53 protein-coding genes (1 of these 53 only partly in view) are annotated in these 55,833 nt (G+C 72.3%); 28 read left to right on the forward strand and 25 right to left on the reverse strand.

All coding sequences use genetic code 11. The annotated features are described in order from the left end of the window. The first annotated feature begins 536 nt into the window (after positions 1-536). Complete coding sequence (locus AB0J88_RS39085; protein ID WP_364358909.1) at positions 537-2,663, forward strand: heavy metal translocating P-type ATPase; 2,127 nt, start codon at positions 537-539, stop codon at positions 2,661-2,663. A 15-nt stretch (positions 2,664-2,678) separates the two neighbouring features. Continuing rightward, entirely contained in the window at positions 2,679-3,350 is a 672-nt protein-coding gene (locus AB0J88_RS39090; RefSeq protein ID WP_364358864.1) for a GNAT family N-acetyltransferase, read from the forward strand. Between the two features lie 210 nt (positions 3,351-3,560). Here AB0J88_RS39090 and AB0J88_RS39095 read toward each other — a convergent pair whose 3' ends face one another. Continuing rightward, positions 3,561-4,736, reverse strand: coding sequence for an ROK family transcriptional regulator (locus AB0J88_RS39095; protein ID WP_364358861.1), 1,176 nt, complete (start codon positions 4,734-4,736; stop codon positions 3,561-3,563). A 133-nt stretch (positions 4,737-4,869) separates the two neighbouring features. Between AB0J88_RS39095 and AB0J88_RS39100 the strand changes: the two genes are divergently transcribed. The 4 genes from AB0J88_RS39100 (at position 4,870) to AB0J88_RS39115 (ending at position 8,756) form a co-directional block, all read left to right on the forward strand. Continuing rightward, a complete protein-coding gene (locus tag AB0J88_RS39100; protein WP_364358858.1) occupies positions 4,870-6,318 on the forward strand; it encodes a glycoside hydrolase family 3 N-terminal domain-containing protein in 1,449 nt (482 codons plus the stop codon). Positions 6,319-6,408: 90 nt separating this feature from the next. Further along, positions 6,409-7,176: a TetR family transcriptional regulator gene (locus tag AB0J88_RS39105; RefSeq protein ID WP_364358855.1), complete on the forward strand. Its 768-nt coding sequence runs from the start codon at positions 6,409-6,411 to the stop codon at positions 7,174-7,176. A gap of 42 nt (positions 7,177-7,218) precedes the next feature. Next, positions 7,219-7,959 carry an ABC transporter ATP-binding protein gene (locus AB0J88_RS39110; protein WP_364358852.1) on the forward strand — a complete coding sequence of 247 codons (741 nt, stop codon included), beginning with the start codon at positions 7,219-7,221 and terminating at the stop codon, positions 7,957-7,959. Further along, positions 7,956-8,756 carry an ABC transporter permease gene (locus AB0J88_RS39115; RefSeq protein ID WP_364358849.1) on the forward strand — a complete coding sequence of 267 codons (801 nt, stop codon included), beginning with the start codon at positions 7,956-7,958 and terminating at the stop codon, positions 8,754-8,756. The genes AB0J88_RS39110 and AB0J88_RS39115 overlap by 4 nt, the downstream gene beginning before the upstream one ends. A gap of 4 nt (positions 8,757-8,760) precedes the next feature. On the opposite strand, the gene AB0J88_RS39120 is transcribed toward AB0J88_RS39115, so the two are convergent. The 5 genes from AB0J88_RS39120 to AB0J88_RS39140 form a co-directional block, all read right to left on the reverse strand. Beyond that, entirely contained in the window at positions 8,761-9,630 is an 870-nt protein-coding gene (locus AB0J88_RS39120; RefSeq protein ID WP_364358846.1) for a hypothetical protein, read from the reverse strand. After that, the gene (locus AB0J88_RS39125; protein WP_364358843.1) at positions 9,627-10,946 is read right to left on the reverse strand and encodes a serine hydrolase domain-containing protein; all 1,320 of its coding nucleotides are present in this window, start codon (positions 10,944-10,946) and stop codon (positions 9,627-9,629) included. The genes AB0J88_RS39120 and AB0J88_RS39125 overlap by 4 nt, the downstream gene beginning before the upstream one ends. A 42-nt stretch (positions 10,947-10,988) precedes the next feature. Next, the gene (locus AB0J88_RS39130) at positions 10,989-11,927 is read right to left on the reverse strand and encodes an FAD:protein FMN transferase (RefSeq protein WP_364358840.1); all 939 of its coding nucleotides are present in this window, start codon (positions 11,925-11,927) and stop codon (positions 10,989-10,991) included. Between the two features lie 254 nt (positions 11,928-12,181). Continuing rightward, positions 12,182-12,970 carry an ABC transporter ATP-binding protein gene (locus AB0J88_RS39135; RefSeq protein WP_364358906.1) on the reverse strand — a complete coding sequence of 263 codons (789 nt, stop codon included), beginning with the start codon at positions 12,968-12,970 and terminating at the stop codon, positions 12,182-12,184. An 82-nt stretch (positions 12,971-13,052) separates the two neighbouring features. Continuing rightward, positions 13,053-14,024 carry an LLM class flavin-dependent oxidoreductase gene (locus tag AB0J88_RS39140; protein WP_364358837.1) on the reverse strand — a complete coding sequence of 324 codons (972 nt, stop codon included), beginning with the start codon at positions 14,022-14,024 and terminating at the stop codon, positions 13,053-13,055. 39 nt (positions 14,025-14,063) lie between these two features. Between AB0J88_RS39140 and AB0J88_RS39145 the strand changes: the two genes are divergently transcribed. Then, on the forward strand, positions 14,064-14,975 hold the full coding sequence (locus AB0J88_RS39145) for a ribokinase (protein WP_364358834.1): 912 nt from the start codon (positions 14,064-14,066) through the stop codon (positions 14,973-14,975). On the opposite strand, the gene AB0J88_RS39150 is transcribed toward AB0J88_RS39145, so the two are convergent. The 4 genes from AB0J88_RS39150 to AB0J88_RS39165 all read right to left on the reverse strand — a co-directional run bounded on the left by AB0J88_RS39150 (position 14,947) and on the right by AB0J88_RS39165 (position 20,037). Continuing rightward, complete coding sequence (locus tag AB0J88_RS39150; RefSeq protein ID WP_364358831.1) at positions 14,947-15,690, reverse strand: hypothetical protein; 744 nt, start codon at positions 15,688-15,690, stop codon at positions 14,947-14,949. The two genes, AB0J88_RS39145 and AB0J88_RS39150, sit on opposite strands and share 29 nt — an antisense overlap. Before the next feature lie 37 nt (positions 15,691-15,727). Further along, positions 15,728-17,350, reverse strand: a complete 1,623-nt coding sequence (locus tag AB0J88_RS39155; protein WP_364358828.1) for an acetolactate synthase — start codon at positions 17,348-17,350, stop codon at positions 15,728-15,730. A 67-nt stretch (positions 17,351-17,417) separates the two neighbouring features. After that, positions 17,418-19,205 carry an Hsp70 family protein gene (locus tag AB0J88_RS39160; RefSeq protein WP_364358825.1) on the reverse strand — a complete coding sequence of 596 codons (1,788 nt, stop codon included), beginning with the start codon at positions 19,203-19,205 and terminating at the stop codon, positions 17,418-17,420. Between the two features lie 58 nt (positions 19,206-19,263). Continuing rightward, complete coding sequence (locus tag AB0J88_RS39165) at positions 19,264-20,037, reverse strand: enoyl-CoA hydratase-related protein (RefSeq protein ID WP_364358823.1); 774 nt, start codon at positions 20,035-20,037, stop codon at positions 19,264-19,266. A gap of 89 nt (positions 20,038-20,126) precedes the next feature. Here AB0J88_RS39165 and AB0J88_RS39170 point away from each other — a divergent pair, with 89 nt between their 5' ends. Further along, positions 20,127-20,588, forward strand: a complete 462-nt coding sequence (locus tag AB0J88_RS39170; RefSeq protein WP_364358820.1) for a DUF6232 family protein — start codon at positions 20,127-20,129, stop codon at positions 20,586-20,588. Positions 20,589-20,610: 22 nt separating this feature from the next. Next, complete coding sequence (locus AB0J88_RS39175) at positions 20,611-21,084, forward strand: DUF6232 family protein (protein WP_364358817.1); 474 nt, start codon at positions 20,611-20,613, stop codon at positions 21,082-21,084. 695 nt (positions 21,085-21,779) lie between these two features. Here the strand turns inward: AB0J88_RS39175 and AB0J88_RS39180 are convergent. The 4 genes from AB0J88_RS39180 to AB0J88_RS39195 form a co-directional block, all read right to left on the reverse strand. Beyond that, the gene (locus AB0J88_RS39180) at positions 21,780-25,013 is read right to left on the reverse strand and encodes a BTAD domain-containing putative transcriptional regulator (protein WP_364358814.1); all 3,234 of its coding nucleotides are present in this window, start codon (positions 25,011-25,013) and stop codon (positions 21,780-21,782) included. 218 nt (positions 25,014-25,231) lie between these two features. Then, positions 25,232-25,630: a PLD nuclease N-terminal domain-containing protein gene (locus AB0J88_RS39185; protein ID WP_364358811.1), complete on the reverse strand. Its 399-nt coding sequence runs from the start codon at positions 25,628-25,630 to the stop codon at positions 25,232-25,234. A 61-nt stretch (positions 25,631-25,691) separates the two neighbouring features. After that, positions 25,692-26,033, reverse strand: a complete 342-nt coding sequence (locus tag AB0J88_RS39190) for a DUF202 domain-containing protein (RefSeq protein ID WP_364358808.1) — start codon at positions 26,031-26,033, stop codon at positions 25,692-25,694. A gap of 203 nt (positions 26,034-26,236) precedes the next feature. Beyond that, entirely contained in the window at positions 26,237-26,608 is a 372-nt protein-coding gene (locus tag AB0J88_RS39195; protein ID WP_364358805.1) for a DUF202 domain-containing protein, read from the reverse strand. A gap of 39 nt (positions 26,609-26,647) precedes the next feature. On the opposite strand from AB0J88_RS39195, the gene AB0J88_RS39200 reads away from it, so the two are divergent. The 6 genes from AB0J88_RS39200 (at position 26,648) to mnmA (ending at position 32,115) form a co-directional block, all read left to right on the forward strand. Beyond that, positions 26,648-27,445, forward strand: a complete 798-nt coding sequence (locus tag AB0J88_RS39200) for a GNAT family N-acetyltransferase (RefSeq protein WP_364358802.1) — start codon at positions 26,648-26,650, stop codon at positions 27,443-27,445. Continuing rightward, positions 27,445-27,843: a hypothetical protein gene (locus tag AB0J88_RS39205; protein WP_364358903.1), complete on the forward strand. Its 399-nt coding sequence runs from the start codon at positions 27,445-27,447 to the stop codon at positions 27,841-27,843. Before AB0J88_RS39200 ends, AB0J88_RS39205 begins: the two co-directional genes overlap by 1 nt. A 176-nt stretch (positions 27,844-28,019) precedes the next feature. Beyond that, positions 28,020-28,796, forward strand: coding sequence for an electron transfer flavoprotein subunit beta/FixA family protein (locus AB0J88_RS39210; protein WP_364358799.1), 777 nt, complete (start codon positions 28,020-28,022; stop codon positions 28,794-28,796). 17 nt (positions 28,797-28,813) lie between these two features. Continuing rightward, a complete protein-coding gene (locus tag AB0J88_RS39215; protein ID WP_364358796.1) occupies positions 28,814-29,773 on the forward strand; it encodes an electron transfer flavoprotein subunit alpha/FixB family protein in 960 nt (319 codons plus the stop codon). A gap of 79 nt (positions 29,774-29,852) precedes the next feature. After that, the gene (locus tag AB0J88_RS39220; RefSeq protein WP_364358793.1) at positions 29,853-31,019 is read left to right on the forward strand and encodes a cysteine desulfurase family protein; all 1,167 of its coding nucleotides are present in this window, start codon (positions 29,853-29,855) and stop codon (positions 31,017-31,019) included. A gap of 25 nt (positions 31,020-31,044) precedes the next feature. Further along, a complete protein-coding gene (mnmA, locus tag AB0J88_RS39225) occupies positions 31,045-32,115 on the forward strand; it encodes a tRNA 2-thiouridine(34) synthase MnmA (RefSeq protein ID WP_364358790.1) in 1,071 nt (356 codons plus the stop codon). Positions 32,116-32,147: 32 nt separating this feature from the next. On the opposite strand, the gene AB0J88_RS39230 is transcribed toward mnmA, so the two are convergent. Further along, positions 32,148-33,503: a ferredoxin reductase family protein gene (locus AB0J88_RS39230; protein WP_364358787.1), complete on the reverse strand. Its 1,356-nt coding sequence runs from the start codon at positions 33,501-33,503 to the stop codon at positions 32,148-32,150. Between the two features lie 81 nt (positions 33,504-33,584). On the opposite strand from AB0J88_RS39230, the gene AB0J88_RS39235 reads away from it, so the two are divergent. After that, complete coding sequence (locus tag AB0J88_RS39235; RefSeq protein WP_364358784.1) at positions 33,585-34,328, forward strand: FkbM family methyltransferase; 744 nt, start codon at positions 33,585-33,587, stop codon at positions 34,326-34,328. A gap of 106 nt (positions 34,329-34,434) precedes the next feature. Here the strand turns inward: AB0J88_RS39235 and AB0J88_RS39240 are convergent, their stop codons facing one another. Further along, on the reverse strand, positions 34,435-34,842 hold the full coding sequence (locus tag AB0J88_RS39240; protein ID WP_364358781.1) for a heavy metal-responsive transcriptional regulator: 408 nt from the start codon (positions 34,840-34,842) through the stop codon (positions 34,435-34,437). A 99-nt stretch (positions 34,843-34,941) separates the two neighbouring features. Between AB0J88_RS39240 and AB0J88_RS39245 the strand changes: the two genes are divergently transcribed. Together AB0J88_RS39245 and AB0J88_RS39250 are read left to right on the forward strand one after the other, a co-directional pair. Beyond that, positions 34,942-35,760, forward strand: a complete 819-nt coding sequence (locus AB0J88_RS39245) for a hypothetical protein (protein WP_364358900.1) — start codon at positions 34,942-34,944, stop codon at positions 35,758-35,760. Between the two features lie 302 nt (positions 35,761-36,062). Next, positions 36,063-36,464 carry a hypothetical protein gene (locus AB0J88_RS39250; protein WP_364358778.1) on the forward strand — a complete coding sequence of 134 codons (402 nt, stop codon included), beginning with the start codon at positions 36,063-36,065 and terminating at the stop codon, positions 36,462-36,464. A 95-nt stretch (positions 36,465-36,559) separates the two neighbouring features. Here the strand turns inward: AB0J88_RS39250 and AB0J88_RS39255 are convergent, their stop codons facing one another. The 5 genes from AB0J88_RS39255 to AB0J88_RS39275 form a co-directional block, all read right to left on the reverse strand. Next, entirely contained in the window at positions 36,560-38,629 is a 2,070-nt protein-coding gene (locus AB0J88_RS39255; protein ID WP_364358775.1) for an EAL domain-containing protein, read from the reverse strand. 162 nt (positions 38,630-38,791) lie between these two features. Next, on the reverse strand, positions 38,792-40,918 hold the full coding sequence (ligA, locus tag AB0J88_RS39260) for an NAD-dependent DNA ligase LigA (RefSeq protein WP_364358772.1): 2,127 nt from the start codon (positions 40,916-40,918) through the stop codon (positions 38,792-38,794). A 120-nt stretch (positions 40,919-41,038) separates the two neighbouring features. Continuing rightward, positions 41,039-41,392: a VOC family protein gene (locus AB0J88_RS39265; protein ID WP_364358769.1), complete on the reverse strand. Its 354-nt coding sequence runs from the start codon at positions 41,390-41,392 to the stop codon at positions 41,039-41,041. Positions 41,393-41,422: 30 nt separating this feature from the next. Continuing rightward, on the reverse strand, positions 41,423-42,415 hold the full coding sequence (locus AB0J88_RS39270) for a methionine synthase (protein WP_364358766.1): 993 nt from the start codon (positions 42,413-42,415) through the stop codon (positions 41,423-41,425). Further along, the gene (locus AB0J88_RS39275) at positions 42,408-43,142 is read right to left on the reverse strand and encodes a CDP-alcohol phosphatidyltransferase family protein (RefSeq protein WP_364358763.1); all 735 of its coding nucleotides are present in this window, start codon (positions 43,140-43,142) and stop codon (positions 42,408-42,410) included. Before AB0J88_RS39275 ends, AB0J88_RS39270 begins: the two co-directional genes overlap by 8 nt. An 81-nt stretch (positions 43,143-43,223) precedes the next feature. Between AB0J88_RS39275 and AB0J88_RS39280 the strand changes: the two genes are divergently transcribed. Genes AB0J88_RS39280 through AB0J88_RS39315 form a run of 8 tightly spaced genes read left to right on the forward strand, consistent with a single transcriptional unit; the run spans position 43,224 to position 50,265 of the window. Continuing rightward, the gene (locus AB0J88_RS39280; protein WP_364358760.1) at positions 43,224-44,201 is read left to right on the forward strand and encodes a zinc-binding alcohol dehydrogenase; all 978 of its coding nucleotides are present in this window, start codon (positions 43,224-43,226) and stop codon (positions 44,199-44,201) included. Between the two features lie 8 nt (positions 44,202-44,209). Next, positions 44,210-44,608 (forward strand): 6-carboxytetrahydropterin synthase, encoded by a 399-nt coding sequence (locus AB0J88_RS39285; protein ID WP_089246236.1) that lies wholly within the window; start codon positions 44,210-44,212, stop codon positions 44,606-44,608. After that, the gene (locus AB0J88_RS39290; protein ID WP_364358757.1) at positions 44,605-45,612 is read left to right on the forward strand and encodes a glycosyltransferase family 4 protein; all 1,008 of its coding nucleotides are present in this window, start codon (positions 44,605-44,607) and stop codon (positions 45,610-45,612) included. Before AB0J88_RS39285 ends, AB0J88_RS39290 begins: the two co-directional genes overlap by 4 nt. Next, positions 45,609-46,415 carry a class I SAM-dependent methyltransferase gene (locus tag AB0J88_RS39295; protein ID WP_364358754.1) on the forward strand — a complete coding sequence of 269 codons (807 nt, stop codon included), beginning with the start codon at positions 45,609-45,611 and terminating at the stop codon, positions 46,413-46,415. Before AB0J88_RS39290 ends, AB0J88_RS39295 begins: the two co-directional genes overlap by 4 nt. Next, positions 46,412-47,344 carry a lysylphosphatidylglycerol synthase transmembrane domain-containing protein gene (locus AB0J88_RS39300; protein WP_364358751.1) on the forward strand — a complete coding sequence of 311 codons (933 nt, stop codon included), beginning with the start codon at positions 46,412-46,414 and terminating at the stop codon, positions 47,342-47,344. The genes AB0J88_RS39295 and AB0J88_RS39300 overlap by 4 nt, the downstream gene beginning before the upstream one ends. Continuing rightward, positions 47,337-48,029, forward strand: coding sequence for a dihydrofolate reductase family protein (locus tag AB0J88_RS39305; RefSeq protein WP_364358748.1), 693 nt, complete (start codon positions 47,337-47,339; stop codon positions 48,027-48,029). Before AB0J88_RS39300 ends, AB0J88_RS39305 begins: the two co-directional genes overlap by 8 nt. A gap of 8 nt (positions 48,030-48,037) precedes the next feature. Beyond that, positions 48,038-48,673, forward strand: a complete 636-nt coding sequence (gene ribA / locus AB0J88_RS39310; protein ID WP_364358897.1) for a GTP cyclohydrolase II — start codon at positions 48,038-48,040, stop codon at positions 48,671-48,673. Continuing rightward, positions 48,670-50,265 (forward strand): sulfatase, encoded by a 1,596-nt coding sequence (locus tag AB0J88_RS39315; RefSeq protein WP_364358745.1) that lies wholly within the window; start codon positions 48,670-48,672, stop codon positions 50,263-50,265. The genes ribA and AB0J88_RS39315 overlap by 4 nt, the downstream gene beginning before the upstream one ends. Here AB0J88_RS39315 and AB0J88_RS39320 read toward each other — a convergent pair. Further along, positions 50,179-50,892 carry a TetR/AcrR family transcriptional regulator gene (locus tag AB0J88_RS39320; protein WP_364358742.1) on the reverse strand — a complete coding sequence of 238 codons (714 nt, stop codon included), beginning with the start codon at positions 50,890-50,892 and terminating at the stop codon, positions 50,179-50,181. The two genes, AB0J88_RS39315 and AB0J88_RS39320, sit on opposite strands and share 87 nt — an antisense overlap. Before the next feature lie 49 nt (positions 50,893-50,941). Here AB0J88_RS39320 and AB0J88_RS39325 point away from each other — a divergent pair, with 49 nt between their 5' ends. Next, positions 50,942-51,781: an alpha/beta hydrolase gene (locus AB0J88_RS39325; protein ID WP_364358739.1), complete on the forward strand. Its 840-nt coding sequence runs from the start codon at positions 50,942-50,944 to the stop codon at positions 51,779-51,781. Positions 51,782-51,812: 31 nt separating this feature from the next. Then, positions 51,813-52,583, forward strand: a complete 771-nt coding sequence (locus tag AB0J88_RS39330; protein WP_364358736.1) for a phosphotransferase — start codon at positions 51,813-51,815, stop codon at positions 52,581-52,583. Between the two features lie 129 nt (positions 52,584-52,712). Here the strand turns inward: AB0J88_RS39330 and gatB are convergent, their stop codons facing one another. The 3 genes in view from gatB to gatC are tightly spaced (at most 5 nt apart) and all read right to left on the reverse strand, a layout consistent with a single transcriptional unit that may run on beyond the window. Next, the gene (gene gatB, locus AB0J88_RS39335; RefSeq protein WP_364358733.1) at positions 52,713-54,212 is read right to left on the reverse strand and encodes an Asp-tRNA(Asn)/Glu-tRNA(Gln) amidotransferase subunit GatB; all 1,500 of its coding nucleotides are present in this window, start codon (positions 54,210-54,212) and stop codon (positions 52,713-52,715) included. Beyond that, positions 54,212-55,696, reverse strand: coding sequence for an Asp-tRNA(Asn)/Glu-tRNA(Gln) amidotransferase subunit GatA (gene gatA / locus AB0J88_RS39340; protein ID WP_364358894.1), 1,485 nt, complete (start codon positions 55,694-55,696; stop codon positions 54,212-54,214). The genes gatB and gatA overlap by 1 nt, the downstream gene beginning before the upstream one ends. A 5-nt stretch (positions 55,697-55,701) precedes the next feature. After that, a protein-coding gene (gatC, locus tag AB0J88_RS39345) for an Asp-tRNA(Asn)/Glu-tRNA(Gln) amidotransferase subunit GatC (RefSeq protein ID WP_090793907.1) crosses the window boundary here: on the reverse strand, positions 55,702-55,833 show its final stretch. The gene runs 168 nt beyond the window's last position; the window shows 132 of its 300 coding nt (coding positions 169-300); the start codon falls outside the window, past its right edge — the gene reads right to left on this strand; it ends in the stop codon at positions 55,702-55,704.

The following is a 55,833-nucleotide window of genomic DNA, read 5'->3' on the forward strand; positions in this document are numbered from 1 at the left end:
CCGGATGCGGACCATGCCGGGCGTACGCGAGGTCGAAGTGGAGCCGATCGGCGACCACTCGCTGGTCCAGGCCTCGGTCGACGAGACGTCTCCTATACGGTCGCTTTCGGATGCGCCGGTGATGCGGCGACCACCCACACGATGCGGCGGTCCTCGTCGGGGCAGTACCAAATCCGTCCACCGGACGTGACCTCGTATTGCCATTGGTCGGAGGTCGCGAACCGGGCTTCCCAGCCACCGGGCTGGCCTGGAGGGGCGACGCGGTCGCCGCGCTTGGCCGGCATCGGTCATTCCTCTGGGCCGGGCACGGGGCCGTGGTCGTCGTCGAGCGGCCGTCCACTCGCGGAGTGTCTGCGCCAGCACCCTCCATTGGCCGAGCTCCGCCGAGATCTGGACGGCTTTGCCGAAGTCGCGAACGAATAGCTGTCGTGGCTTGACTTCATACCCCCCAGGGGTACGCTCGGGTGGTGGGGATACCTCCGGGGGGTAAGGTGGCGGACGTGGTGGAGAACCGGATCGAACTGGTGATCGGGGGCATGACCTGCGCGTCCTGTGCCAGCCGCATCGAGAAGAAGCTCAATCGGCTCACCGGGGTCACGGCGTCCGTCAACTACGCCACCGAGACCGCTACCGTGTCCGCTCCCACGACCGTCTCCGTCGATGACCTGATCGAGACCGTCAAGAAGACCGGTTACACCGCCGAGCCTGCCCCGGCTCCCTTCGAAGACGTCACCACGACCAACGACGACACGCGCGACGAGACCCGGGCGCTCCGCGACAAGGTGCTGGTCTCCGCCCTGCTGGCCGTACCCGTGATCGTCCTCGCCATGGTCCCGGCCTGGCAGTTCACCTACTGGCAGTGGCTCTCACTCACCTTGGCCGCGCCCGTCGTGGTCTGGGGTGGTTCCGCTTTCCACCGGGCCGCCTGGGTCAACCTGCGGCACGGCGCCGCGACGATGGACACGTTGATCTCCATCGGCACGTTGGCCGCGCTCGGGTGGTCGGCGTGGGCCCTGTTCTTCGGCATGGCGGGCGAGCCGGGCATCCGGCACGGCTTCGAGCTCACCCTCCAACGCGGTGCCGGCTCCGACTCGATCTACCTCGAGGTGGCCGCCGGGGTGACCGTGTTCGTGCTGGCCGGGCGCTATTTCGAGGCGCGGGCCAAGCGCCGCGCGGGCGCCGCGCTCAAGGCCCTCGCCGACCTCGGCGCCAAAGAGGTCACCATCCTGAGAGACGGCCGGGAGGTCACCAGGCCGATCGCGGAGCTCCGCAAGGGCGACCGCTTCGTCGTCCGGCCCGGCGAGAAGATCGCCACCGACGGAGTGATCGAAGCGGGGGCCTCGGCGATCGACCAGAGCCTGCTCACCGGCGAGTCCGTCCCGGTGGAGGTGAAACCCGGTGACCCCGTGGCGGGCGGCACGGTCAACGCCGACGGGCGCCTCGTCGTCACCGCCACCAAGGTCGGCGCCGAGACCCAGCTCGCGCACATCGCCCGGCTGGTCGGTCAGGCGCAGAGCGGCAAGGCCGAGGTGCAGCGGCTGGCCGACCGGATCTCCGGGGTGTTCGTCCCGATCGTCCTGGTGCTCGCCGCCGGGACGTTCGGCTACTGGTGGGGCACCGGCGGCGGGCTGGCCGCCGCGTTCACCGCGGGCATCGCCGTGCTGATCATCGCCTGCCCGTGCGCCCTCGGGCTGGCCACGCCGACCGCCCTGCTCGTCGGCACCGGGCGTGGCGCGCAGCGCGGCATCCTGATCAAGGGGCCGGAGGTGCTGGAGTCGACCCGCACCGTCGACACGATCGTCCTCGACAAGACCGGCACCGTGACCACCGGCAAGCTCGCGGTGATCGAGACGGACGGCCCCGAAGAGCTCCTCCGGTACGCCGCCGCGGTCGAAGCCGGCTCCGAGCACCCGATCGGCCGGGCCATCGTCGCCGCCGCCGGGACAACGCTGCCCCCGGTCAGCGACTTCCGCTCGACGCCGGGCCGCGGGGTCCGCGGCATCGTCGAGGGGCACGAGGTGCTGGTGGGCCGGGCCGAGTTCACCGGCACCGACGCCGCCGACGACGAGACCGGCCACACGGTGGTCACCGTCGCGATCGATCAGCGGGTACGCGGGCGCCTCGTGCTGGCCGACGACGTCCGGCCCAGCAGCCGGGGCGCGGTCGCGGAGCTACGCCGGCTCGGCCTGCGGCCCGTGCTGTTGACCGGCGACAACACCAGCGCCGCGCGCGAGGTGGCGAAGAGCGTCGGGATCGACGAGGTGATCGCCGAGGTGCTGCCGGCCGACAAGGTCGACACGGTCAAGCGACTCCAGGACGAGGGCCGCGTGGTCGCGATGGTCGGTGACGGGGTCAACGACGCCGCCGCGCTGGCCCAGGCCGACCTGGGGCTGGCGATGGGCGCGGGCACGGACGTGGCGATCGAGGCCGCCGACCTGACCCTGGTCCGCGACGATCTCACGGCCGCCGCCGACGCGATCCGGCTCTCTCGACGTACGCTGCGGGTCATCAAGGGAAACCTGTTCTGGGCCCTGGCCTACAACGTCGCCGCGCTACCGTTGGCCGCGGCGGGACTACTCAATCCGATGATCGCGGGTGCCGCCATGGCACTCTCGTCGGTGTTCGTGGTATCCAACAGCCTTCGGCTTCGACGCTTCCACTGACCCTGGAGGTCCCGGGTGCTCGACACGCGCCTCTACCACCATCTGGTGACCTGGTTGGGCCAATGGCCCACCAAACAGGCGCTTCAGGTCGTCGGCTTCGAGAAACGGCTGCGTCCGGCCTGGGACGGCGGCATCCGTCCGGCGGTCGGTGTCGGCGCGCCCGAGGGTGTGCTGCTTTCGGTGCCGCCGCAGCGGGTCGAGACCGTCCGCGCGCTGGCCGACCTGCCGATGCCGGACCTTCTCGACAAGCTTCCGGGCGCGGTCGGGTACGACGGCTGGCGCGCCTCCGGCGTCGTCTTCCGCTGGACCACCGCCCCGACACCGCTCCCGGACGCGGGGGAGTGGGTGCCCGTCGACGACCCGGCCGTGCCCCCGTGGCTGCGCCCGTTCGGCGGCGAGGTGCTGATCGCCCGCGACGAGTCGGGCGACTACCTGGCCGGCGTCGGGATCAAGCGGCACGACCAGTACGGCCACGAGCTAGCGGTCGGCACCGAGGCCGCCGCTCGGGGAAAAGGGTTGGCCCGCCGGCTGGTGGCGCAGGCGGCCCGCCGGGTGCTCGACGAGGGCGCCGTGCCGACCTACCTGCACGACCCGGAGAACCTCGCGTCGTCGAAGGTCGCCGCCGCGGCCGGCTTCCCGGACCTGGGCTGGGTCGGCTACGGCGTGTTCGGCCCGGAAGGCCCCTGACCGGATCGCCTTGCCGACGCGGCGTCCCGACCGACCGCTACGGCCGTCCAGCCGCGGAACCACGCGCTGCCGAGGCGGGGTCCCGACCGACTGCTACGGCCGTCCAGCCCTCGGAGCACGCGCTGCAGGCGGCGTCCCGACCGACCGTGGCGGCCGCCCGGCGCGCGCCCTGCCGCCAGCGGCGGCCGATTCACAACCCGCGCGGGTGATCTAGCTGGTCGTCGAGCCGAAGACGTCGTCGCGGACGGCGTCCAGGGCCGTCAGCAGCGCGCCGCGCAGCACCGGCTCCTCGTCGACCTGGGTGACCACCACCTTCGGCGACACCAGGGTGATCGCGGCCACCTCGTGCTGCACCCGCTCGGCCAACGCCGTCCCACCGGCCTGGCCGACCTCACCGGCCAGCACCACCAGCGGCGGGTCCAGCACCACGCACGTGCTGGCCACGCCGAGCGCCAACCGCCGCGCGATCTCGTCGAGCGCCGGCCCGCCCTCGGTGCCGGCCGCGATGGTCGCGCGGATCGCGTCGGCCGCCGTGGCACCCCGGAAGCCGTGCTCGCGGGCCACGGACCGCAGCGCCGCGGCGCCGGCGAGCTGGCCGAACGGCGGCTGGGACCGTCGCGACTGGTCGCGGTTGACCGGGACCCCCGGCACCGGCAGGTAGCCGATCTCGCCCGCCGCCCCGCTGCTGCCGTGGTGGAGCCGGCCACCGAGCACGATCGCGAGGCCGACGCCGACCCCGGCCCAGACCAGCACGAAGTCGTCGACGCCGGCAGCAGCGCCGAACTCGGCCTCCGCGCAGGCCGCCAGGTTGGTGTCGTTCTCGAAGACCACCGGCGTGTGCAGGTCCTCGCGGAGGGCGGCGAGCAGGCCGCGGTGCCAGCGGGGCAGGTTGAACGCGAAGGTGATGTCGCCGGAGCCCGGGTCGACGAGGCCCGGCGTGCCGAGCACGACCCGCCGCACGCTGGCCAGCGGGGCGTGCGCGCTGCTGGCCGCCTGCATGACCGCCTCGTGGACCACGCCGACCGGGTCGTCGGTGTCCTTCGTGGACATCTCGACCTGGCCGACGGTCTTGCCGGTGATGTCGGCGCAGGCCGCCACCACGCGGTCGGCGGAGGCATCGACCCCGACGACGTACGCGCTGCTGGGCCGCACGGCATAGAGCTGCGCGTTGGGGCCGCGGCCACCCGCCTGCTCGCCGACCCGGGTGACCAGGCCGCGCTCCTCGAGCCGCTCGACGAGCTGCGAAGCGGTGACCTTGGACAGGCCGGTGAGCTCGCCGAGCTGGGCGCGGGTGAGCGGGCCACGGGTGAGCAACAGCTCCAGTGCGGCGCGGTCGTTCAGCGCGCGCAACAGGCGCGGGGTACCGGGCAGGCGGGTCGACCCCATGCGACATCCTCTAGCAATAAGGAATCTTTACTAATACATTAGTCGCCTTACGAGTAGGCGTAGCGTACTGGGAAGCGAATGGTGCGACGATCACACGACCCGGCAGCAGCGAGTCACAAGAGGGTGAGTACCGATGGCGATTGATCCCACTCTGCGCCGGTTAGCGCTGCGCACCTTGCTCGCCGCCTTCCCCGGACCGACCCCGCCGCCCTGGGCGCTCGACCTCGCCGCCGACGGGCTGGCCGGCTACACCCTCTTCGGTTTCAACATCGTCGACCGTGATCAGGTCGCCGCCTGCACGGCCGCGCTGCGCGCCGCGAACCCCGCCGTGATCGTGGCGATCGACGAGGAGGGCGGCGACGTCACCCGGCTCGCGCACCGAACCGGCAGCCCGTACCCCGGAAATGCCGCGCTCGGCGCCCTCGACGACGTCGAGGTGACCCGGGCGGTCTACCGGGCGATCGGCGCGGAGCTCGCCGCGGTCGGCGTGACCGTCGACCTCGCGCCGACCGTCGACGTCAACACCGCCGACGACAACCCGATCATCGGCACCCGGTCCTTCGGCGCCGACACCGCGCTGGTCGCCGCGCACACCGCGGCCGCGGTCGAGGGCCTCCAGGAGACCCGGGTCGCCGCCTGTGCCAAGCACTTCCCGGGTCACGGCGCGACCGTCGCGGACTCGCACCTCGAACTGCCCACGGTGGACGTTCCGCTGGCCGTGCTGCGTGAGCGCGATCTGCCGCCGTTCGTGGCAGCGGTGGCGGCCGGCGCGAAAAGCGTGATGACCGCGCACATCCGGGTGCCCGAGCTGACCGGCGACGCGCCGGCCACGTTCAGCCGAGCGGCCCTGCACGACCTGTTGCGCGGCGAGCTCGGCTTCACCGGCGCGCTGATCACCGACGCGCTGGAGATGAAGGGCGCGGCGGTCGTCGCCGGCGGCACCGCGCAGGCCGCACCGCTCGCCCTGGCCGCCGGTGCCGACCTGCTGTGCATCGGTGCCGACATCGACGCGCCGCTGGTCGAGGAGACCGCCGCCGAGATCGTCGCGGCGATCCAGGACGGCCGGCTCGACCCGGCCCGGGTCGAGGAGGCGGCCGAGCGCACGGCTGCCCTGGCCGCGTGGACGGCACCCGCGGCACCCACGGAAAAGGCGGCGGACGACCTGGGCTACGACGCGGCCCGCCGTGCCGTGCGGATCGAGGGTGACCCGCTGGTCGGCGCCGAGCCGCTGGTGATCGAGCTGGCCGCGACCTCGACCATCGCCGAGGGTCGGGTGCCGTGGGGGTTGCGCGGGCACGTCGACGGTGTGGAGCAGATCCGTGCGGTGGCTGCCACGACCGGTGCCGACGAGCTGCTGGCACGGGCCGGCGGCCGGCCGATCGTGGTCGTCGCCCGGCACGCGCACCGGCTCGCCAACGCGACGGAGCTGATCGAGGCGCTGGCCGCCCGCCACCCCGTCACCGTGGTCGAGATGGGCTGGCCGTCGAGCTGGCGACCGGCGGGGGTACGGGCCTTCGTGACCACCTTCGGTGCGAGCCACGCCAACGGGCGGGCGGCCGCGGCGGTGCTCGGACTGCGCTGATTGAACGCGTTCAACTCTCGCGTACGATGAGTCGCACCTGGAAGTTGAACGTGTTCGACACGGCGGAGTCGAGTCGGTACGGTGAGAAAAATGACCGACCGATCCGTTCCGCCGCCCGCCGACGCCGGCGGTGCCGCCGAGCAAACGGGGGTCGGTGGCGCCGCCGGCGCCGAGTCAGCAACCGCCGCGGGCGCCGAGCCCGTGACCGCCCGCGGTGAGCAGACGCGCAAGCTCATCCTGGACACGGCGATGCGGCTGTTCCGTGAGCGCGGCTACGCCCAGACCACGATGCGCGCGGTCGCCAAGGAGGCCGGGGTCGCGGTCGGCAACGCCTACTACTACTTCGGCTCCAAGGAACACCTGATCCAGGAGTTCTACGCGGAGACGTCGGTCGAGCACCGCAGTCGGGCCACACGTGTGCTGGCCACCGAGACCGACTTCGCCGAGCGGCTGCGCGGCGTGCTGCACGCCGGCATCGACACCATGACGCCGTCCCACGAGTTCGCCGCCACGTTCTTCAAGACCGCGGCCGAGCCGACCTCGCCGTTGAGCCCGTTCTCATCCGAGTCGTCGCCGACCCGGGAGGCGTCCATCGCCCTGTTCCGCGAGGCGCTGACGGGCTCCACGGCCAAAGTGGACCCCGAGCTGCGCGACGAGCTGCCGGAGCTGCTCTGGCTGGCGTACATGGGCGTCATCCTCTACTGGGTCTACGACCGTTCCACCGATCAGACGAAAACCCGCGCGCTGATCAACGGCGTGGTGCCGCTGATCGACCGCCTCGTCGGGCTCTCCCGCCTGCGGGTTCTGCGCCCGGTGACCCGGGACGTGCTCGGGCTGATCCGCACGCTGCGTCAGTAAATGCTTTGCTGAGCGTGGCGGTCGCGGCCGACCATCGAGAGCATGGACGTATTGACGGTCACCGCGCTGCGTAAGCGGTTCGGCTCCGTCGCGGCCGTCGACGGGGTCAGCTTCACCGTCGCCGCGGGCGAGGTCGTCGGCCTGCTCGGGCCCAACGGCGCGGGCAAGACCACCACCCTGCACATGGTGCTCGGCCTGACCATGCCCGACTCGGGCACGGTCGAGATGTTCGGGCACGACATGGCCCGCGACCGGTCACGGGCGTTGGCGCGGGCCAACTTCGCGGCGAGCTACCTGCACCTGCCCGCCGTGCTGCGGGTCGGCGAGATCCTCAGTGTCTACGCGCACCTCTACGGGCTGCGCCGGCCGGCCGCGCGGGTGGCCGAGATGCTGGAGATGCTCGACCTCGGTCCGCTGCGGCGGCAGCAGTTCTCGCGGCTGTCCTCCGGCCAGCAGACGCGCGTGCTGTTGGCCAAGGCGCTGCTCAACGACCCCGGGCTGCTGGTGCTCGACGAGCCGACGGCCAACCTCGACCCCGACGCCGCCGACCGGATCCGGGGTCTGCTGGTCGAGCAGGCCGCGACCTCCGGGCGGGCCATGCTGATCACCTCGCACAACATGCGTGAGGTCGAGCGGATGTGCGACCGCGTGCACTTCGTGTCGGGCGGCCGCATCGTGGCCACCGGCAGCGCGGTCGAGCTGGCCGGGGCTTACGGCGTCGACGATCTGGAAGCGGTGTTCCTGCGAGTGGCCCGGGGAGGTGCGCCATCGTCTACGACGTGACCAGCGGCGCCGCCCGCCGCAGCCGGGTGCTCGGCATCGTGAGGCGTGACTTCTACGCCCTGCGCGGCAACGGGGGCCGCCTGCTGGAGATCTTCTTCTGGCCGGTGCTGGAGCTGGTGATCTGGGGTTTCGTCTCGGTGTTCCTGCGCGCCAACAACGTGCCGATCGCGGTCTCGATGCTGCTCGGCGCCGTGCTGCTGTGGCAGTTGGTCGGCCGCGCGCAGGGCGAGCTCGCCGCGATGTTCCTGCACGACGTGTGGAGCCGCAACCTGCTCAACGTGTTCGTCAGTCCGATGTCGCTGGCCGAGTTCCTGACCGGCCACGTCATCTTCGGGGCGGGCCTGATCGCCGTCAGCACCGCCGTCATGTCCGGCCTGGCCCTGCTGCTCTACGGCTTCGGCGTCGCGACGATCGGGCCGGCGCTCGTGCCGTTCGCGACCCTGCTCGTCGTGATGGGCTGGGGGTTGGGCATCGTCTCGATCGCGGTGGTGATCCGGTTCGGCGAGAGCACGCAGTCGGTCGCCTGGGTGCTCTCGGCCGCCTTCCAGCCGTTCGCGGCGGTGTTCTACCCGGTGGCGGTGCTGCCACCGGTGGCGGAGGCGATCGCGCACGCCGTCCCGGCCAGCTACGTCTTCGAGGGCCTGCGCGGCGTGCTCGACGGCCACGGCATCGACTGGTCCGGCGTCGCAATGGCCGCGCTGCTCGACCTGCTCCTCGTCGCGGGCGCGTTGGCCTTCGTGGCACACGCGCTGCGGCACGCCCGCCGCACCGGCCGCCTCTCCAAGTTCGGCGAATAGGCCGTCAGGCGGCCGGCAGCGCGAGCAGGGCGACGCCGACGGCCACGGCGACGCTGGCCGCGACGCGTAACCGGCCCATCGGCTCTTTGAAGGCGATCATGCCGATCACGGCCGCGACCACCACGCTGCTCTCGCGGAGCGCGGCCACCGCGGCGAGCGCGCCCTGGGTCTGTGCCCACAGCACCAGGCCGTACGCCGCGGTGGCCATGACGGTGACGGCGGCCGACGCCAGCCAGGCGCGGCCGCCGGCCGAGAGGATCGGGGTCGCGACCCGTTTGCGCAGGGCCGCCGCGATCAGCGCCGTCACCGCGAACTCCAGGCCGCACAGCCACAGGGTGTAGCCGGCCGCGCCCTCGCTGCGGCGCACCCCGACGCCGTCGACCAGGGTGTACGTGGCGATCGTCAGGCCGGTGAAGACCGCGGCGAGCACCGCCGGGCGGTTGGCCCGCACCTTCCGCCAGGGTGTCAGCCCGAGCACACCGATCGCGGCGGCGATCACCAGCACGCCGATCGCCGGCAGCGGGGCGAGTGGCTCGTGCAGCACCAGCGCCGCGAACACCGCCACCACCACCGGACCGAGACCGCGGGCCAGCGGGTACGTCTGGTTGAAGTCACCGAGCCGGTAGGCGGCGAGCAGGCCGAGGTTGTAGAAGACGTGGATCACCACCGAGGCGATCAGGAAACCCCACGAGGCCCGGGCCGGCAGGTCGACGAACCACACCGCGACCAGGCTGGCCGCCGCGCCGACCAGGCTCGAGCGGGCCATGATGCCGATCTGGTCGCCGCTGCCCTTGACCAACGCGTTCCAGGTCGCGTGCAGCACGGCGGCGGCCAGCACCGCGACCACCGCCGCGGGACCGGCCCACGGACTCATATGGTGTTCGCCGCCGCCACCCGGGCGGGATCCGGGTCGGCCCAGCTCCAGTTGGGGTGCGCCCGGTTGGTGAGCAGCACGAAGACGAGCCGCCGGTCCGGGTTGACGACCAGCGAGGTGCCGGTGAAGCCGGTGTGTCCGAACGTGCGCGGCCCGGCCAGCCTGCCCATGAACCACGGCTGGTTGAGCACCACGCCCAGGCCGTGGTCAGCGGTGCGCTGCGGCCGCTCGGGGTCGATCGCGGGCTTGCCCTTGTTCGCGTTGGTCAGCATCCGCTTGACGACCGCCGCGGAGAGAATCCGTTCGCCCTTGTACGTGCCCCCGTTGAGCAGCAGCTCACCGATGACCGCGACGTCCGCGGCGGTGCTGAACACGCCCGCGGAACCCGCGACTCCGCCCATGATGTTGGCGACGTCGTCGTGCACCGTGCCGCGCAGCAGCCCGCGGGAGGTGCGGGCGTCGGTGGCCGCCAGGCGCTTGGCCTGGGCGTCCTTGCTCAGCCAGGTCAGGGGCTTGAAACCCGTGTCACGCAGGCCGAGCGGGCCGGTCAGGTCGTTCTTCAGCACGACGTCGAGGCGCTGGCCGGTGATCTCCTCGACGAGCATCGCGGCGACCATCAGGCCGACGCTGGAATAGCGGAAGGTGTTGCCCGGCACAGCGCCCTTGACCAACGGCGTCTCCAGCACCGCTTCGCGTCGATCGGCGTCGGAGGACAGCCCGGTGACCTTGGCCCCTACGGGCAGACCGCTGGTGTGGGTCAGCAGCATCTGGACCGTCACCGCGCCCTTGCCCGTGCCGGTGAACCCGTCCAGGTAGGACGCGACCGGTGCCGCGAGGTCGACGGTGCCACGGTCGACCTGCCGCAGCAGCAGGATCGAGGTGTAGATCTTCGTGAGGGAGGCGAGGTCGAAGATCGAGTCGGTGCGCATCGCGACCCGCTGAGCTTTCGGCAGCTCCACCGGGCCGGCGCTGTAACGCAGCGCATCACCCACGGCGACCTGGCTGATCACCTTGCCGGCGACGGTGAGGTGCGCGACCGCACCGGCGTACGTCGGATGGTTCGGATTCTCGCGGGTCGGCGCGAGGTAGCGGCGCAGCGTCTCGGCCATCTTGGCGGGCGGCTGCTGCTTGACGACCGCGGACCCGGCGGGCCTGGGCGTGGGCAAAGTGGGCCGGCCGGCGCCGGCTCCGGTGCCGGAGGGCTCAGCCTGGCCGGGAAGCCAGCGAGACCCCGCCGGATCGGCGCAAGCACTGGTCGCCGCACCCACCGCGGCGGCCAGACCGCCGGTCAACAACACACGCCGTGAGACAGACACGGCGCCGATCGTCACATGCGAACCGGCTGTGGGGCTACCCCGTCAGGTCTCGGCGGCGGTCGGCCACGTGCCGAAGAAGCGCAGCGCACGGTCGTTGCCGACGAGACGGGCCGGTGCGGCGAGCGCCTCCAGCCACGAAGGAGCCAGCACGCCGCGCGTCAGGCTGGCGTTGGCGACGGCGGTCGCGCGCAGTGCGGAGAAGGCCGCCACCGACGCGGTGCGCCAGGCGGGACGCGCGGCATGTCCGGTCTCCGGGTCGACGATCTGTTGCAGCAGTTCCTCGGCGGTGTCCCAGTGCCGGTGATGGCTGCTCGCGGTGGACACGGCCGCGCCGCCGGGCAGCGACACCCGGGCGGCCGGATCGACCGGGCCGTCGCGCACCAGCAAGGGCCAGCCGGCCCGCGGTGCCGGACCCGCGGTCGCGACGTCGCCGCCGACGGACACCAGCACACCGGTGTCGAGGCTCGCGGCGACCAGCGCGGCGCAGCGGTCGACCGCACGCGCCCGCATCGTGTCGGACAGGTCGAGCGTGACGCCCTCCGGGATCGTCAGCCGCCGGTCCTCGAGGCGCACCTCTTGCCAGGTCGGCGGGCGATAGACGGCCAGCTGACCGACCTGGACGTGCCGGGTCGTGCCGGTGGTCACCGACGCGCCGAAGTCCGGGTCGTAGCCGAGGCTGCCGAGCATCGCGCCGACGGTCGGGTCGACGTCGCCGTCGGTCTCCCGGGCGGCGGACAGGGCCACCGCGACGAGCTCGGCCAGCAGCGGGCTGACCTCGCTGCCGTCGCCGGCCGAGGCGAGCTCCGAGTCGGGCCGCATCCGGCTGGCGGCCACGTCGATCGCGTCGAGCTCGCCGCCGACCAGCTCGGCCGCGCGATCGAGCTTGCCGGCGTCGGTCACGGAAACCCGGACGGGCTCGTCCCAGAGTGTCCACTCCGCACTGTCCAGGGTGGACGGATCAGCGCCGGCCACCGACAGCATCGGCCACTGGGTGAACGCGGGCGGTGGTGGCGGTGCGGCCTCCGGCGGCGCGGCCCCGGGCGGGGGGCCCTGCCCGGAACCGCGCGCGGACCCCGACGCGGGCACCTGGCGCCGGCCGGAGTTTCCAAAGACACTGGCCACAAGGGCCACCAGAAGCACTCGTGTCAACACCATCGCTGCCCCCCGCGTGACGGATCTCTCAGGCTTAGCGCGGCTTCCTGTGCGTTGCCTGAGAGCCCGTGACGGGTGGGGACCTATGCGGCGCGTGCGGTGTAGCGGCCGAAGTTCCGCGTGACCACGAGCGGCTGCCCGAAGGTGTTCGAGAGGTGCTCCGCCGTGATTGTCTGCTCGACCGGGCCCTGCGCGACGATCGCGCCCTCCCGCAACAGCATGGCGTGGGTGAAACCGGGCGGAATCTCCTCGACGTGGTGAGTGACCAGCACGAGGGCCGGCGCGGCCGGGTCGTCGGCGAGGGCGGTGAGGCGCTTGAGCAGGTCTTCGCGGCCGCCCAGGTCGAGGCCGGCGGCGGGCTCGTCGAGCAGCAGCAGCTCCGGGTCGGTCATCAGCGCCCGGGCGATCTGTACCCGCTTGCGCTCACCTTCCGAGAGGGTGCCGTACGTCCGGTCGGCCAGCGCGGCGACACCGAGCTGGTCGAGCAGGCCGCGGGCGCGAGCCTCGTCCAGCGGGTCGTACTGCTCGCGCCAGCGACCGACCACCGACCAGGCCGCGGTGACCACCACGTCGAGCACCCGCTCCTCGCCCGGCACCCGCTCGGCGAGCTTGGCGGTGGTGATGCCGATCCGGGTGCGCAGCTCCCAGACGTCGGTGCGACCGATCTTCTCGCCTAGCACGACCGCGCTGCCGGTGGTCGGGTGCAGCTGGCCGGCGGCGATCGACAGCAGAGTGGTCTTGCCGGCGCCGTTGGGGCCGAGCACCACCCAGCGCTCGTCCGGATAGACGGTCCAGGCGACGTCGCGCAGCAGCTGGTTGCGGTTGCGCGTGACGCCGATCCCGTCGAAGGCGAGCACCGCGTCGTCGATCATGTTGGTCGGCACGCGGTCATCCAATCACGCAGCCGACCGGGCGGCAGGTGCGCCCCGCGGCCCGGCGACCGGGAGCACATGCTCACCCACCCAACAGGGCTTCGGCGGCCAGCGTCAGGTGCGCCACCGAGAGGTCCGCGTCGCGGGGCGGCACGAACACGACGGCGTCGGCGCCGGCCGCCGCCAGCCGGGAGACGGCGTTGCCGCAACTGTCGGCGTTACCGACAACCGCGTACCGGTCGACGATCTCGTCGGGCAGCGCCGCGGCGAGGGCCTCGAGGTCACCCTTCGCGTCGGCGACCAGCCGGGCCAGCACCTCGGCGTCGGCCGGGTCCGAGGGCTGCACCGGCGAGCTGAACTGCGATGCGAGCTCGGAGCGGGCGCTTCTCGCCGCGTCGTCGAAGTCGAGATGGGCGTAGACGGTGACGCGGTGCGGGTCGGTGCGACCCGCCTCGGCCCGGCCCTCGTCTATCCGCTGCCGAGCCCAGGCGATGTAGGCCGGCGCCGCGCCCTCGGCCAGGATCGTGCCGTCGGCGACACGCCCGGCCAGCCGCAGGGACTTCTCGTTGCGTACGCCGGCGGACAGCAGTGGGGGCTCGGCCGGCGGGAACGCCAGCTTCACCCCGTCGAGGTCGACGTGGCGCCCGTGCGTGGTGACCGTCTCGCCGTGCAACAGGGCACGGACGGCGGCGATGGTCTCCTCGAGCACGGCCAGTGGCGACGGGTGGTGCGCGCCGACCTGACGGACCCAGGCGGGCACCCCGTGCCCGAAGCCCGGCAGGATCCGGCCCGGGAACAGCCGGCTCAGGTTGGACAGCTCCATCGCGGCGAGTGCGGGGTTGCGGAACGCCGCGGGCAGGATGCCGATGCCGATCTTCAGCGACTCGGTGCTCGCCGCGGCCACCGCGGCCGCCGACACCGCGCCGGTGAAGAAGCAGTCCTCGACCACCCACAGCTCGTCGTAGCCGAGGCGCTCGGCGAGCTGTGCGTACGCGGGAAGGTTCTCCGGCGGGCTTTCGCAGCGGAACATGACCCCGATCGGTGGATTGTCCATGGGGAGCAGCCTGCCAGATGCCCCCTACACTCGCCGACTATGGATCAGGCCCGGGTAGTGGTCGTGGGAAGCACCAACATGGATCTGGTCGCCAAGGCGAAGGTGCTGCCGCGTCCGGGCGAAACCGTGCTGGGCGGCGAGTTCGTGACGGTGCCCGGGGGCAAGGGCGCCAACCAGGCGATCGCGGCGGTACGCGCGGGCGCGGCGACGACGCTGCTGGGAGCGATCGGCTCGGACGCGTTCGGCGTGACCCTCAAGGCCCGGATCGACGCGGCCGGTGTGGACACCGGACTGTTGCGGGTCGTCTACGGCGCGTCCGGGGTCGCCCTCATCACCGTCGACGGTGCCGGTGAGAACACCATCGTGGTCTCGCCCGGCGCGAACGGCAGCTTCACCGACCTCGACGAGCGCGAGCGGGCGGCGATCACCGGGGCCGACGTGCTGGTCGCGCAGCTGGAGATTCCGGTGGAGACGGTCACCGCGGCAGCACTCACCGCCCGCGCCGGCGGCACGCGGGTCGTGCTCAACGCGGCGCCGGCCCGGTCGCTGCCGGCCGAGCTGCTCGACGCGGTGGACCTGCTCGTGGTCAACGAGACCGAGGCGGTCGCGATCAGCGGGGAGAGCCGGCCCGAGCCGCTGCTCCAGTCGGTGCCGCGGGTGGTGCTGACCTTGGGCGCGCAGGGTGCCTGGTACGTCGACCGGGAGGGTGCCTCGGTCCAGGTCCCCGGCGTACGGGTGGACACGGTCGACTCGACGGCGGCCGGCGACGCGTTCACCGGGGCGCTGGCGGTGGCCTGGGCCGAAGGGCGCGAGCTGGTCGAGGCGGTGGGCTGGGCCTGTGCGGCCGGCGCCGCCTGCGCCCGCAAGCTGGGTGCCTCGACCGCGCTGCCGACCCGGGCCGAGATCGACGAGCTCTGGACGGTCAGTCGAGGTCCTGGCCGCGCTTCGTGAGCATGCGCAGGCCGGGGATGCCCTTGACGGCGAGCCGCAGCTCGCGGGTGACGGCCAGCAACTCGTGGATGTCAGGACCGACCCGGTCGAGCGTGGCCAGGATCGGCAGGATGTCCTCGTCCATGTGCTTCGTGAACCTGGGCAGCTCGTCGATCAGCTTGATCGCCGCGTCGACCTCTTCGTCGGACAGTTGCTCGACGAACCGGTGCGCCATCGGCGCGCCTCGGCGCAGCGTGGGTGCGTAGACACCGAGCAGCTCGTCGGCCGTACCCGCGGTGATCTCGGCCTTGTCGACCAGGCCGTTGGCCTTGACCGCGACCGTCTCCGCCTCGCCGATCACGGACTGGGCGTCGGCGACCGCGGTGCCGGCGGCCGTGGTCAGCCGCTGGGTCTCCTCGACGAGGATCGCCGCGGCGGTGACCACCCGGGCCACCTGCTCGACCTGGGCGGTCGCGGCGGCGCTGACCGCGCGGGTGCGGTCGAGCACCGCCTCCGCATCGGTGACCGCCGCGTCGACGCCGTCGATCAGCACGCCGGCCCGGTCGGCCAGGGCGTCGAGCCGGTCGAGGAACGCCTCGGCGCGGTCGGCGATCCCGCCCACCCGCTTGACCAGCGCCTCGATGTCGTCGATGACGCGCAGGGCGCGGGCGGGCACGCTGACGGCCGAACGGGTCAGGCCGATGAGGTCACCCGGAGTCGGGATGGGCAAAGCCATGCCGACCATTCTTACCTGCCGGGGCCACCCCGGCAGGTCAGGCCAGGTTCGACGAGCGGGGGTACGCGTCGGCCGGGTCGGTGAGCACGTTGACCAGGTAAGGCACGCCGGCCGAGAAGGCCCGCTCCAGCGCCTCGCCGAGGTCGGCCGCCTTGCTGACCGTCTCGCCGGCGCCGCCCATCGCCCGGACCACGTCGTCGTAGCGCAGGCCGGGCTGGAGGTCGGCGGCCACGTCGTAGCCGTACATCGCCTGCATGGGGTGCTTTTCGAGGCCCCAGATGCCGTTGTTGCCGACCACGATCACGACCGGCAGCTGCTGGCGGACCAGCGACTCGACGTCCATCAGGGAGAAGCCGGCGGCGCCGTCGCCCATCAGCACGCAGATCTGCCGGTCGGGGTAGGTGACGCGGGCGCCCATCGCGTAGCCCATGCCGGTGCCGAGGCAGCCGTAGGGTCCCGGGTCGAGCCAGCTGCCCGGCACCGAGGGCTCCAGATAGCGGCCGGCGTACGAGACGAAGTCACCGCCGTCGCCGATGGTCACCGCGTCGGGGGCGAGCACGCGGCGCAGTTCGCCGTACACCCGGGCGGGCTTGATCGGGTCGGTGTCGGCGGCCATCTCCTGCGCGTCGCGGGCCTTGCCGGCGTCCTCGGCGGTGCGCAGGCTGGCGATCCAGTCCTCGTGGTCGGCGCGGACGCCGGTGTAGTCGGCCAGCGCCGACAGGATCAGCCGCAGGTCACCGGCGGGGGAGACGACCGGCTGCACGTGCGTGGCACGCTGGCCCGGCGCGTCGACGATGTGCACGACCTGGGCGGCGCCGAAGTCGCCGAAGCTGAGCCGGAAGTCGAGCGGGGTGCCGATCACCACGACCACGTCGGCGCCCCGCAGCGCGGCGCGGCGGGCCTTGGCGAAGGCGAGCGGGTGGGTCGGCGGCAGGGCACCACGGCCCATGCCGTTGGCGATCACGGGTACGCGCAGCGTCTCGGCCGCCTCGCGCAGCGCCGCGATCGCGTCGGAGGCGTACACGTCGGAGCCCGCGATGATCACCGGGTGTTGCGCCTCGGCGATGAGCTGGGCGGCGCGGGCCACGTCTTCGGGGTCCGGCTCGATCACGGGGACGTCGGGTGCCGTGGGCGCGTCGGCCTCGTCGTGCGAGAAGACGATCTCCAGCGGGAGGTCGAGGAAGACCGGGCCGCGGTGCGGGGTCAGCGCGGCGGTCAGGGCGGCGCGGACCGCACCGGGAATCTCGCCGGTCGCGAACACCGTCGACGCGTGCTTGGTGACGGGAGCGACCAGCGGCACGTGGTCGAGCTCCTGGAGGCTGCCGGATCCCCAGCGCATCGCCGGTGCCCGGCCGCCGATCACCATCACCGGCGACGCGTTGAAGTAGGCGCTGGTCAGTCCCGAGATGCCGTTGGTGACACCGGGTCCGGCCGTCAGCACCGCGAGGCCCGGACGGCGACGTAGCTTGGCCACGGCCTCGGCGGCGAACACCGCGGACTGCTCGTGGCGCACGTCGTAGAGCGGGAAGCCGGTCTTGTGCGCCGCGTCGTAGAGCGGGAAGACGTGGCCGCCCGACAGCGTGAACATCTCCTCGACGCCCGCCGCGCGCAACGCCGCGAGGGCGAGTTCGCCGCCGTGACCCTCGATCCGCTCGCTCATCGCCACTCCCGTCGTCGGTTCGCTGCGAGCACCTTACTAGCCGGTAGGCAGCAAACGTGAAGACGACTCACCTAAGCTCGTTGAGCCAGCGCCGGACGGCTTCGATGATGTCCGCGTAGGAGTCTCCCGTGGCGTAGTGGAACGCCACCACGGCCGCGGCCACCGGGGTCGCCACCAGCAGGGCGAACATCAGCAGCCCGCGCAGGAACCGGCTGAACCCGCCGCGGCGCCGTTGCTTCGGGCGGGCCGGCGCCGGCCGGGGCTCGTCCCAGACCGGCTTGCGGTCGTCACGGCGCGCGGGTTGTGGCTCCGGATAGACGCGGGGCTCGTCATGGCCGGACAGCGCGCGCAGGTCTGCGACCAGCGCCGGCTCGGCGAGGGTGTCGCGGCCGAAGCGGCTCGGGCGGTTCGCGCTCTTCGGTGCCTTCACCGGCACCGCGGCGCGACCCGGCGGGAAGGCCGGTGCGGGCGGCAACGTGGCAGCGGCGGGCTCGGGTCGGGAAGAGCTGCCGTTGCGGGCCGGCGAGACGGGCGCGCTGGCGACCACCGAGGACGCCGGAGGCGTCGAGACAGGCTTCGCGGCGGCTTTCGTGGTGGGGGTGGTGCTCGGCTCGGTGGCATTGGCCGGCTTGTCCGGTGCGGCGGGGTCGCGGTGCGAGATCGGGGCGACCACTTCGAGCGCGCCGTTCGCCGGCTCGACGATCCTCGGGAACTCGCCGGTCACCGGCACCGAAGCGGGCGCGCTGGCCAGCACCGCGGTGGCCGCCAGCACGGCGCCTTCGGCGACCACGAGCTCGGGCTGCTCGATCACCACCGGCGGCTCGCCCAGCTCGCGGTGGAGCATCGTGGCCAGCAACGGGATCCGGCTCGAGCCACCGACCAGGAAGACACCGGCGCGGTTGCCCTCCGGCAGCGCCGCGGCCTTGATCACGGCCTTGGTCACCTGCACGGTCTGGGCCAGGATCGGCGTCGCGACCTTCTCGAGCTCGGTGCGGGTCAGGTGGGCCTCGACGTCACAGATCGGGATCACCAGGTCGGCCGAGGGTGAGCGGGACAGCCGCTCCTTGGCGACGCGCACGTCGTCCCAGAGCTGCCGCTTCGCACGCCGGTCCTCGACGGTCATGGGGGAGCGCAGCCGCTCCCAGGCCTCGGGGTGCGCCGGCGCGTAGGTCTCGGCCAGGTGGTCGACGAGCGCCGCGTCGACGTCCAGGCCGCCCAGGTCGCCGCGACCGTCGACCGCGAGCACCTCGAAGCCCGTCGCGCGGCGGACCACCACGCTCGCGTCGAACGTGCCGGCGCCGAAGTCGTGCACCACCACCGCCGAGCCGATCGGCACGTCGCGGCCGAGCACCTCGGCGAAGTAGGTGGCCGCGGCCACCGGCTCGGCGACCAGCCGGCCCTCGCCCAGGCCGGCCTCGGCGGCCGCGGTGGAGAGCAGCGCCCGCCGGGTGGCACCCCAGGTGGCCGGGCAGGTCAGGGTCAGGGTGGGTGGGGTGTCGGCGGTGACCTCGCCGGTGGTGAGGTCGCCGACGGTGCGGCGCCACTCCTCGGCGAGCCGGGCGAGCACGGCGGTGACCAGCTCTTCCACCGGGATGTCGCGCTCGCCGAGGAGCACGCTGCCGTCGTCGACGCGGCGCTTCGGGTTGGGCTCGAACCGGGCGGGGTCGAGCCGCGCGCTGTGCACCGCGTCGCGGCCGGCCACCAACGGCACGTCGCCCGGTGGGGCATAGACCGCGGACGGCAGCAGGGGAGACCCGTCGACGAGCAGCGGGCGTGCGCGACCGTCGGGCCAGCGCACCACGGCCACGGTGTGCGAGGTCCCGAAATCGACCCCAAGCGCGGCCCCCGGCGACATGCGGTGAGCCTACCGGGAATGTGCCCGTTCCCGACCGTGACGGATCGGTAACGGACGGTCAGCGACCGGTGAAGTCGGGCTTGCGCTTCTCGACGAACGCGGCCATGCCCTCGCTGCGGTCGTCCGTGGCGAACAGGGCCGCGAAGAGCTGGCTCTCCCAGGCGAGACCCGAGTTCAGGTCCATGTCCAGCCCGCCGTCGATGGCCGCCTTGGCCGCGCGAATCGCCTGGGCCGGGCCGTTGGCGTACGGGCGGACCAGCGAGATCGCCTCCGCGTAGACGTCGGCGGCGGGCACCACGCGGTCGGCGAGCCCGATCCGCAGCGCCTCCTCCGCGTCGACCATGCGGCCCGACAGCACGATGTCCTTGGCCCGCGCCGGGCCGACCAGGCGGGCGAGCCGCTGGGTGCCACCCGCGCCGGGGATGATGCCGAGCTTGATCTCGGGCTGGCCGAGCTTCGCGTCGTCGGCCACCACTCGCCAGTCGCAGGCCAGGGCGAGCTCGCAGCCGCCGCCGAGGGCGTACCCGGTGATGGCCGCGACCACCGGCTTCGGGATCCGGGCGACCGCGCCGAGCGCCGCGGACAGGTTCGCCGCCCGCGCCGCCATGTCCACGTACGACATCGTCTGCATTTCCTTGATGTCGGCGCCCGCGGCGAAGACCTTCTCGCCGCCGTAGACGACGACCGCGCGGACACTGTCGTCCGCCGTGGCCTCGACGGCCGCGGCCCGGATCTCCTCTTGCACCTGGGTGTTGAGCGCGTTCATCGGCGGCCGCTCGAGCCGGATCGTGCCGATTCCGTCGTGCTTCTCCAACCGGACAAGCTCGCCCACGTCACACCTCCATGTGCTTATCGCGTTCGAGACACATTACGGGGTCGCCGACTGGGTAACTTGGATGCGGGTCCTATCAGGTGGCGGTGATGATCACTTACTACAACGACCGCGCGGTGCAGGTCACGTCCCAGGCGATCCGGGTCGCCGACCGCAGCTACCCGCTGGCCACGCTGTCGCGGGTCTGGCACCGGCGCGGTGAGCGCTCCTGGGGCACCGTCGCGGGTCGGGGCGCGATCGGCGTGGCACTGATCGTGCCGCTGGTGGCCGCGGGGCTGGGCATCGCGCTGGCGCTGCGGCTGCACACCACGATGGCGACGACGGTGCTGATCGTCGGCTGTTCGGTGCTGGTCGGCCTGGCCGCCGCGCCACTGGCCGACTTCCTGCTCGGCCGCCTCGACCTGTCCTATTCGAAGGGTGCCCGCGCACTGGAGATCTGGGCCGAGGTCGGCGGGCGACCCACGCTGCTGGTCCGCACGGCCGACGCGCTGACGTTCGGCCAGATCTACCGAGCGCTGCAACGGGCGCTCGAGGCTGCCCCGAGGTATTGACGGCGGCAGCTTTCCTGAAGTGGTGACCGTCTATTACCGCGACCAGCACGTCCAGGTGACGTCCGAAGCGGTGCGGGTCGACGGGGTCAGCTATCCGGTGACGGCGCTGGAACTCGTCTGGCACCACCGCGGCAGTGGCACGACCCGCACCCGGTCCCGACGCCTGGGCCGGGGCGTGCTCATCCTGATCATCTCGATCCTGCCGCTGGCAGCGATCGTCTGTGCCGTCTCGCTGGTCTATTCGGCGAGCGACCGAGCGGCCTGGGGATTGGCCGCCGGCGTGCTCGGGGTGGGCGTGATCGGCGCCCTGGCCCTGGCGCCGCTGGCCGAGGTGCCGCTGGGCTGGCTGGACCGCTCCTACGACCGAGGCAACGCGGTCAACGAGCTATGGGTCCGCTACGCGGGCGAGGACCGCCTACTCCTACGCACCTCGGACGCACTGCGTTTCGGCCAGATCTACCGCGCCGTGCAACGAGCGGTGGAGCGACACGGCTAGACGCGGCCAGGGCGGGTTGAGCCGGCCGGTTGTGGCGGGGTGTGTCGTGACTCGGGTGATTGCTGGCAGCGTGGGTCGTGATCGGGTGTGGCTGGTCTGGTCTCGGACGGGTGTGGGTCGTGATCGGGTGTGGCTGGTCTGGTCGTCGGACGGTGTGTCGACCAGATCTGGTGCACACGATCAAGGTTTCGGGTCTGGGTCTTCCAGATGGCTCTCACACGATCACGGCGCACCGCTTACGGCCCACGGCCCACTGCCGACAGGCCGCGGCAGGCCTTCAACAAGGGGCCGTCAGGACTCACTCGTCTAGGCCGTGCCGTGCCGATTCACGCAGCCCGCGCCGGACCACGTGGCGTCGTGCGGCGGGTTCTACGTCGGTGTTGGTAGGGCCAACGTTCGCGAGCTGAGAGGGCGCTTCGGGATAGGCGGCGCTGACGTCGAGTCGGCCCGAGGTGACCGGCTGGAGCGGCGCTGCGGAGCTGGGCGCTGCCGTTAGGTCGGAAGCGATGGCGCTCAAGGTTGTCCGCGCAGCGGTGGATCGGCCTACGGCGGCCGGTTGGAGGCGGCGCTGCGGGATGTTCAGCGTTGGCGCCGCGTCGGGATGTGTCCCGTTGATTGGGGCGCATCGGCTGTTCGGCTCTGACGCCGTTTCGGCTGCGAAGGCCCACGAACGGCGGAGCGGGGACTGTGCGGCCTTAGTTCGCGAGGCGGTCCTGGACTGTCACCAGCTTGGGGGAGGAGAGGTCGGCGTAGAGGTTGCGTGCCTTGAGCCACATCTCCGTGCCCGCGTCGACGTCTCCCCACGCGACCAGCACGTCGCCCAGGAGCAGGAGGGCGTCCGCGATGCCTGGGCGGTGGCCGGTCTCCCGGAGGATGAGCAACGCGCTGCGGACGTCGCGGATCGCCGCCGGTGGGCGGCCCAGGTCGTGCGCGCAGCCGGCCAACACCCACAGCGCCCGGCCTTCGAGGATGCGGTAGCCGGCCGCTCGGGCCTGGTCGAGCGCCGCCTCGGCGAGCTCCTCGGCGGCCTCCGGCCGGCCCTGCTGGCGGCGCAAATCGGCCAGGGTGAGCCGTGCGCTGATCTCGGTGTGGGGGTACGCCGCCTGGCGGGAGAGCCGGATCGCCTCGCCGAGGGCCTCCGTGGCCAGGCCGATCTCGCCGTTGCCGTAGTGGGCTACGCCGAGCGCCTTGTGTCCGTCGGCGAGCAGCCGGGGTCGTTCGGTCTCGACACCGATCTCGACCGCGCGCCGGGCCGTGCGCAGCGCGTCAGCTCCCTCGCCGCAGGCCGCGTGCACCTGGGCGATCGCGCAGAGGATCTCGCCCTCGGTGCGGCGGTTGGCGTTGCGGACGGCCATGCGCAGCGCGCCGTTGAGCGTGCGGCGGGCCTGCCGGTAGCGGCCCTGGTCGGCGCGGATCAGCCCGAGGCCGAGGAACGCGATCGCCGACGACTGTGGCCAGCCGGCCGCCCGGTGCAGCCGCAGCCCGCGCTGCAGCACCTTGGCCGACTCCTCGAGCCGGCCCAGTGCCCAGTAGAGGCCGGACAGGTTGCCCAGGACCGTAGCTTCGGCGGTGCTGTTCTCGTTGCGTTGCGCCACCTCGATGCTGGCCTCGAACAGCGCCACCGCGTCGTGCAACCGCCCGTTGCGCCAGTAGAGCAGGGCGAGGTTGCCCATCACGCCGCCCTCGCCCGTCTGCCAGCCGCTGGACCGCGCCAGCTCCAGAGCGCGCCGGTAGTGCGGCTCCGCGGCCGGCAGGTCGTTGCGTTGCGCGTGCAGGTCGCCCAGGCTGATCTCGGCCGCCGCGGTGCCCATCGGGTCGTCGTCGGCGGTGGCCGCCGCCAGCGCCGCCTCGGCGATCGCCCGCCACTCCGTCGGGCTGCCGGCCGACCACAGGAACGGGCGCAGCGCGTCGGCCAACCGCACCGCGGCCTGGCGCGGGCCGTGCTGTGCGGCGGACGTCACCGCGGGCACCAGGTTGGGCAGCTCGGCCGTGATCCACGCGACGGCGTCGGCGGCCTCGGGATAGGAGGCCACCGGGGCTGTCGCCGTCGCCGCCGCGGGCAGCCGGGAGAACTCGGGGTAGACCAGCCGGCTGGCGGTGTCGACGTGGTCGAGGTAGTAGGCGAAGAGCCGGTCGCGGGCCTCGTCGTGGTCGGGCTCGTCGGCGGCGAGCCGGCCGCGCGCATATTCGGCGACCAGGTCGTGCAGGCCGTAGCGGCCGGTGTCGCGCTCGTTGACCAGGTTGGCCGCCACCAGCGAGTCCAGCGCCGGCCCGACGTCGGGCAGGTCGGCCACCGCGGCCGCCGGCCCGGCACCGAACTCAGGCCCAGGCACCAGCGCGAGCAGGCGGAACAGCCGGCGCGTGGGCTCGGGCAGGGCCGCGTAGCTCAGGTCGAAGGCGGCCGAGACGGTGGCCGCCGCGTCGTGCTCGATGCCGAGGCCGGCGAGCCGGTCGCCCTCGCGCAAGCGCTGGTTGTATGCGGCGATCGGCGTCGGCCGCTCGGTGTCGACCTGGGCGGCGGCGATCCGCAGCGCGAGCGGGAGGTGGCCGGTCAGCTCCGTCAGCTCGGCCGCGGCGGCCGGCTCGCGTGACACCAGGTCGGCGCCGAGCAGCCGACCGAGCAGCGCGGTCGAGGTGGTGGGCGGCAGCACGTCGAGCGGCAGGGCGACCGCGCCGTCGACCGCGACCAGGCCGGCGAGCCGGTTGCGGCTGGTCACCAGCGTCACGCTGCCGTCGCCGGCGGGCAGCAGGGGCCGGACCTGGTCGGCGTGCTCGGCGTTGTCGAGCAGCACCAGCAGCCGCTTGTCGGCGGTCAGCGTGCGGTAGAGCTGCGCGGCCTCGTCGAGGTCGGCCGGCGTGCTCGCCGACGGCACGCCGAAGGCGGCCAGGAACCGGCCGATCACCTCGGAGGGTCGCAGGGACCGGCTCTGCGCCCAACCGCGCAGGTCGATCGCGAGCTGGCCGTCGGGGAACCGGCGGCGCGCCCGGTGCCCCCAGTGGACGGCCAGGGTGGTCTTGCCGACACCGGCCATGCCGGAGACGACCACCACGACCGGGCCCGTGCCCTCGCCGGCGACCAGCGCGTCGAGCCGGTGCAGCGGCTCGTCGCGGCCCAGGAACGTGCGGGCCGGCGCCGGCAGCTGCGCGGGTGCGGTGCGTTCGTGCGTGGCGGCCCGCAGGATCCGCCGGTGCAGGTCGCGCAGGTTGGCACCCGGGTCGACGCCGAGCTCGTCGGCGAGCAGCCGGCGCGTGCGCTCGTAGGCGGCCAACGCCTCGCCGCGCCGGTCGGCCCGGGCCAGCGCGCTCATCAGCTGGGCCTGGAGGCGCTCGCGCAGCGGGTGCTGCTCGGCGAGCGCGCGCACCTCGGCGCCGATCTCGCGGTGGAGCCCCAGCTCCAGCTCCAGCTCGAAGCAGTCCTCGTAGGCGGCCAGCCGCAGCTCGTGCAGCCGGGCGGCCTCGGCGCGCACCCGGTCGCCGTAGTCGTCGCCTTCGTAAGCCGTGGCACCGCGCCACAGCCCGAGCGCCCGGCGCAGCTCCTGGCGCGCCGCTTCGCCCTGCCCTTCGGCGCGCAGCCGCGCGGCCTTCGCGACGAGCGTGTCGAACAGGTCGGCGTCGAGCTGGCCCGGCGGCACCGTGAGCAGGTAGCCCGCCGGCGACCGGGTCAACGACTCCTCGCCGACGGCGCGGCGCAGGTGGTGCACGAGCACCCGGATGGCACCGCGCCGGGTCTCCTCGCCGGCGCCCTTGTCCCATAGCGCCTCGGCCAGCACCGCCACCGACACCGGACGGTTGGCCTCGACCAACAGGTTGGCGAGCACGACGCGGTGTTGGCGCGCGGCCAGCACGATCACCTCTGGATCGGTGCGCTGCGTGCGCGCATCAGGCTCAGTGCGCAGCACGCGCAGTGGGCCCAGAACCTCGAATCGCACGGCATCTCCCGTTGTTACCATGGCAAAGACGGTTACTCACGTTAGCGCACGAACGCTAGCCCCTGCCGGTTCAGCCAACGCAGATCCAACACTGGCCCTGCACAGTAGGCACCGGCCGCACCCGCCCAGCGCGCAACCGGCCGCCTAGGAGGGTGACGCGGCCAACGGGGGGCCGCGTCTTCCCCTGGTCTCTGCGTGCCCGATGCCCGCCTGGCCTGCTATTTCGCCGCAGGCGGATCTTCCTTTTCCTTGCGTAGGTCTTCCTCGCGCCGACGTAGGTCGGCCTCCCAACGCTCGAAGAGCTCAGTGTCTTCTTTGCGCCGTTGGTTGAGTGACTTGAGGAACTCGGGATCGTCGTCGGGTGCCTGCCGGCGCGGCCGCTCGTTTTCGGGGAAGCCACTGCCCGGACGCCACTGACCGGCCGCCGAGCGCTGCACGGGCCGCCCCGCGAGGAACCAGGCGATGCCGCCGACCAACGGGAAGAACAGGATGATGAGCACCCAGGCGATGCGCGGCAGCGCCCTGATCTCGCCCTCGTCGGCGGACAGGCAGCTGATCAGCGCGGCCACCGCCAGCACGAGCTGGGCCACGAAGAGGAGTCCGTAGAGGCGCACCATGCGGACATGATGGACCGTCCGTGCCCGTTGCGGCCACCCCGTGGCGTTGCCAAAACGGTTGTCACAGGGTGAAGAGCATCAACAAGCCCAGGACGGCGTACGCCGGAGCGATCAACGCGGCGACCGTCAGCATCCGCGGAGTCACCGGTGAGACCGGCCGTGACCGGCCCGAAAGCTGCCGCAGCCGGCCCACCACCCACAGTCCCGAAGCCGCCCAACCGGCGATGGACACGGCGGCGAACACGACGCCCACGGTCCCGTGCCGGACACCGAACCGGGCGGCGAGCACCGCGGTCACCGAGAGCGTCAGCACCGTCCGGCTCCACGCCAGCCTGGTGCGGATCCAGGCGACGCCGGTGTCGACGATCCGGAAGTCCTCGCCCTCCGGCGCCGGCTCAGCCACCCGCGGCCGCCTTGAGACGGCCGTCCGCCACGCCCGGCCGCCTGGAGACTGCCGTCAGCCTCGCCCGGCCAGGGGGACGCGTGTCAGCCACGAGCGGCTTCTCGGGACGCCGGTCAGCCACGAGCGGCTCCTGGGGGCGCCGGTCAGCCACGAGCGGCTCCTGGGCACGCCGGTCAGCCACGAGCGGCTCCGGGGGATGCCCGTCAGCCACGAGCGGCCTGCACCAGGACGGCCGCCACGAGCAGCAGCGCACCGACGGCGACCAGGATGGACAGCAGCGCGGGGAAGCGCGACGGTGGCAGGTCACGGCGTTGCCGCATCGCCCGCTCCGCGCGCGCCCAATGGTCGACCGCGCGCAGTGCGACGAAGCCGCCGAGCACCAGCAGCGCGACCGCGATCACCTCGCGCAGGTGGGCGATGCCGAGCACCGGCAGGAACTGCGCCGCGGCCAGCCCGCCCGCGACCAGCGCCAGCGCGGTGCGGATCCAGGCCAGGAACGTGCGCTCGTTCGCCAGCGAGAACCGGTAGTCCGGCGTCTCGCCCACGTCCTGCGGGTCCAACCACCGCTTGATCACGTACCGATTATCTGTCGACAGGTCGCCTAACCTGAGCCGGTGACCGAACTCGACATCACCGCACTACGTGACGCTTACGACAGCCAGCTCCGCGCGTACGACCCCGAACTGCCCGGAGTGACGGTCGAGTTCGACGGTCCACTCAAGCGGGCGTCCGGGATGATGGGCGGCGGCTACATCGTCTACCAGGACCTCGGCGGCCTGGAAGGGGCCGACCTGGACGCGTTGATCGCCCGCCAGCGCGACCACTTCCGCGACCGGGGCGAGCAGGTCGAGTGGAAGCTGCACGGCCACGACGAGCCGGCGGACCTCGCCGAGCGGCTCACGGCGCACGGTTTCGTGGCCGAGGAGCGCGAGACCGTCGTGATCGGCCCGGTGGCTCCGCTGGCGGCCGCGTTGCCGGTGATGCCGGCCGGTGTGCGACTGCGCGACGTCAACCAACGCGCCGACTTCGACCGCATCGTGCGCATGGAGGAGGCGGTCTGGGACGACGACCGGAGCTGGATCGCCGACATGCTCGAGGAGGAGAACACCGCGCACCCGGCCGAGCTCGTGGTGACCGTGGCCGAAGACGTCGAGAGCGGCGAGGTGGTCAGCGCCGGCTGGGTCCGCTTCGTGCCGGGCACGGCGTTCGCCACGCTGTGGGGCGGCTCGACGCTGCCGGCGTACCGGCGGCGCGGCATCTACCGCGCGCTCGTCGCCCACCGCGCGCGCCTCGCGGAGGCCAACGGGTTCACCCTGCTCCAGGTCGACGCGTCCGAGGACAGCCGACCGATCCTCGAGCGGCTCGGCTTTGTGGCGGTCACCACCACGACGCCGTACGTCTACCATCCGTGATCGTGACTGAGCTGACTGACCAGGAACGGGCGACCCTCAAGCGCGCTGCGTTCGGCGTGGTCTACCTGGTCTCCAACGCGGACCCGGGATTTCTGGCGATGCTGCGGGAGAGCGTCGCGGCGTCGGGCGCGTTCACCGGCGCCCGCGGGTTGGCGCGTGACGTGCTCACCACCGGCAGCCTGCCGAGGTTCCCGCGCAGAGACCCGGACGGGGTCGAGGCGGAGGTGCTCCCCGCGCTGACGGAGTCGCTGGCCATCCTCCGCGCGAAGGTGCCCGACGAGGTCGACAACTACCGCGACGCGGTGCTGTCGGCGGCGCAGCGGGCCGCGGAAGCGGCACACGGCGTACGACCCTCCGAGGCGGCTGTCCTGGCGAAGGTGCGTGCCGCGCTCGCCTGACGGGCGTGAGCCGTGTCACGCTGAAGCTCGGCCGAGCGGAAGCTACTGGCGGGTAAGTTAGCTCTGGGTGGCGGGTGGGAAACTCCACACCGCCGCCAGATTGACCCGGCCTTCCGCCGCCCGGCAGGCTGCGGCCTAAGTGCGCGTTAACCAACCAGGAGGGTCGTCGAAACGCGATGAACATCGTCGTCCTCGTCAAGCAGGTGCCTGACTCCGGCTCGGAGCGCAACCTCGCTGGCGACAACACGGTCGAACGTCAGTCGGCCAACAACGTCATCAACGAGATGGACGAGTACGCCATCGAAGAGGCGTTGAAGATCCAGGAAGCGCACGGCGGCGAGGTCACGATCCTCACGATGGGCCCCGAGCGCGCGACGGAGTCGATCCGCAAGGCGCTGTCGATGGGTCCGGACAAGGCCGTGCACGTCCTCGACGACGCCCTGCACGGCTCGTGCGCCGTGGCCACGTCCAAGGTGCTGGCCGCCGCGCTCGGCACGCTCAACCCGGACCTGGTCATCGCGGGTGCGGAGTCGACCGACGGCCGGGTGCAGGTGATGCCGCACATGATCGCGGAGCGGCTCGGCGTCGCGGCGCTGACCGGCGCCCGCAAGCTGACCGTCGAGGGCGGCACGCTGACCATCGAGCGCCAGACCGAAGAGGGCTACGAGGTGGTCACGGCCGCCACGCCCGCCGTGGTGTCGGTGTGGGACACGATCAACGAGCCGCGCTACCCGTCGTTCAAGGGCATCATGGCCGCCAAGAAGAAGCCGGTGCAGACCCTGGCCCTGGCCGACCTCGGTGTCGACGCGGGTGAGGTCGGGTTCGCCGGCGCCACCTCCGAGGTCGTCGAGCACGCCAAGCGGCCGGCCCGTTCCGGTGGCCAGAAGGTCGCCGACGACGGCAACGGCGGCGTCGCGCTGGTCGAGTTCCTGTCGTCCGAGAAGTTCGTCTGAGCAGGGGGAGGCACAACATGGCTGAGGTACTGGTCCTGGTCGAGGCCACCCGTGACTTCACGGTCAAGAAGGTCACCCTCGAGCTGCTCACGCTGGCCCGCACGCTGGGGAGCCCGTCCGCCGTGGTCTTCGGCGCGAGCGGTGCCGCCGCCGGGGTGGCCGACAAGCTCGGCGAGTACGGCGCGGAGAAGATCTACGCCGCCGAGGGCGCGGAGATCGACGGTCACCTGGTGACTCCGAAGGCGTCCGCGCTGGCCGACCTGGTCAAGCGGGTGCAGCCGGCCGCCGTGCTGCTCCCGTCCACCCAGGAGGGCAAGGAGATCGCCGGCCGGCTGGCCGTCAAGCTCGACAACGGCCTGCTCACCGACGTGGTCGAGCTGACCGCCGACGGCGTGGCCACCCAGCCGGCGTTCGCCGGCCAGGTCGTCGTCAAGTCGAAGGTGACCCGCGGCATCCCGATCGCCACGGTCCGCCCGAACTCGCTGACCCCCGCCCCGGCCCCGGCATCGCCGCAGGTCGAGGCGCTGGAGGTCGCGTTGAGCCCGGCCGACACGCTGGCCAAGGTGGTCGACCGGGTGATCGAGCAGAAGGGCTCCCGCCCGGAGCTCACCGAAGCGTCCGTGGTCGTCTCCGGCGGTCGCGGCGTCGGCAGCGGCGACAACTTCAAGCTGGTCGAGGAGCTGGCCGACCTGCTCGGCGGCGCCGTCGGCGCGTCCCGCGCGGCCGTCGACTCGGGCTTCTACCCGCACCAGTTCCAGGTCGGGCAGACCGGCAAGACCGTGTCGCCGCAGCTCTACATCGCACTGGGCATCTCCGGCGCGATCCAGCACCGGGCCGGCATGCAGACCTCGAAGACGATCGTGGCGGTCAACAAGGACGCCGAGGCGCCGATCTTCGAGCTGGCCGACTACGGCGTGGTCGGCGACCTCTTCAAGGTCGTCCCGCAGGCCGCGGAGGAGATCCGCAAGCGTAAGTGAAAGTCGTAGCGAAGGGTCCCTCGTGTCAGCGAGGGACCCTTCCTTACGTAAGGACCGCGCGGGGCTACGCTGAACCGTGATGGCTTACCTGGACCACGCCGCCACTACCCCGATGCTCGACGAGGCGATCGAGGCCTACGCCGCTACGGCACGGGAGGTCGGCAACCCTTCGTCGCTGCACGCGGCCGGGCGCTGTGCGCGCCGGCACGTCGAGGAGTCCCGCGAGCGGATCGCGGCCGTCCTCGGCGCGCGGCCCTCCGAGGTGATCTTCACGGGAGGCGGCACCGAAGCCGACAACCTGGCGGTCAAGGGCATCTTCTGGGCGCGCCGGGCCGAGCGGCCGGGGCGGGTCCGGGTGATCGCCAGCTCGGTCGAGCACCATGCCGTCCTCGACTCGGTCGAGTGGCTGGTCCGGCACGAGGGCGCCGCCGCCACCTGGCTGCCGGTCGACCAGATCGGGCGGCTCGACCCGGCGACCCTGGCCGAGGCGCTCGACGACGACGTCGCCGTGGTCACCGCCATGTGGGCCAACAACGAGGTCGGTACGGTCCAGCCCGTCGCCGAGCTCGCCGCGCTGGCCGCCGCGGCCGGGGTGCCGTTCCACACCGACGCGGTGCAGGCGGTCGGCCAGGTGCCGGTCGACTTCGCCGCCAGCGGCGCCGCCGCGCTCACCGTGACCGGCCACAAGCTGGGCGGCCCGGTCGGCGTCGGCGCCCTGCTGCTCGGCCGCGACGTCACCGCCACGCCCTTGCTGCACGGCGGTGGCCAGGAGCGCGACGTGCGTTCCGGCACCCTCGACGCACCCGGCATCGTCGCGTTCGCGGTCGCGGTGGAGAGCAGCGTCAAGACCCAGCGGGAGTACGCCGCCCGGATCGCCGCCCTCCGTGACGCGCTGGTCGACGGCGTACGCGCGGTCGTCCCGGACGTGATCTACAACGGCGACCCGGTCGACCGGCTGCCCAGCAACGCCCACTTCTCGTTCCCCGGCTGCGAGGGCGACGCGCTGCTGCTGCTGCTCGACGCCCAGGGCGTCGCCTGCTCGACCGGCTCGGCCTGCTCGGCCGGGGTCGCGCAGCCCTCCCACGTGCTGCTGGCGATGGGCAACGACGACGACCGGGCACGGTCCTCGCTGCGCTTCACGCTCGGCCACACCTCGACCCAGGCCGACGTCGACGCGCTGGTCGCCGCGCTGCCGGCGGCGGTCGAGCGCGCCCGCCGGGCCGGGATGATCAAGTCGTCCCGGTGACGGACCACCGCGTACCCTTGCCGCTGTGAGGGTTCTAGCAGCGATGTCCGGCGGGGTCGACTCCGCCGTCGCGGCCGCCCGTGCCGCGGAGACCGGGCATGACGTCACCGGCGTGCACCTGGCGCTGTCCCGCAACCCGCAGACCTACCGGTCCGGGGCGCGGGGTTGCTGCACGCTCGAAGACTCCCGTGACGCCCGGCGGGCGGCCGACGTGATCGGCATCCCGTTCTACGTGTGGGACATGGCCGACCGGTTCCACGAGGACGTGGTCGACGACTTCGTCGCCGAATATGCCGCCGGTCGCACGCCGAACCCCTGCCTGCGCTGCAACGAGAAGATCAAGTTCGCGGCGGTGCTCGACCGGGCGATCGCGCTCGGCTTCGACGCCGTGGTCACCGGGCACCACGCCCGGCTCGGCGCCGACGGCCTGCTGCGGCGCAGCGTCGACCTGCCCAAGGACCAGTCGTACGTGCTGGCCGTGCTCAACCGTGCGCAGCTCGACCGGTCGATGTTCCCGCTCGGCGACACGACCAAGGCCCAGGTCCGCGAGGAGGCGGCGGTGCGTGGCCTGTCCGTGGCCGACAAGCCCGACTCCCACGACATCTGCTTCATCGCCGACGGCGACACCCGCGGCTTCCTGGCCCAGCGCCTGGGTGAGGAGCCCGGCGACATCGTCGACTCCCTGACCGGCGCGGTGGTCGGCTCGCACGCGGGCGCCTACGCCTACACGGTCGGCCAGCGGCGCGGTCTCAACATCGGCGTGCCGGCGCCGGACGGCAAGCCCCGCTACGTGCTGTCGATCACGCCGGTCACCAACACCGTCACGGTCGGCCCGGCCGAGTCGCTCGAGGTCGGCACGGTGGCCGGCGAGCGTCCGGTGTGGACCGGCGGCGCCCTGCCGGACGGCCCGGTCGAGTGCGAGGTGCAGCTGCGCGCGCACGGCACCCCGGTGCCGGCCGTGGTCACCCTGGTCGACGGCGTGCTGACCGCCGAGCTGCGCAGCCCGGCCCGCGGCGTCGCCCCGGGCCAGGCCGTGGTGGCCTACCGCCCGGACCCGGCCGGCGACATCGTCCTCGGCTCGGCCACGATCCGCTAGCTACTGCGGCGGGCCCAGATACGAAACAGGGGCTAGTCGCCCGCGAGGGCGAATCTCTCGGCGTGCACCTGGCGCTTGGGCACGCCGATCTGCTTGAGCGACTTCAGGACCGCGTCGGTCATCGCGGGCGGTCCACACACGTACACGTCGCGCTCGCGGATGTCCGGCACCAAGGCCGACAGGTTCTCGGGCGCGAACGGCCGGTTGGGCGGCTCGCCGGCGCCGGTGCGGCCGGTCAGCAGGTGCACGGTGACGCCCTGCGTGGTCACGTAGTGGCCGAGCTCGGAGAGCAGCACCGCGTCCTCCTCGGTCGGCACCCGGTAGAGCACCGTGACCGGCCCGGTCAGCTCGCCGAGCAGCGACCGGATCGGGGTGATCCCGACACCGCCCGCGATCAGCAGCGTGGAGTCGCGGGTGCGGTGCAGCGTGGTGAACGCGCCGTACGGACCTTCGACGAAGACCCGCGCGCCGACCGGCAGATGCCGCAGCCCGGCGCTGGTCCTGCCGACCGCCCGCGCCGTCAGCCGGAGCACCTCGCCGTCCGGTGTCGACGAGATCGAGAACGGGTTGGCCTGCCACCAGCGACCCTTGGTCAGGAACCGCCAGATGAAGAACTGACCGGCGCGTGCCTCGAGCCCGGCCAGGTCGCGCCCGGTCACGTAGACCGAGGTCACGTTGTCGGCCTCCGGCACCACGGCGGCCACCCGCAGCCGGTGCCGGGCGTTGCGCAGCAGCGGCGTGACCACCCGGCCGTGCAGCAGGGCGACGATCACGACACCCCAGAGCCCCCACCAGTACGCCGTGCTCAACGGGTTGGCCCGGAAGCTGCTGCCCTCGTAGAGCTGGTGCAGCACGGCCAACGTGACGGCCGCGTAGAGCAGCAGGTGGATGGCGTGCCAGAGCTCGTAGGAGAGGCGGCGTCGGGCGAACCGCACCGAGAGCGCGACGACGACCACGATCAGCGCGACGGCCAGCATGCCGAGCAGTGTCGGAAAAATACCGAGAAAGACGTCGATCTGGGCGAAGACGGAAATGTTGGCGAGCTGGGCGTACCCCGTCAGGATGAAGCTCGCGTGCAGCACCACCGCCCAGAACAGGGCGAACCCGGTCCAGCGGTGCCAGGCGGTCAGCTTGTCGGCGCCGATCCAGGTGTCCAGCCAGGGCATCCGGGCCACCAGCACGAGCTGCAGCATCATCAGCAGCGCGGCGTGCAGGGCGATGAACTTGGCGATGCCGATCAGCGAGTTCTTCGCCGGGTCGCCGGTGAAGAACAGGACCTCGACGATCAGCACATTGGCGACCAGCGCGCCCCACACGGCGTACCTGGCCGTCCGCGCCTGGCTGGTGGTGGCGCCGCGCGCCTGTGCCGTCGGCGCGGTCGCGGTCATGAGCGGTCTCCTGTCGCCGTCGGAACAGTCCCCGCTATGACTACGGGGTTCCGGCGAGAGTAGTTCAGCTAGGGTGCCTCCATGCTGACCCGCGCGTGGGGAATCGCCCGATCGTTGATTATCTATCACGGCCAGCCTGGTCGGCACCGCCGGCTCGTCCGCTTCTACGGGCAGTTTCTCGGCCCGGGCGACGTCGCCTTCGACATCGGCGCGCACGTCGGCAGCCGGGTGCGGGCCTGGCGGTCGCTGGGTGCGCGGGTGATCGCCGTCGAACCCCAGCCCGACCTGCTGCGCGTGCTGCGTGCCTTCTTCGGCCGCGACGACCAGGTGGTGATCGCGCCGGTCGCCGTCGGCGCCGCACCCGGCACGGCGCAGCTGGCGCTGTCCACCGCGACGCCGACGGTCTCGACCCTCTCGACGAGCTGGCGTGACACCGTCTCCGCGGACCGCAGCTTCGCCAAGGTCCGCTGGGACCGCTCGGTCGAGGTGCCGGTCACGACCCTGGACGACATGATCAAGGAGTACGGCGAGCCGGCCTTCTGCAAGATCGATGTGGAGGGTTTCGAGGCCGAGGTGCTGGCCGGACTGTCCAACCCGGTCCGGGCGCTGAGCTTCGAGTACCTGCCGATGGCGCACGACGCGGGCCTGGCCGTGCTGGGCCAGGTCGAGGCGCTGGGCGACTACGAATACAACTACTCGCCGGTCGAGACCATGCGCTGGGCGCGGGAGTCGTGGATGAGCGCCGCGGAGCTCGTCGCCCTGTTCGGCGAGATCCGCCCAACAGGGCGCTCCGGCGACGTGTACGCCCGCCTGCGCGCCTCGTGAACCAAGGCGTTTTCGTGACGCCGCCCGCCGGCGCGCTCGGCGGGCAGCTCTTCGGCGGCTAGCAGCCGCAGTCGCAGCCACATCCGCAGCATCCGCGCATCCTTCGTCACCTCCCTTCGTCGTCGGTCCCGGGCGGGCACCAGGTCCCCGGCTCGGGCGGCGGGCAGTCCCGCGACGGCAGCGCGTCGATCATCCGGACCATCTCGGTGCGCAGCGCCGCCAGGCGGGCCAGCTCCGTGTCGAGCTCGGCCAGGCGCCGCTTGAGCAGCTCCTCGGCCGGCTCGCACGGACACACCCCCGTGTCCCGCACGGCCAGCAGCTCGCCGATGTCGCGCAGCCGCAACCCGAGCCGCTGCCCACCCTGGATGAACCGCACCCGGTCCGCCGCGCTCTCGTCGTACGCCCGGTAACCGGACGCCGTCCGCGGCGGCGGCCGCAGCAGCCCAACCCGCTCGTAGTACCGGACGGTGTCCGCGGAAACGCCTGCCACCTGCGCCAACTCGGCAACCCGCATGAACCCACGCTAAACCTTGGAGCGCACTCCAAAGTCAAGCGCTGGTCCGAGGTACGAGCCACCTGTACGGTCGGCGCCATGGACTCGCTGCCGCGCACCATGTGGACGCTGTTCGAGCCGATCCACGCGGTCACGTACTTCACGCCGCAGGCCAGGGAGGCCTTCGAGGCGGCCAACCTGCGCGGCTTCTGGCGGGGCTACTTCGCCGGCCGGGCGGCCCCGCTCGGCCCGGTCGACGCGGCACCGGTGATCGCGCTGTTCTGGGGCTTCGCGCCCGGCATGGTGACGCGGGCACTGCCCGACGTCTGGTCGCGGGCCACGCCGGCCGCGTCGCTCGCGGCGCGCGTGGCGGGCGCCCGCGCCGCGCTGGCGACCCTGCTCGACGGCGCCGGCCCGATCGAGGAGGCCGCGGCCCTGCTCCGCGAGGCAGCGTCGGCGGTGCCGACGGTGGGCCGCGCGCTGGGCGCCGCGAACGCCGCACTGCCCTGGCCGGAGGACCCGCTGGGCACACTGTGGCAGGCGGCGACGATCCTGCGCGAACACCGCGGCGACGGCCACGTGGCGGCCTTGCTGGTGGCGGGCCTGGACGGCCCGGAGACGGGCGTGTGGCGAGCGTCGATCGACCAGCGCCGGGACTACCTCCAACCAGCCCGCGGCTGGTCGGACGACGACTGGATCGCGGCGGCCAAACGCCTGAGCGACCGCGGCTGGCTGGACGACTCCGGCGCGGCGACCCGGGTCGCCCTGGACGCCCATGCCGAGATCGAGGCGACCACCGACCGCTTGGCCGCCGCGCCCTGGCACCACCTCGGCGAGGCCGGCACCGCCCGCCTCCGCGAGGTCCTGCGCCCGCTGGCGATCCGCGCCCGCGCGGCCCTGCCCGCCGAGACCCCGATCGGCCTCCCGGCCCTGGGGTGACAGCAATGGCCGCCGCCGCGGGCCGCGGGCCGCGGCTCTGGTCGGCACCGCCCGCGGCCTTGCCGGCTGGCCGCGGGCTGCGGCTCTACCCGCGGTCAGTGGCCGAGGCCTTGCGGCGCCATGTCGAGCGGGACAAGACCGCCTGGCCCCTGTGAGCGGCGAGACAGCCGCAGTGGGCATGAATTCGCTGGTCGTCGAGGTTTCACCGATCGGGCACCGCGGAAGGTCGCGGGACCCGACGAGCCGTCCCGGGTGTGTTGCCCGCCTCGACCCGCCTCATCGCAACAACAGAGGTGTCTGTCATGAAGCTCTCGTCTCGTTTCGCATTGGATTTGGTCTACCTCACCGCGGGCGCGTTCCTCGTCGTCGCCGCCATGGCGTTCACGGCCGGGACCGCCGGGTGGCTCGCCTTCTCGGTGGGCGCCGGGTTGACGTTGCTGGCCGGACTCAGCGCAATCCGGGCCACCCAGCTCGCCACCAGGATCGGTCACGGGACCATGGCCGTGGCCGCGCTCTGGACCTTGGTCGCCGCGTTGGTTTTCACCGGGGCCACGCAGACCTGGCTGGTCTTCGCCAGCGCTGCCGGTCTGGCCCTGCTGGCCATCGCCGACCTGGTGAGCCACGAGGTCACGACCGAGCGGGTGGTCCACGAGCTGGTCGTGCAGCACGACCAGACGGTGGCTGAGCCCCTGCGGGCCGCCTGAGTCAGACGCGGGAAATGCGAAAGGTGGCGGGCTTCGTGCCCGCCACCTTCGCATGCGAGCCGCGAGCACGTCAGGAAGCGGCCTTCATTCGTCGCTCAGGTGTTTGGGTTCAGCGGGCGGTAACGGCCCAGCCACTCGACCAGCTCGTCGGCCGGCATCGGGCGCGCGTAGAACCAGCCCTGGGCCACGTGGCAGCCGACCGAGCGGAGCAGGCGCCAGGTGCGCTCGTCCTCGACGCCCTCGGCCACCACCCGCAGGCCCAGCGCGCCGGCCAGGTCGATGACCGTGCGGACGATCGCGTGGTCGTCTGCGTCGGTGGCCATGCCCAGCACGAACGAGCGGTCGACCTTGACCTCGGTCAGCGGCAGCCGGCGCAGGTGCTGCATCGACGAGTAGCCGGTGCCGAAGTCGTCCAGGGCGATCGCCACGCCGAGCTTGGCCAGCTCGGAGATCGTCGCCAGCACCCGCCGCGGGTCGGCCATCAGCGCGCCCTCGGTGATCTCCAGTTGGAGCTGGTCGGGCGCGACCGCGAAGCGGGTCAGGCGTTCCCTGATCTGCTCGACGATCTCCAGGGTGTGCAGGTCACGGATGCTGACGTTGACCGCGGCCCGCAGCTTGACCCCGGCCGCCTGCCACTTCGCCAACTGCTCGACCACGTCGTCGACGACCCGGCGGGTCAGCAGCCGCATGACCGCGCTCTGCTCGGCGACCTTGATCAGCTCTTCGGGATCGACCATGCCGCGCTTCGGGTGCTTCCAGCGCAGCAGCGCCTCGACGCCGACCACCTCGCCGGTCTGGATCTCGATCTGCGGCTGGTAGTACATCGTGATCTCGCCGGCGGCCGCCGTGGCCAGGTCGGGGTCGAGTGCCCGCCGCAGGTCGCCGAGCAGGCTGAGGCGCTCGGGCGTGTTGTGGTCGGACTCCGGCGCGTAGACCGCGACCGTGTCGCGCCGGTGCTTCGCGTCGTACATGGCCACGTCGGCGTGCCGCATCAGGGTCGCGAAGTCGTCGCCGTGCTCCGGGAACAGCGCGATGCCGATCGAGCCGGCGACGTCGAGCGGCAGGCCGTCGAGGGCGACCGGCTCGGAGAGGGCGGCCACGATGCGGTCGGCCAGGGCGCGCGCCCCGGAGGCGCCGGTAAGCCGGGGCGTAAGGATGGCGAACTCGTCGCCGCCCAGCCGGGCGACCACGTCGTGCCGGTCGACGGCCTGCACCAGGCGGGCGCTCACCTCGACCAGCAACTGGTCGCCGACCGCGTGGCCCAGCGCGTCGTTGACGTGCTTGAACCGGTCGATGTCGAGCAGGAGCAGGGCGAAGTGCCGGTCGGGCGCGCCCGCCGCGGCCCGGGCGCAGTGGAGCGTGGCCTGCTCGTGCACCTCGGCCAGCAGGGCCTTGCGGTTGGCCAGCCCGGTGAGCGGGTCGAGCCGGGCCAGCTGCTCCTGTTCGGACGACAGCCGGGACATCCGGTAGACCGCGAACAGCGGCACCAGCATCAGTGGGATCAGCGCGACGTGGCGCGAGGCCGGGCCGCCGACCAGGATCGGTGCGAGCAGGAGCAGGGCGCCGATCGAGACCGACTCGAAGGCGACGCCCTGGCGGAAGGTGGTCCACCAGTTGCCGCCGGAGTGCAGCCGGACCGCGATGGTCACCGTGCCGTACTTGACGACGAACCAGGCCGCCGCCGCCAGCGCCGCGGCGGCGACGTCGATCCACGTCGGACCGACGCCGTCGGTGAACGCCGTCTCGCCGAGGACGAGGGTGACCGCCTCCGCCGCGCCGAGGGCCAGCGTGTACTGCGCGATGTTGAAGACCGCGCGCCACGGCGCGTGGTGCAACCGCCACGAGGAGACCACCACCGCGGCGGCCTGCACCAGCACGGCGGGGCCGAGACCCCAGGCCAGCAGGATCGCGAACGTGAAGCAGATGGACGGGAAGACCGCGGAGCTCTGTCGGCGGCCGGGCGGCGCGAACGGCCGGTAGTCACAAAGGACAGCCAGCGCGGCCATCACCCAGAAGGCGCCCGGCAGGTCGGGGACCGTCTCCGACAGCCGGCTGATCGGCACGGCGGCGACGAGCGCGGCGGCCGCGACGACCAGGCCGACGAACGTGTAGAACGACGGCGCTCGTTCGGCGGGAACGTAGTTACGACGCGCGGCAGCGTCCATCCCACCTCCCCGCTCGCCCCACACAACGCCCCCCGGCGCCGGCCACAGTGCACTAAAGATCCCACCCTATGGTTGTCATGCGCCAACCGAGCGAAAGGGACAGAGTCGTAATTAAGTTGAGATAGACGGCAAGCGGGCAACTATAGGCCGATAGCCGTCAGCTCAGGAGTCGTCACTCACCGCAGCGGCGCGGGCCGCGTCAGGTCCGTCGGAAAGCAGAATCCGCAGGCCAGCCTCGTCGAGGACGGGAACCTTGAGGGACACCGCCTTGTCGTACTTGGAGCCTGGATTGTCGCCTACGACGACAAAGTCGGTCTTCTTGGATACTGAACCGGTGACCTTGCCGCCGCGGCTGGCGATGGCTTCGCTCGCCTGGTCGCGGGAGAACTCGGCCAACGTGCCGGTGACCACGACGGTCAGGCCCTCCAGCGGGCGCGGCCCCTCGTCGGCGCGCTCCTCGGCCATCCGGACGCCGGCCGCACGCCACTTGCGGACCACCTCGCGGTGCCAGTCGACCGCGAACCACTCCTTGAGACTCACGGCGATCGTCGGACCGACGCCGTCGACGGCGGACAGCTCCTCGACGCCGGCCTCGTCGATCCGCTCGACGGACTCGAAGTGCCGGGCCAGCGCCTGCGCCGCGGTCGGGCCGACGTGTCGGATGGAGAGCGCGACCAGCACCCGCCACAGCGGACGCTGCTTGACCTCTTCGAGGTTGTCGAGCAGCTTGACCGCGTTGCTGCCGAGCGTGCCGTCCTTGTTGACGAAGAACGGGCAGTCGCGCAGCGTCAGCGCGTCGATGTCGAACAGGTCGCCCTCGTCGGTGATGGCGCCGCACTCGAGCAGCGCGGTCGCCGCCTTGTAGCCGAGCACCTCGATGTCGAGAGCGCCCCGCCCGGCCAGGGCGAACACCCGCTCGCGGAGCTGGGCCGGGCACGACCGGGCGTTGGGGCACCGGATGTCGACGTCGCCCTCCTTGGCCGGCGCCAGCGTGGTGCCGCAGCTTGGGCACTCGGTTGGCATCTCGAACGGCCGCGCGTCGGCGGGGCGCAGGCCGATCACCGGGCCGAGCACCTCGGGGATCACGTCGCCGGCCTTGCGCAGCACGATCGTGTCGCCGATCAGCACGCCCTTGCGCTCGACCTCGCGCGCGTTGTGGAGCGTGGCCAGCGCGACCGTCGACCCGGCCACCTTGACCGGCTCGAGCACGGCGAACGGGGTGACCCGCCCGGTGCGGCCGACGTTGACCTGGATGTCGAGCAGCTTCGTGTTGACCTCTTCGGGCGGGTATTTGAAGGCGATCGCCCAGCGCGGTGCCTTGCTGGTCGAGCCCAGCCGCCCCTGCAGCGCGAGCTCGTCGACCTTGACCACGACGCCGTCGATCTCGTGCTCGACGTCGTGCCGGTGCTCGCCGTAGTAGGCGATGTAGTCGTCGACCCCCGCGAGATCGTCGACCACCTTCCACCGCTCGCTGGTCGGCAAGCCCCAGCGGCGCAACGACTCGTAGGCGTGGGACTGCGACCTCGGTGTGAAGCCCTTGCGGGCGCCGATGCCGTGCACGACCATGCGCAACGGCCGGGACGCCGTCACCCGCGGGTCCTTCTGTCGGAGACTGCCGGCCGCGGCGTTGCGCGGGTTGGCGAACGGCGCCTTGCCCTGCTCGACCAGCCCGGCGTTGAGGTCGGCGAACGCGGAGACCGGGAAGTAGACCTCGCCGCGCACCTCGAGCAGCTCCGGCACGTCTTTGCCCTCGAGCCGCTCCGGGATGCCCTCGATCGTGCGCACGTTGCCGGTCACGTCTTCGCCGGTGCGCCCGTCGCCCCGGGTCGCGCCGCGGACGAGCCGGCCCTTCTCGTAGGTCAGGTTGATCGCCAGGCCGTCGACCTTGAGCTCGCAGAGGAACCGCACCGGGCCGCCCGCGTCGCGGACCGTGCGCTCGGCCCAGGCGGCCAGCCCTTCGGCGCTGAACACGTTGTCGAGGCTCAGCAGCCGCTCGAGGTGCTCGACCGCGGTGAACTCGGTGGTGAACCCACCGACGCGCTGGGTCGGCGACTCCGGGGTGCGCAGGGCGGGATATTCGTCTTCGAGCGCCGTGATCTCGCGCATCAGCGCGTCGAAGTCGGCGTCGGAGACGGTCGGGGAATCGAGCACGTAGTAGCGGTAGGTGTGCCCGTCGATCTCGTCAGCCAGCGCCGCGTGCCGCGCACGGGCCTCGGCCGGCGGCTCTTTGCCCGCCGCTGCCTCTTGGGCACGGGTCAACCGCTGGTCGGGAAGGGCTTCCTCGGACAACGCGCGCAACCTCCGGACTAGGACCTACAACAGCAACCTAGTCCCGCCGTACGACAAAGTCTCAGACCTCGAAGACGAGACAGAGCCTCAGAAACCGCCTGGACCGCTGGTCGGCGGAGATCAGACCTCGAACACCAGACAGAACGGGTGCCCGGCGGGGTCCTCGAACACCCGGAAGTCCGCCCCGTCCCCCGGGAGCCGCTTCGCGCCCAGCGCGATCGCCTGTGACGAAGCTTCTTCGATGTCGTCGACCATCACGTCCAGGTGCATCTGCTGCGGCCGCTCCGGGTCGGGCCAGTGCGGTTCGCGCAGGTCGGAGGCCAGCTGGAAGGCGATCCGGATCCGGTCGTCGGAGATCACGACCCAGCCTTCGCGCTTGTGCGTGACGGGCAGGCCGAGCAGCTCGCTGTAGAACCCGGCCAGAACGGAAGGATCCGGACAGTCGATCACGACGTTGTAGAGGCGGCCGATCATGCCCGACATCTTTCCCCACCGGGCGGCGGGCTATTCCTCGACGAGCCGCCGTCCGGCGTCCCGGCAGGCCGCGAGCACGTCCTTGGCGAACGTCAGCGAAGCACCGGCCAGTCCGCAGGTCGGCGTGACCACCACCTGCCGCGGCAGCAGCGCCGCGCTGAAGCCGAGCTGGCGCCAGACCGTCCGTACCCGGTCGACCAGGTCCTTGTGGCTCGGCGCCCGCGCACCGCTGGTCGGCGCCACACCGGCGAGCAGCCCGACGCCGGCGTCCAGCGCCTCACCCAGCGGGTCGAGGGCCGTGACCAGCGAGAGGTCGATCGACAGGGCCGTGGCACCGGCGGCGACGAACAGCGGAATCGGCGCGTCCGGCCCGCAGCAGTGGAACACCGTGGGCGCGCCGACCCGGGACACGAGCTCGCGCAGGGCGTCGGTGGCCGTGCTGACCTCGACCGGCCGGTACGCGCTGAACCCGCTCTCGGTCGGCACCCGCCCCGCCAGCACGGTCGGCAGGGACGGCTCGTCGATCTGGAGCAGCACGGTCGCACCGGGCAGCCGGCGCCGGATGTCCTCGACGTACCCCCGCAGCCCTTCCGCCAGCGAGGCGGTCAGGTCGCGGACGGCGCCGGGATCGCGCAGCACGCGCCCGCCGATCGGCAGGTCGACGCTCGCGGCCAGCGTGTACGGCCCGGCCGCCTGCACCTTGACGACGCCGGTGTAGCCGTCACCCTGCTCGGTGAGCTGGTCGAGGTCGCGGTCCAGCAGGTCGAGCGCGCGGCGCAGGTCGCGGCCGGGGCGGGAGGCGATCCGCCAGCGTCCGGTGTAGACCTCGACCGGCAGGTCGACGAGGAACGCCGACGTGCGCCCGATGATGTCGGCACCCGGGCCGCGGTCGGGCAGTTCGGCGAGATGCGGCAGGTCCGGCAGCTCGCCCAGCACCACCCGCTGCGCCTCGGCGATGTCGGTGCCGGGCATCGAGCCGACACCGGTCGCACTGCCGGAAGGCCACAACCAAGGATCACTCACGAGGCAGGAGCCTACCGATGACCCGCGTACGCGTGGCCGGGTGACCGTCGCGCCAGAGCCACAGCACGTCGCGGCCGAACGACTCGACCAGCAGCGCGAACGCGACCAGCAGGAGCACCACGTTGGCCCGGAACGGCAGCACCCCGGCGGTGGTCGTGATCAGCGCGATGCCCTGGGTCGCGGCCACCACCTTGCGCCAGTATCGCGGCGGCAGGGTGCCGCGCATCCAGCCGGTCGTCCAGATGCCGAGCAGGAACGCGTACCGCATGCCGCCGATCGCCAGCACCCACCAGCCGGCGGAACCGGCGACGTAGAGGCTGAGCACGAGCAGCAGGAACGAGTCGGCCTCCATGTCGAACCGCGCGCCGAACGTCGACGTCGTCTTCGTGCGCCGGGCGACCTGCCCGTCGACGCCGTCGAGCAGCAGCGCGACGACCACCAGGGTGACGATCGCGCCGACCGCGGGCGCGCGCTCGAGCGAGTCGACGACGAGGGCCGTGACCACCCCGATCAGGGTCGTCCGGGCGGCCGTCACCCAGTCGGCGGGTCCGAACCCCTTGAGTCCGGATGATGACAGTCCGTGTTGGAGAAGGATCACCGTGACGAGCGCGAACGCGACGCCTGTGAACCAGGCGACAGCGCCGATACCAACCGCGGCCCCCACCGCAGCAAGCACTGTGAGCTGGGCAAACATGCCGACCAGGGGGCCGGATCGAACCAGGCGCATCGTTCCTCCGTGTCGTGAAGCGGCACCAGATAGCACGGGAGATGGGATCGTTCGGTTCATGAACATGACGGAGAGCCACGAATGAGCCTGTCGGAACGCGCATTCTGGGTGGTCAGACCCGGCGTCGGCGAGATCCGCCCGGCCGCCGTCGACCCACCCGGTCCTGACGAGGTCCTGGTCCGCACGATCCGGTCCGGTGTCAGCCGTGGCACCGAGACGCTGGTGTTCCGCGGAGCGGTGCCGGCGAGCCAGCATACGGTCATGCGCGCCCCGTTTCAGGAGGGTGACTTCGCCGGATCCGTGAAGTACGGCTACCTGAACGTGGGCGTGGTCGAGCAGGGTCCGGCCGAGCTGCTGGGGCGCACGGTCTTCTGCCTCTACCCACATCAGACGGCGTACGTCGTGCCGGCCTCAGCGGTCGTCGTCGTCCCGGCGGACGTGCCGCCGGCGCGTGCGGTGCTGGCCGGCACGGTGGAGACCGCGGTCAACGCGCTCTGGGACGCTCCGCCCCTGGTCGGCGATCGGGTCACCGTGGTCGGTGGCGGCATGGTCGGTTGTGGCGTCGCACGGCTGCTGGCCCGCTTCCCGGGCGTGGCCGTCGAGCTCGTCGACGTCGACCCGAGCCGGGCCGAGACGGCGGCCGCGCTGGGTGTGGATTTCGCCCATCCGGATGACGCCGCGACCGGTCGTGATCTCGTCTTCCACGCCAGCGCCTCGGAGGCGGGCCTGCGTCGAAGTTTGGAGCTGCTGCGTCCGGAGGGCACGGTGGTCGAGCTGAGCTGGTACGGCGACCGTGAGGTCAGCGTGCCGCTCGGTGCCGGGTTCCACTCCGGACGCCTCGCCGTCCGGGCGAGCCAGGTCGGCATGGTCGCGCCGGCCCGGCGGTCGAGTCGGTCCTATGCGGACCGGGTCGCACTCGCTCTCGACCTGCTCCGCGATCCGGCGTTCGACGCGCTCGTCAGCGGCGAACATCGGTTCGAGCGTCTTCCCGACGTGCTGCCCGCACTCGCGTCTGGCAGCCTGGCCGGGTTGTGCCACGTAATCACCTACGGAGAGTAGAGAAACACATGTTCAGCGTCACGGTGCGTGATCACATGATGATCGCCCACAGTTTCCGCGGCGAGGTCTTCGGCCCGGCCCAGCAGCTCCACGGCGCGACCTTCCTCGTCGACGCCACGTTCCGGCGGGCCGAGCTCGACGCGGACGGCATCGTCGTCGACATCGCCCTGGCATCCGAGGAGCTCAAGGCCATCGTCGGGCAGTTCAACCTGCGCAACCTCGACGAGGACCCGACGCTCGCCGGGATGAACACGACGACCGAGGTGCTGGCGAAGGTGATCGCGGACCGGCTGGCCGAGCGGGCCACGTCGGGCGCGCTCGGTGCGGGTGGCCCGGAGTTGGCCGGCATCACCGTCACCCTGCACGAGTCGCACATCGCGTGGGCGAGCTACGAGCGATCGCTGTGAACCTTTCGCCGGCGGGCGGCGTACAGGTCATCGTGCCCGACGACATCGACAACCCGGCTTTCCCCAGTGGGGGGAACGCGTACGACCGTCGGGTCCTCGATGCCTTGAAGGGGCTCGGCTGGACGGTGCGAGAGCACCTGGTGCCGGTCGGTGCCCCGCTGGGTCCGGTGTTCGACGCGCTGCCCGACGGCGAGCTGGTCCTGGTCGACGGTCTGCTGGCGCCGGGTGTGCCGGTGGACCGGGTCGGCCGGTTGCGCCTGGTGGTGCTGGCCCACATGGTGTTCGGCACGCCGGCCGAGCGCGCCGTGCTGACCGCCGCCGACGCGGTGCTGACCACCAGCGAGTGGTGCCGCCGGCACCTCGCCGACGCGTACGGTGTCGTGGCCACGGCGGCGGCTCCCGGCGTCGAGCCTCAACCGGTCACGTCGCCCAGCGCGACCGGTGAGCGGCTGCTCTGCGTCGCCGCCGTCATGGCGCACAAGGGCCAGGACGTGCTCGCCGACGCGCTCGCGGCGCTGCCCGACGCGGGCTGGAGCTGCCGGTGCGTCGGCTCACTGGACCGGGAGCCCGACTTCGCGGCCGCGGTGCGCGGGCGGGCGCCGGCCAGGATGCGGTTCACCGGACCGCTCGTGGGTGCGGACCTCGACGCCGTGTACGCGGACACCGATCTGCTGGTCCTGCCCTCGCGCGCGGACTCCTACGGGATGGTGGTCACCGAGGCGCTGGCCCGGGGCATTCCCGTGCTGACCACCACGGCCCAGGGCCTGCCCGACACGCTGGGCCGCGCACCCGACGGCAGCCGTCCCGGGATGCTGGTGCCGCCCGGTGACTCCGGCGCGCTGGCCGCCGCGCTGCGGCGCTGGCTCACCGAACCCTCCGCCCGTGACGCGCTGCGTACGTCGGCCCGGCTGCGCAGAACCACGCTGACGGGCTGGCCGGTCACCGCGGAGCTGGCCTCCGATGTCCTGTCCACGGTCGCGATGCGGGAGAGCACGAGCACATGACGAGCGCCCTGATGCCCAAGGCCAGCCCGAACTGGCTGCGCCTGCGTGAAGCCGCCGACGCGGCCGCACGCTCCGAAGAGCTGGTCACGGAGGTGCGCGAGCGGCTGGGCTCGGTGGACCGGTTGGTGGTACACGACTTCGGCTGTGGCACCGGCTCGGCGGCCCGCTGGCTGGCACCGAAGCTGCCGGCCGCGCAGCACTGGATCATGTGGGACCGCGACCCCGACCTGCTCACCGCCGCGATGGCCGGCAAGCCGGAGCAGATCACCGCCGCGACCCGGCAGCGCGACCTGGGCACCCTGACCGCCGCCGACCTCGCCGGGGCCGACCTGGTCACCGCCTCGGCGCTGATCGACGTTTTAACCCTCGACGAGGTCGACGCGATCGCGACGGCGTGCGCGGAGGCCCGCGTACCCGCGCTGGTCATGCTGTCGGTCGTCGGCCGCGTGGAGCTCGACCCGGCGGATCCCTTCGACGACGAGGTCGCGGCCGCGTTCAACGCGCACCAGCGGCGTGCGGTGGGTGGCCGGCGCCTGCTCGGCCCCGACGCGGTGGCCGCGCTGGCCGACGCGTTCGCCCGCCACGACGTCACGACCACGCTGCGGCCCAGCCCCTGGGAGCTCGGCGCGGACGACCGGGACCTGCTCGGGGTCTGGTTCCAGGAGTGGCTGGACGCCGCCGTCGAGCAGGTGCCCGCGCTGGCCAAGCCGTCGGCCGGGTACGCCGGCCGACGCCTCGCCGAGATCGCCGACGGCCGCCTCACCGCGACCGTCCACCACGTCGACCTGCTGGCGACGCCGTGACCAGGGCACAGTTCTGGGGCTGGGCGCGCCTCGTCGGCGGCGCGGCCGTGCTGGTCGTGCTGGTCTGGCGGCTGGGCAGCGGCCCGTTCCTCGACGGCCTGCGCGGGGTCGACGCAACCGCGCTCACCGCCGCCTTCACGATCGGCGTGGTGACCACGGTCGCCTGCGCCTACCGCTGGGCGCTGGTGGCCCGCGGGCTCGGGGTCACGATCCCGCTGCGTGAGGCCGTCGGCGCCTACTACCGGGCGCAGTTCCTCAACACCACGCTGCCCGGCGGCGTGGTCGGCGACGTGCACCGCGCGGTCCGGCACGGCAAGGACATCGGTGACGTCAAACTGGGCGTACGCGCGGTCGTGGTCGAACGGATGGCCGGCTTCGTCGTGACGATCGCCCTGTCGGTGATCACGCTGGCCGTGTTCCCCTCACCCGTGCGCCGGCACATGCCGATGGCCGTGGCCGCGCTGGCCGCCGTGGCGTTGATCGCGTACCTGGTCAAGGGCCGCATGCGGATCCGCACCGGGCTGTTCTCCGCCCGCACCGGCATCGGCGTCGTGCTCACCACCGCCGCTGTGCTGGCCGGCCACCTGATCACCTTCCTGGTCGCCGCCCGGACCGCCGGGGCCACCGCCCCGCTGACCCTGCTCGCCCCGCTCACCCTGCTCGCCCTGCTGGCGATGGCGCTGCCCTGCAACATCGCGGGCTGGGGTCCGCGCGAGGGTGTCGCCGCGTGGGCGTTCGGCGCCGCCGGTCTGACCTCCGAGCAGGGCGTCGCCACCGCGGTCGTGTTCGGCGTGTTGGCGCTGGTCGCGAGCCTGCCGGGGGCCGTGGTGCTGGTGCTGCGTTGGGCCGACGGCCGACGCGCTGCGGAGAAGCCGGTAATGCTGGAACATGAGCTTGTCCACCGGCAACCGGAGTACAGCCATGGCTGAGCGGCCCTACATCGTGCTGAGCTGCGCGATGTCGATCGACGGATACGTCAACGACACCGCCGACGACCGCCTGCTGCTCTCGAACGAGGCCGACTTCCACCGGGTCGACGAGGTCCGGGCCGGCTGCGACGCGATCCTTGTCGGTGCCGAGACGGTCCGCCGCGACAACCCCCGCCTGGTGGTGAAGTCGCAGGAGCACCGGGCGGCCCGGGTGGCCAGGGGTGAGCAGCCCTCGCCGCGCAAGGTGACGGTCACCGAGGGTGGCGATCTCGACGCGGACGCGGCCTTCTTCCAGTCCGAGGACACCGAGAAGCTGGTCTACTGCGCCTCCTCCACGGTGGAGCAGACCCGGCGCCGGCTGGGCGCGCACGCCACCGTCGTCGACGGTGGGCAGCCGGTCAACCTGCGCCAGGTGGCGGAAGACCTCTACGCTCGCGGCGTCGGTCGGCTCATGGTCGAGGGTGGGGGCACCATCCACACCCAGTTCCTGTGCGAGGAGCTCGCCGACGAGCTGCACCTGGTGGTGGCGCCGTTCTTCGTCGGCGATTCCAAGGCGCCCCGGTTCGTCGGCGACGGAGATTTCCCGTGGTGCCAGGAGCGCCGGGCGACCTTGGCCGAGGTTCGGCAACTGGGCGACGTGGTGCTGTTGCGCTACGCCCTCTCGCCCCGGTTCGGCACCGTCTGATGAGGAGATTGATGGACGACGCGACGATACGCACGCAGGTATCGGTCCCCCTTCGGTTCCCCGACGGCTACGCCACGAAGGCAGAGGTGTTCACGTTCCACGGCCTCGTCGACAACCGCGAGCACATCGCGTTCGGGCTCGGCGACTGGCGCGACACCCTGGCCCGCGACGAGGCGCCTCTGGTGCGGCCGCACAGCGAGTGCCTGACCGGTGACGTGTTCGGCAGCGAGCGCTGCGACTGCGGCCCGCAGCTGCGCGAGGCGGTCGAGCGCATCAGCAACGCCGGCGGCCTGCTGCTCTACCTCCGCCAGGAGGGGCGCGGCATCGGCCTCTACGCGAAGCTCGACGCGTACGCCCTGCAGGACACCGGAATGGACACGTACGAGGCGAACCTCGCGCTCGGGCACGGTGAGGACGAGCGTGACTACACGCCCGCCGCGCAGATGCTGCGCGCCCTCGGCGTCTCGCGCATCGCGTTGCTCTCCAACAATCCCGACAAGGAGGAGCAGCTCACGTCGCTGGGCGTCGCGGTGACCAAGCGGGTGCCGACCCGGCTGCACCTGTCCGCCGCGAACGCCGGCTACCTCGCGGCCAAGGCCAGGCACGCCCGGCGCGCGGTGGAACAGGACTGGCTCGCGTCGTGAGGAGCCGGATCCTGACCGGCCTGGCCGCGTTCTTCGTTCTGGTGCTCCTGCTCGTACCCGACGACTTCGCCGCGCTGAGCCCGTTGGCGCTGCTGGCGATCCCGCTGGAAGCGCTGGTCGGCGTCGCCGTCGTGGTGTTCCTGCCGCCCCGCGCCCGCACGGTCGTCGGCATCGTCGCCGGCGTCCTGCTCGGCGCGATCAGCATTCTCAAGCTGCTCGACCTGGGCTTCGGCGTCACGCTGTCCCGGCAGTTCGACCCGCTCTCGGACTGGTCGCTGTTCCGTGCGGCCTCCGAGTGGGTCTCCGAGTCGTTCGGCAAGCCCGGCGCGATCGGAGCCGTGGTCGTGGCGATCCTGCTCGCCTTGGCGTTGCCGGTGCTGGCGACGCTGTCGATCCTGCGGCTGTCGCGGGTGGTGTCGGTGCGCCGGACGCTCGCGCTGCGGGTCGTGGCCGGGCTCGCGGTGGTCTGGGTGGCGCTGGCGATCCTGGGCGTGCACCTGGTGCCCGGTGTCCCGGTCGCTGGCCGGAGCACGGCGGCCGCGGCCTACGACCACGCCGCCCAGCTTCGGGCGGACATCAGGGACCAGGCGGCGTACGATCGCGAGGAGTCCACCGACGCCTACCGTGACGTACCCGTTTCGCAGCTCCTGCAAGGGTTGCGGGGCAAGGACGTCATCTTCGCGTTCGTCGAGAGCTACGGTCGCGACGCGGTGAACTATCCGCAGACCGCCGCGCTGCTCGCGTCGCGCACGCAGCGGTTGACCGCGGCGGGCTTCCAGTCCAGCAGCGGTTGGCTGACCTCGTCGACCATCGGCGGCGGAAGCTGGCTCGCCCACGCGACGTTCCAGTCGGGGCTGTGGATCGACAGCCAGCGGCGGTACGGGAAGTTCACGGAAGGCACGCGCTACACGCTGACGACGGCGTTCTCGAAGGCCGGCTGGCGCACGGTGGCGGTGATGCCGGCGAACCGGCGCGACTGGCCCGAGGGCGCGGTCTACGGCTGGGACAAGGAGTACGACGACCGGACGCTCGGCTACAAGGGCCAGGGCTTCGCGTTCTCCTCGATTCCCGACCAGTTCACGCTGCACTCGTTCCACAACACCGAGCTGTCCGCGCCGTTGCCGGGCCGCAAGCCGGTGATGGCCGAGATCGACCTGCTGTCCAGCCACGCGCCCTGGACCCCGGTGCCGCCGATGATGGACTGGGACAAGCTCGGCGACGGCTCCACGTACCCGGGCAACGGTGGTCGCGGGGGCAATCCCGATGAGATCAACAACGAGGACGCGAACACGGTACGGGACAACTACCGGCGTACGGTCGAGTACTCGGTCGACAGCCTGGTGTCCTATATGGAGAAGTACGCCACGGCGAACACGGTGATGGTGATGCTGGGCGACCACCAGCCGTCCCCGATCATCACCGGCCCCGATCCGAACCGTGACATCCCGATCACGGTGATCGCCAAGGACCCGTCGGTCATGCCGCGCATCGCGAGCTGGGGCTGGTCACCCGGCCTGGCCCCGGTGGCTGACGGCCCGGTCTGGCGCATGGACGCCTTCCGCGACCGGTTCCTGGCGGCGTTCGCCAAGTAGGCCGGTCAGCAGGGCGCGCAGGGCACGACCGAAGAGGTCGTCCTGCGGCGGTTGGCCGGGGTTGGCCAGCGCGGCCGCCAGGTGTGGGTGGCGTGCGGGGTCGAGGGCCGCGAACGGCTGTGCGGTGCTCGTCTGGGTGCGGCTGAACAGGACCACGACGCCGGTCATCAGGGCGATCGCCTCGAACTTGGCGGTTGTCGGGGCCGGCACGTCGCTCAGGACGCCGAGGCAGTGGTCGTACCAGTCGAGGGTTTCCGGGCCGGCGCTGGTCGGGCGTTGGATCAGCTCGCCGAGCCAGCGGTGGCGGCGGTGCAGGTCGAGCTGTCGTTGGGCCAGGGCCTGCAGCTGGTCGAGCCAGTCGCCCTGCCTTTGGGGGTACGGGCGTAGCTCGCCGACCGCGTGGTCGGTCATCAGGTCGAGCAGGTCGTCGCGGGACGACAGGTAGCGGTAGAGCGAGCCGGCCGTGGTGTCGAGTGCCGTGGCGACCGCGCGCATCGAGACGGCGGACAGGCCCTCGGCGTCGGCCAGGGCGATCGCGGCCGCCACTATCTCGTTCCGCGTGTGTCCGGGTGCCGGTCCACGCCGCCCGCGCTCGGGTCGGGTCCAGATGGGTTGCGCGTCGCTCACCGCCTAACTGTAAACTGCAAACGACGTTCGCAGTTTAGAGGGAGGGGTCATGGAGCGGGTCACGACTTTCGACGGCGCGACCATCGCGCTGCATTCGACGGGCACCGGGCCGGGCATCGTGGTGGTGCACGGCGGCGGTGTGACGATCGATGTCTACCGGCGCTTCGCGGCGGCGCTGGCCGACCGGTTCACCGTGCATCTCTACAACCGCCGGGGCCGAGGCGACGCGCCCGCGCGGGTGCTGCCGTACACGTTCGACCAGGAGATCGAAGACCTGGCCGCGGTGCTCGGGCACACCGGCGCCAGCAACGTGGTCGGGCACAGCGCCGGTGGGCTCATCGCCCTGGACGCGGCGCTGCGACTGCCGATCGCGCGATTGGCGCTCTACGACGCCGCGATCTCGATCGACGGCAGCTTCCCCGCGGGTTGGCTCGACGACGCCCGCGCGGCGGCCCGGGCCGGCGACCTGCCCCGGGCGATGGCGCTCACCGCGGGCGGCATCAACACGCACCAGGCCACGTCGCGCCTGCCGCTCGCGGTGCAGGTGGGGATCTGCCGGCTGTTCCTGCGCACGCCGATCGGCCGCACGATGGGCGACCTGCTGCCGATGACGCTCGACGAGTCGGCGCTGATCGCGGCGGCCGACGGCCCGGCCGACCGCTGGGCCGGCGTGACCGCCTCGGTGTTGCTGGCCTGTGGGGCCAAGGGTCCGCGCTACTACGTGGCCGCGGACGACGCTCTGGCGGCGGCCATCCCCGACGCCCGAGCGGTGGAGATCCCGGGCAGCGCGCACGACGGCATCAACCGGGCGCCGCGACAACTGGTGGAGGTGGTCGCGGACTTCTTCGCCGCGCCGGTCACACCTCGGCCCGGCGAGCCCGCCCGCTGAGGGTGCGTGCCGCCATCTCTAGGCTCGGGTGATGGCCTCGACGCACGTGCTGCGTGTCGCTGACGGGCTGGTGACCAAGCGCTACACGGACTGGCGGCGCGGCGAGCACCGTCGTGAGTGGGCCGTGCTGTGCCGACTGCGGCGGCATGCCGCGGGGTTGGCGCCGGAGCCGGTCCGCGCGACGCTCGACGCCGTGCCGCCGACCGTGACCATGACGCTCGTGCCGGGGCGGCCGTTGACCGACCGGCCCGGCCGGGCCGAGGTGATCGGGCTGGCGACGGCGTTGCGGACACTGTGGTCAGTGCCGCTCGGTGGCGAGCCGTCGGTCGACGACTGGGCCGACGACCTCGGGTTTGCCCGGCCGCTGGTCGAGACCGCCTGGCCGGGTGAGGTGCCGGACGAGATCGCGCGGGCCCTCGCGGCGGCCACGGCGTGGTGGCGGGGACCCGACCCGGCACTGCTGCGCCAACGGCCGGCCCACCTGGTGCTCGGGCATCGGGACCCGAACCTGGCGAACTACCTGTGGGACGGCTACCGCGTGCGCATCGTCGACTTCGAGGACGCGCGAGCCAGCGATCCGGTCACGGAACTGGCCCTGCTGGCAGAACACCTCTCGGCCCGCCACCTCGAAGGCCTGCTGGGCCAGTTCGACGTCGACGAGCACCGCCTCCGCGCCGCCCGCCGCCTCTGGTCGATGTTCTGGCTGTTCCTCCTGCGCCCCGGCGGCCCAGCCGCCACCCGCAACCCGAAGGACACAGCGCGTCTCCAGGCCCGGCGCGTCCTACATCTGCTCAACACGTAGTCCTGAGCCTGCTCTTGGTTGTGAACCGCGGACCTGGCAGCGAAGCGAAGCGAGCGGTCCCCGGCGGGAGCGACGGTCGTGCCGCCCGCGGACCCGGGAACCGCTCTTAGGTCTTCGTCTTGAAAGGGCTTAGCTGGCGCCGAGCCGCTCCAGGATCAGCTCTCGAACCGCCTTGGCGTCAGCCTGTCCCTTGGTGGTCTTCATGACCGCGCCCACCAGGGCACCCGCCGCCGCTACCTTGCCGTCGCGGACCTTGGCGGCCACGTCCGGGTTGGCGGCGATGGCCTCGTCGACCGCAGCCGTGAGCGCACCCGTGTCGGAGACGACCGCGAGCCCGCGCGCCTCCATCACCTCGGTGGGCGAGCCCTCGCCCGCGACAACACCCTCGAGCACCACCCGGGCCAGCTTGTCGTTGAGCTTGCCGCTGTCGACCAGCGTCTGGAGCTCCGCGACCTGCGCCGGCGTCGCACCGACCGCCGAGAGCTCGATGCCGGCCTCGTTGGCCCGCCGGGCCAGCTCGCCCAGCCACCACTTGCGGGCCGCCGCGGCCGTGGAGCCTGCCGCTACTGTCGCCTCGATCAGTTCGACCGCACCGGCGTTGACCACCGACTGCATGTCCAGATCGGACAGTCCCCAGGCCTCCTGGATGCGCTTGCGGCGCTCGCGCGGCGGCTCCGGAAGCGCCGCCTTGAGCTCGGCCACCCAGGCCGGGTCCGGTGCGAGCGGCACCAGGTCGGGCTCCGGGAAGTACCGGTAGTCCGTCGCCGTCTCCTTCGAGCGGCCCGGGCGGGTGTCGCCGGTCTCCTCGGAGAAGTGCCGCGTCTCCTGGACGATCCGGCCGCCGCTTTCCAGCACGGCCGACTGGCGGATGATCTCGGAGCGGACGGCACGCTCGACGGAGCGCAGCGAGTTGACGTTCTTGGTCTCGGTGCGGGTGCCCCATTCCTCGCCGGGGCGGTTGAGCGACGTGTTGACGTCGCAGCGCAGCGAGCCCTCTTCCATCCGCACGTCCGAGACGCCGAGACCGCGAATCACCTCGCGGAGCTCGGTGACATAAGCGCGGGCGACCTCGGGGGCGAGCGCGCCGGCACCGGGTACCGGCTTGGTGACGATCTCGACCAGCGGGATGCCGGCGCGGTTGTAGTCGACCAGCGACTCGGTCGCGCCGTGGATGCGGCCGGTGGCACCGCCGACGTGCAGCGTCTTGCCGGTGTCCTCCTCGAGGTGCACGCGCTCGATGCCGATGCGCACCGTGCGGCCGTCGACCTCCACGTCCAGGTAGCCGTCGACGCACAGCGGCTCGTCGTACTGGCTGATCTGGAAGTTCTTCGGCATGTCCGGGTAGAAGTAGTTCTTCCGGGCGAACCGGCACCACGTGGCGATCGAGCAGTTCAGCGCCAGGCCGATCCGGATCGTCGCCTCGATGGCCGCCTTGTTGGCCACCGGCAGCGAACCGGGCAGGCCGAGGCAGACCGGGCAGACCCGGGTGTTGGGCTCGCCGCCGAAGTCGGTCGGGCAGCCGCAGAACATCTTGGTGTTGGTGCCGAGCTCGACGTGGGTCTCCAGGCCGATCACGGGCTCGAAGCCGGCGATCGCCTCGTCGTAGGTGGGCAGCGTCGTGGTGGTCATCAGCCCTCCAGGGACGGCGGGGTCAGCGTGCCGACGGCGGACTCGAGGGCGGCGGCGACCCGGTACATGCGGTCGTCGGCCATGGTCGGCGCCATGATCTGGAATCCGACCGGGAGCCCTTCGGAGAGGCCGCAGGGCACCGAGATGCCCGGGCCGCCGTACAGGTTGGTCGGGATCGTGAAGAGGTCCGCGAGATACATCTGGTACGGGTCGGAGGTGCGCGACCCGAACGGGAACGCCACGAACGGGGTGGTCGGCGAGACCAGCACGTCGACCTGCTCGAAGGCGGCGTTGAAGTCCTGCGTGATCAGCGTGCGGACCTTCTGCGCCTGGCCGTAGTAGGCGTCGTAGTAGCCGCTGGACAGCGCGTACGTGCCGAGCATGATCCGGCGCTTGACCTCGGGGCCGAAGCCGGCCTCGCGGGTCAGCGACATGACCTCTTCGAGCGAGCGGTTGCCGTCGTCGCCGACCCGGAGCCCGAAGCGGACCCCGTCGAACCGGGCGAGGTTCGAGGAGCACTCGCTCGGGGCGATCAGGTAGTAGGCGGGCAGCGCGTACTGGAAGTGCGGCGCGGACACCTCGACGATCTCGGCGCCGAGCTTGGTGAGCGCGGCCAGCGCGTCGTGGAACGCGGCCATGACGCCCGGCTCCGCGCCCTCGCCGGCGTCGAACTCGGTGACCAGGCCCAGCTTCACGCCGGTCAGGTCACCGGTCATGCCGCGGCGGGCGGCCTCGACCACCGGCGGCACCGGCTGCGGGATCGAGGTCGAATCGCGCCAATCGTGCCCGGCCATGACCTCGTGCAGCAGGGCCGCGTCGAGCACGGTACGGGCGCACGGGCCGGGGGTGTCGAGGCTCGACGAGAAGGCGATGAGCCCGTAGCGGGAGGTGCCGCCGTAGGTCGGCTTCGAGCCGACGGTGCCGGTGACCGCGCCGGGCTGGCGGATCGAGCCGCCCGTGTCGGTGCCGATCGCCAGCGGGGCCTCGTAGGCGGCGATCGCGGCGGCTGAGCCACCGCCGGAACCGCCGGGGATCCGGCCGAGGTCCCACGGGTTGTTGGTCGGCCCGTAGGCGGAGTATTCCGTCGACGAGCCCATCGCGAACTCGTCCATGTTGGTCTTGCCGAGGATCACGGTGCCGGCGTCCCTCAGCCGTTCGACCACCGTCGAGTCGTAGGGCGGGCGCCAGCCCTCGAGGATCTTCGAGCCGGCCGTGGTCGGCACGCCGCGGGTGGTCAGCACGTCCTTGACGGCGACCGGCACGCCGGCGAGCGGTCCGAGCTGGTCGCCGTTGGCCCGCTTGGCGTCGACCTTGCGGGCTGCCTCGAGGGCACCGTCGGCGTCGACGTGCAGGAAGGCGTGCACCTTGCCGTCGACGGCGGCGATCCGGTCGAGATGCGCCCGGGTCACCTCTTCCGCCGACACGTCACCGCTCGCGATCGTCCCGGCGAGCTCGGCGGCGGTCATCCTGGTCAGGTCGGACACTGTTGTCACGCCTCCTCGTCCAGGATGCGCGGCACCCGGAACCGGTCGTCCTCGACATCCGGCGCGCCCGCGAGGGCCTCTTCCCGGGTCAGGCAGTTGATCACGACGTCTTCCCGGAGCACGTTGGTCAACGGCAC

The organism is Asanoa sp. NPDC049475 (assembly GCF_040676915.1).
GTDB lineage: Bacteria > Actinomycetota > Actinomycetes > Mycobacteriales > Micromonosporaceae > Asanoa.

Excerpts from the sequence above, each read along its gene's own strand:
- AB0J88_RS39095 (WP_364358861.1), bottom strand. The coding sequence starts at position 4,736 with ATGGGGTCGACCCGCCTGCCCGGTACCCCGCGCCTGTTGCGCGCGCTG.
- AB0J88_RS39220 (WP_364358793.1), top strand. The coding sequence starts at position 29,853 with ATGGCTTACCTGGACCACGCCGCCACTACCCCGATGCTCGACGAGGCG.
- AB0J88_RS39240 (WP_364358781.1), bottom strand. The coding sequence starts at position 34,842 with ATGCGGGTTGCCGAGTTGGCGCAGGTGGCAGGCGTTTCCGCGGACACC.
- AB0J88_RS39170 (WP_364358820.1), top strand. The coding sequence starts at position 20,127 with ATGATCACTTACTACAACGACCGCGCGGTGCAGGTCACGTCCCAGGCG.
- AB0J88_RS39085 (WP_364358909.1), top strand. The coding sequence starts at position 537 with ATGACCTGCGCGTCCTGTGCCAGCCGCATCGAGAAGAAGCTCAATCGG.
- gatB (WP_364358733.1), bottom strand. The coding sequence starts at position 54,212 with ATGACCACCACGACGCTGCCCACCTACGACGAGGCGATCGCCGGCTTC.
- AB0J88_RS39235 (WP_364358784.1), top strand. The coding sequence starts at position 33,585 with ATGCTGACCCGCGCGTGGGGAATCGCCCGATCGTTGATTATCTATCAC.
- AB0J88_RS39215 (WP_364358796.1), top strand. The coding sequence starts at position 28,814 with ATGGCTGAGGTACTGGTCCTGGTCGAGGCCACCCGTGACTTCACGGTC.
- AB0J88_RS39280 (WP_364358760.1), top strand. The coding sequence starts at position 43,224 with ATGAGCCTGTCGGAACGCGCATTCTGGGTGGTCAGACCCGGCGTCGGC.
- AB0J88_RS39160 (WP_364358825.1), bottom strand. The coding sequence starts at position 19,205 with ATGTCGCCGGGGGCCGCGCTTGGGGTCGATTTCGGGACCTCGCACACC.
- AB0J88_RS39100 (WP_364358858.1), top strand. The coding sequence starts at position 4,870 with ATGGCGATTGATCCCACTCTGCGCCGGTTAGCGCTGCGCACCTTGCTC.
- AB0J88_RS39155 (WP_364358828.1), bottom strand. The coding sequence starts at position 17,350 with ATGAGCGAGCGGATCGAGGGTCACGGCGGCGAACTCGCCCTCGCGGCG.
- AB0J88_RS39250 (WP_364358778.1), top strand. The coding sequence starts at position 36,063 with ATGAAGCTCTCGTCTCGTTTCGCATTGGATTTGGTCTACCTCACCGCG.
- AB0J88_RS39230 (WP_364358787.1), bottom strand. The coding sequence starts at position 33,503 with ATGACCGCGACCGCGCCGACGGCACAGGCGCGCGGCGCCACCACCAGC.
- AB0J88_RS39135 (WP_364358906.1), bottom strand. The coding sequence starts at position 12,970 with ATGATCGACGACGCGGTGCTCGCCTTCGACGGGATCGGCGTCACGCGC.
- AB0J88_RS39145 (WP_364358834.1), top strand. The coding sequence starts at position 14,064 with ATGGATCAGGCCCGGGTAGTGGTCGTGGGAAGCACCAACATGGATCTG.
- AB0J88_RS39210 (WP_364358799.1), top strand. The coding sequence starts at position 28,020 with ATGAACATCGTCGTCCTCGTCAAGCAGGTGCCTGACTCCGGCTCGGAG.
- AB0J88_RS39130 (WP_364358840.1), bottom strand. The coding sequence starts at position 11,927 with ATGCTGTCGGTGGCCGGCGCTGATCCGTCCACCCTGGACAGTGCGGAG.
- AB0J88_RS39245 (WP_364358900.1), top strand. The coding sequence starts at position 34,942 with ATGTGGACGCTGTTCGAGCCGATCCACGCGGTCACGTACTTCACGCCG.
- AB0J88_RS39325 (WP_364358739.1), top strand. The coding sequence starts at position 50,942 with ATGGAGCGGGTCACGACTTTCGACGGCGCGACCATCGCGCTGCATTCG.
- AB0J88_RS39285 (WP_089246236.1), top strand. The coding sequence starts at position 44,210 with ATGTTCAGCGTCACGGTGCGTGATCACATGATGATCGCCCACAGTTTC.
- AB0J88_RS39255 (WP_364358775.1), bottom strand. The coding sequence starts at position 38,629 with ATGGACGCTGCCGCGCGTCGTAACTACGTTCCCGCCGAACGAGCGCCG.
- AB0J88_RS39305 (WP_364358748.1), top strand. The coding sequence starts at position 47,337 with ATGGCTGAGCGGCCCTACATCGTGCTGAGCTGCGCGATGTCGATCGAC.
- AB0J88_RS39295 (WP_364358754.1), top strand. The coding sequence starts at position 45,609 with ATGACGAGCGCCCTGATGCCCAAGGCCAGCCCGAACTGGCTGCGCCTG.
- AB0J88_RS39275 (WP_364358763.1), bottom strand. The coding sequence starts at position 43,142 with ATGCGCCTGGTTCGATCCGGCCCCCTGGTCGGCATGTTTGCCCAGCTC.
- AB0J88_RS39105 (WP_364358855.1), top strand. The coding sequence starts at position 6,409 with ATGACCGACCGATCCGTTCCGCCGCCCGCCGACGCCGGCGGTGCCGCC.
- AB0J88_RS39110 (WP_364358852.1), top strand. The coding sequence starts at position 7,219 with ATGGACGTATTGACGGTCACCGCGCTGCGTAAGCGGTTCGGCTCCGTC.
- AB0J88_RS39120 (WP_364358846.1), bottom strand. The coding sequence starts at position 9,630 with ATGAGTCCGTGGGCCGGTCCCGCGGCGGTGGTCGCGGTGCTGGCCGCC.
- AB0J88_RS39185 (WP_364358811.1), bottom strand. The coding sequence starts at position 25,630 with ATGGTGCGCCTCTACGGACTCCTCTTCGTGGCCCAGCTCGTGCTGGCG.
- AB0J88_RS39140 (WP_364358837.1), bottom strand. The coding sequence starts at position 14,024 with ATGGACAATCCACCGATCGGGGTCATGTTCCGCTGCGAAAGCCCGCCG.
- AB0J88_RS39265 (WP_364358769.1), bottom strand. The coding sequence starts at position 41,392 with ATGATCGGCCGCCTCTACAACGTCGTGATCGACTGTCCGGATCCTTCC.
- AB0J88_RS39150 (WP_364358831.1), bottom strand. The coding sequence starts at position 15,690 with ATGGCTTTGCCCATCCCGACTCCGGGTGACCTCATCGGCCTGACCCGT.
- AB0J88_RS39330 (WP_364358736.1), top strand. The coding sequence starts at position 51,813 with ATGGCCTCGACGCACGTGCTGCGTGTCGCTGACGGGCTGGTGACCAAG.